The sequence below is a fragment of the Salipaludibacillus aurantiacus genome (assembly GCF_900111295.1).
Classification (GTDB): domain Bacteria; phylum Bacillota; class Bacilli; order Bacillales; family Salisediminibacteriaceae; genus Salipaludibacillus; species Salipaludibacillus aurantiacus.
Genome location: NZ_FOGT01000002.1, coordinates 115344 through 173014 on the forward strand (window position 1 = coordinate 115344; position 57671 = coordinate 173014).

Here is a 57671-nt window from a genome sequence, read left to right on the forward strand (position 1 = left end):
CTTCCCAAGCTCACACCTCTTCACTAATGCACTAGCTGTAACCCGCCTTCCCCTTCTAGCCTCTCGCCGCCGATGTCTTTCACCCTCAGCTCATTACAATACAGGATAGTACTGGTCATACCTGGGATTAGCATAATAAGGCGGGCGGGGTCCAATTAAAGGCATTTCCCAAGTAAAAGGATTGTCATTATAAAGCATATCAACCGTTTCTTCTGATTCATTTACTAACAAAAGCCTGACTTCAGGACTGTAAGTTTCTTCTGGCAAATTAATCCTCTCCTCTTTTCAAATCATTCATTATACGTTATTCACTCTCAATCTATTTGCGCCCGTCTCCCCCTAGCCTTTTTACATCAGGCAGGCACAGACGTGAGCGTCAGCCCATAGGCTATGTAAGAGTTTGATAAGGAGGGACGACACGTGAAACAAGATGATAAACAGAGCCAGCCGGATTCAGGCAGGCCTTATCCTATGTACCCTAACTATGGAAAAATTACGAAGTATAAAGATATTCCCCTCAGTGTTCCGGAACAGCGGCAGCTTCGGCAGCCGGGCTTAGAGCGGCTGATGGAGCCGCGTCCAATTATCGAAAACCCCCACTATAAAGGGAGCGGAAAACTGGCTGGCAAAACAGCGTTAATTACCGGTGGTGACAGCGGTATAGGGGCGGCAGCAGCCATTGCCTTCGCCAAGGAAGGCGCTGATGTCGCCATTGCCTACCTTGATGAGCATGAGGATGCGGAAAGAACGAAGAAGCGGATCGAAGAACTTGGCCAGAAAGCTCTCCTGATGCCAGGTGATCTGCGGGAAAAAGAACAAGCTGTTGGAATTGTAAAAGAAACGGTAGACAAATTCGGCCGGCTGGATACTTTATGTAATCACGTCGGTATTCAGTTCCAGCAATTAAGTCTGCTTGATATCACCGATGAGCAATTTGATGATACGTTTAAAGTAAATATTTACTCGCACTTTTACACGACCCGGGCTGCTCTTCCATATATGGAGGCCGGCAGTTCAATTATCAATACGGCATCAATCGTCCCTTATGCAGGCGAAAAACAAATGATCGATTACACGGCCACTAAAGCAGCAAACGTCGGTTTTACGCGCGCGCTTGCCAACAATGTTATCGATCAGGGGATTCGGGTAAACGCCATCGCACCGGGACGTACTTGGACCCCTCTTATTCCGGCAAGCTTTTCAGAAGACCAGGTAGCTGTTTTCGGAGCCTTTAACCCGATGGAACGGATGGCCCAGCCGTTTGAAATGGCGCCTACTTTCGTTTATCTTGCTTCAGACGACTCCCGCTTTGTTACCGGTCAGACACTCCACGTAAATGGCGGCGAATGGGTTTCATCTTAATATGACCTTTAGAGGGGCCACTTAGCAAGAGACACAGTCTGGCGCCCTCTTTTTCCTGCAATAGTATTAATTTACATAATATTATTATTGTTAATAAAATCCGTATCCGTCATGGACTGTCTGGCGGTTCAATTATTATTGTATTCAGGTTTAAGAGGGCAGAATTATTTACAAGATACGCCTCAAACCGGTTTCAGCCTTTATCCACTGGTTATTCAAATAATTAATTCGAGTTATTCCGGCACTGACCGGGCTCATATTCGGTTTCGTACTTCTGGACAGCCTTGCTTCCTTTAAATATATAAAAGAACAGCAATAATTTGAGAGCAGCAACTCGCCGAATTCATATTCATAGGCTTTTTGGAGTTAATTCATATCTTCAGGTACATTTTTTGCATGGGTACCTTCATTTACTTCCTGAAAGATATTCCCCGGATTATCCGGTTGTACTACTTGCTTATTCACGTGTGGGTAAGGAAGCTTCAGTTCAATCAGATCAATAATAGCCTGGATGTCCTGCTCAGTTGCATAACGCAACCCCGGTTTCAAGGTGTAACCTATCTCACCATTTGTTTCCATTGTCGCCCACTGGACATCTTCAATGCGCTGGACGTTATTTTGGCGAAGACGCATTTCCAGTTTATCTACAGGAAGCCTTAATTTTTTGAGGTTCTCCTTTTTCACTTGTCCGTTTTCAATTACAACAATCGCATGACCACTGAAAAAACGCTCCATAAAATCTGCTTTCATTTGTATGTATTCTATAGCCAGGAGAGTTGAAACAAGTAGTGCGGCAATAAGAAAAGTGACCCAAATGTTCTGCTCACTTACAGGCTGAATAAGTATCGTCCCAATTGAAATCATTAGCACAGTCTGAGCAACGGTCATTTGCGAGATTGATTTTCGTCCGGCAAGCCGGAGAATGACTGATCCTGCCAGAACGATTAGTACTGCTTTCCACACCCATTCGAGATCCATTTTCGGACACCCCTTCCTAAATTTTCTTATACGTGTAGGGTGCAACCAGCCTGGACAGAGTATACATGTCAATCAGCCACGCTCACCTTCACACGATCTGACATACGCAAATCTAAAAACCCATTCAAAGTGAATGGGCCTCTCTGATTACTCTTCTTTTTTCTTCGGGCGAATCCATGGAGGCGTATTGAAAATATAGTCAGGTGCAGGGGACAATTTCGGCTTATCCCCGTAAGCCACCCCCTGAGGGTAATATTTGAATTCCCCAAGTCCATCCATGCTCCTGCCTGATGCCCATCTTCCTCTTCTGCTTTCCTCTCCTTCAGATAAATTATAAAAGTCATACGCGACTTCCTGTTTTTCAAGCTCTCTTGGGAATATGCTCGGTACGACGATATTTTCCTGAGCCTCCAGTTCGGCTATTGCTGCTTTCCACATGTTCTGATGCATCGTGTCCCGTGCAATTAAAAATGACAGCATATCCTTTACAGCAGGATCATTTGTTGCCTTATATAACCTTGTCACCTGAAGACGGCCTTGTGATTCGGCATTCAGGTTCGCCCTGAAATCAGCAAGCAGATTGCCGCTCGCAATAATATAATCAGCTGTCCAGCTGTTGCCGTTAATATCTGCAGGCATCGCACCCAGCCCTGCCACTATCGCGTGCTGCGGGTTCATTCCCCCAAGAACGGCACCTACTATAGGGTCCTTAGCCGCTGTTTCCTGGTCGCCTACTGGCGCATTATCAAGGAGCCTCGCAATCATAGTTGCCAGCATTTCGACGTGTGCCAGTTCCTCTGTCCCCACATCCATTAATAAATCCCGATACTTTGCGTCTGCCCGGCTGTTCCACCCTTGAAATAAATATTGAAGAGAAACTGAAATTTCCCCGAACTGGCCACCTAATGCTTCCTGGAGCTGCCTGGCAAAAATCGGATCAGGCCTGCTTGGCTTCGCGTGATACTGAAGTTCTTTCATATGGAAAAACACCGGCTTATCCCTCCCCTGTTGAATCGCACTCCCTTAATCATTTTATAAATAGAGGAGGTTGGCCTATTCCGAAATCCGCATTTATTTTTTAACAGCCCATTCGTTTGCTTTTTCTGCTAACCTTGAAACATACTCCTGCTTTCCTGCCTGATACTTCTGATGGTCGAGAGGAAACTGCTTAGCTAATGTCACTTTTAAGTCTCCGTATTTTTTTGCTTCATCAGGATGGGCGGATAAATAGTCCCTGAAAGCGAGGTGGGAGTCTATTTGGCCATTTCCTTTCTTAAAAATGTGGACATGATGGCTTCTGTTATCATCTCCTTTTTGGAAAAACCTGCGTCCAGAAATACCATACTCTCCTTTCGGCTCATACCCCGCTTCACGCATTCGGTCATTATAAACGTCCACCTTTGTTAGATCCTTAACGCCAATTAAAATATCGATGACCGGTTTAGCAAAACCGATGGCAGGAACGGAGGTACTTCCAATGTGATAAATCTCTTCCATTTCCTCTTTAAAAATCATTTCCAGTACTTTTTTCTCTTTTAAAAATAGCGTGTTCCATTCTTCTGACCACGCTTGGATATTGGTTTTTCTCATCTTGTGTCTCTCCTTTCAAGTAAAGCAAACGGTTTCTAAAGGAAATTGGATTCCTTTGCAGATCACTATTACGAAGGGAACTAAATTAATTTTTGACCGGAAAAAGGTACAAACTTTTCATACTGCTTTTTAGCTGTCCTCTGGCTTTCAGTCTTATCAACTGTCATGGTCAATTTTAGAAATTTAAAGTCGTACCAGCATGGTTTTTTTCAAAAAGCGGCGAAAAGTCCGCAGCTTCGGGAAAGGCGTTTTAATGCCCTGTCATCTGCAAACCCATTTAAGGAGGGAAAATAATTGCCTATCAGATTAGCCGAACCTAAAGATATCAAACAATTAGTGAAAATGAGGTGGGACTTTACACTTGAAACGTCTCACAACCGTTCCGTCATTAAAGAAGCATCCTACTGTCAATTTGAAAATGAATGTGAAGACTTTCTAATAAAAGCGCTGGAAAGCCGCCAATGGGCCATCTGGGTAGCGGAGTCGGAGGGCCAAATCATTTCTCATATTTACATAGAATTAGTAGAAAAAGTGCCACGACCTGGAAGAATCACCCGTCCTTTTGCTTTTATGACAAACGTGTATACGCTGCCTGATTATAGAGGAGAAGGTGTCGGAAGCCAGCTGCTTTCCTGTGTTAATGACTGGGCAAAGCAAAACCGTTACGAGTTTATTATCGTTTGGCCGAGTGAAGAGAGTATTCCTTATTATAAGAAAAATGGCTACAGTCATGCCGCAGAACCAATGGAATATTTCCCGCTTTGAAAGTTGGAAAAGTAAGTTTAAATAGTGAACATAAGGAGAAGAAATATGTAAATGTTTATTTAACTTTTTTAACGAGGTGTTAAAATGACTGTCGTTTTATTCATTTTATTTAATGCGCTCCATCTGATAGCAGCCTTTGCCATAAAACGTTATTTCGCACACTTATCCACACCAGTTGTTGCAGTGGCATATATTGTTTTGGCTGCGAGTCTTCTCAATTTCGGCTCCATGTTTTTAAGGGTGTATGTTTAACTGTGACCACCTGTTAAAAATCTTTACATCCCGTTTTGTTCACATAAAATCCTGATATAATAGGAAAGGAGGCTTCCACGGCACCAATGAGGGGAAAATTTGTTTCTCATTAATTGAAAATTGAAGAAAGACTCCCCTAATGTCGTTGAATCCCCACATAATGAGCGTTTGGAACCTAGTTGCAGGATTTTATGATGCTAGTTAAAAACTCACTCTATCAAAATATCGTATAATTTACATCCACGTCCTCTATGGAACCATCCTTTTGGACAATCCCAATTAACCTGCTTTCTGTAATTTCTCCCCCTGAATATTCAGCAGTGAGAATATTTGTATCTTGTCTGTAATGGAAGTAAGCGGAGGACGAGACCTCACCGTTTTCTGCGTTTGACTTCGGAAACAAATGTCCTACTGTTATAATTAATCATGAAATCACTTTCTTGAAAGTTTAGAATGGATTGCTTAATTATCTATTTTTAGTTTCTTTTGAATTTGTTTAAGATGGTGCGTGTCATGTTTAACAAAGATCTTTATAAAACTTTCCCCTGAAAACTGCCGCTTTCCTTTTCCGATCGTAAATTTTACGTCTTTTCCAAGTCGGGAAAGATTGTCAGCCAATTCTTTTCTCGTGTTAGTAAATAAATCAATAATAAAGTGCGGGGAGTAGTCTGTTACAGATAATATTGCTTGCTGGTTATGCTGATCGTGGTCAGGAAAGGGAGGCAACACAGCACCTTTCGACATTTCAGGGACCATTTCTTCCAGATTATATTTATCCCAGTAATAGAGATGTGCCACAATGTCCCTGATTGACCACTTCTCTTCTTCAACAGGTTCCATAAACAGTGAACTATGTATTTCTTTTAATTGTGATACCTTATCTATAGTTTTTTCGAATTCCAGCAGCGTTTTACTCATAGTTACCTCCTCAAAATAAGTTAAAGATTCTCATAAATCTCTATAAGAGCGCCATCAGGGTCTCTGAAATGGGCGACTTTGATTCCCCATGCAGCCTGTGCTACAGGTTTAGTGACGAACATGACTTTTTCTTTAAGTTCGTTATATTTATCCTCCACACTTTTCACTTTAAAAATGAGAGCCGTCCTGTCTATGTGCGGGTCGTCAGGAGAAAAGCGGGTCCCCGCTGCTTCAGCCATTTGCTTCCGTTCAAATAACCCTAATGAGACAGTCCCTACTCTGAATTGACCATATAACGAATTTTCATCTCCCCATGAGACTTCAAATCCTAAAACATCCCTGTAGAACAGGAAACTTTCCTTATAATTATCTGTCAGAAGTCGCGTATGAGTCAGTTCCAAAACGATCATCTCTCCCTTCAACTAAGATACACTTATTATAACAGAACAGGCGTTCTGCACGAATGAAAATTCTAATAATTTCTTTTATAAAAAAACAGCCCCCGCTAAGGAGCTTGTTTTTTATTTGTATTCTTATGAGCATCCTGTTTTACCTTTTTAATTACCCAGGTGCTTTTAGTGTGTTTGATTTATTCACTTGTCTCTACCAGTGAACCCTGCATAATATATCTGTCAGGGGCGGGGCCAATAAAGTCGAAGGGGTAACAAGTAGTAAGAGTAAGGGTTGGTTCCTCTTTTTCGACAATAACGGTGCGGTCTTCCGCATCGGTAATCCAGATATCTTCAATTTCGTAAGTGTACTCCACTCCTGAATAAGTCACTGTCATTGTGTCACCAATTTCAAGGTCTCCCATTTCCGTAAACACTGTATCACGGTGGCCGCTAAGTACTGTATGTCCGCCTTGATCGGGAGCCGTCGTCCACTGGCTGACATGCATCCCGACACCCTGGTCCAGACTTTCATCCTCTGTTCCCCAGTACGTCAGATACTTTTTTCCAGTTCCAGGTATCACCAGATCGGCGACATAGTCTCCTGCAGAAAGGTCCCCTTCTTTTACTTGGGAAGGAGGATCAGTCTCTGCATCAATCGCAACAACACCCTCCGTCCCGCTCCACCATTGATAGAAAAACCAGCCGGAAAAAGCAAGGGCAAGAACCATTGTCGTTTTTAACAGTAGATTAATCATTTTCCAAACACTCCTAAATAAGGACTAATCGTTTTATTTCGGCACTTAAGCGTTTCCAGATTAATAGCTTAATTCTATCATATGGAAAACGTGTTTGCCTATTTGTCTATCGGCAGTCTCCTCTTTTCCCAATAGATTATAAAAGGGTGCCCGCGCGGCACCCTTTTTTCAGGAAGTTTTAAAAGATTAGAGCACTACACTCTCTTAAGGGCTTTCGATCTGAGCTCCTGAATGGACGATCGGCCTGAGAGTCCCATCGTCAAATCAAAATCGGCAAGAAGATTTCTCAGCACCTGTTTAACTCCGTCCTCACCTGCAAGAGCTAGTCCATACATGTAAGGCCGCCCCACTAGAACTGCTGAAGCACCAAGAGCCAAAGCTTTAACCATATCGGATCCTCTTCGGATGCCGCTGTCCATTAACACGGGGACTTTCCCATCAACCGCTTCAGCTATTTCAGGGAGGACATCAATTGCCGGCACAACACTTCCTACTTGTCTTCCTCCGTGGTTACTGACAATAATTCCGTCCATTCCATGCTGTAAAGCCTGTTTAGCGTCGTCAGGATGGAGAATTCCCTTTAACACGATCGGCAGTGTTGTCTGGGATTTCAGAAATTCCAGGTCCTCCCATGTCAAAGAAGGATCGCCGAAAATACCTGCCCAAAGCTTTATGGCTTCTTTCATATCCTCTTCCGGCGGTTTTTCAAGACGGGAACGGAACACCGGATCGTGCAAATAGTTTCCAATTCCTTCTCCTTGCAGAAAAGGCAGGTAAGTATTTTCTATATCTTTTTCACGCCAGCCCAGCATCGTGGTGTCGAGGGTCACCACAATCGCCTTATACCCGGCAGCCTCCGCTCGTTTAACCATGCTTGCTGCAATTTCCCTGTCCTTGCTCCAATAAAGCTGGAACCAGTGATTATCCGTTTCTGCAGCTTCCATCGTTTTTTCCAGTGGAGAAGTTGCCGCTGTGCTGGAGATAAACGGAATACCCATTTCAGAAGCGGCTCTGATACTTGCAAGCTCTCCTTCAGGATGAATAATTGACTGGACGCCAATTGGGGCACACAGTAACGGGAAAGGAATCCTGCTTCCAAACAGCTCAACACTTAAATCTCTTTCAGAAGTGTCCCGCAGCATGCGCGGAACAATCTCATACTTTTCAAAAGCGAAGGTGTTTCTCCGCGCATCAGTTGGAGAGCCGGCAGAGGCAGCTACATAATAATACGCTTTTTCCTCCAGATTCTTTTTTGCTTCCAATTCCAGTTCTTCAAAAGACACAGGGATAATGTTCTCTTCCATATGCTGGTACACTTTTAACTGTACATCGTTTCCAAAACCCATTCGTTCACTTCCCCTCTTCCAATTAATAGAACTTTCTGTCAACTCTAACACCATATATTGGAAGATTCAAGACTATTTTAAAAAGATGGATTTTTTGAAAGGGCGGGGAATTATAAGAACCTGAACTTACGCACCAATAATAAATAAAAGAAAGTCAGCATAATTCCGGCCAAATAGGTCAGGGAAGTATAAAACAAATTCCAGTTATTAAGATAAATGACTTTGCCAAACGTCACAGCAGTAAACTCAAGGGCTACTCCCCCGCTAATTGAAAAAATTAACAAGACCCAGTCTTTTATGATGTTCCTTATCTTAATGTAAGCAAATAAACATGCAAGCATGGGGAAATATCCGATGTTAATTGGAAGTGTCGCCCACGAAGCATTTTCTAGAAAAGGAGTCACCATCCAAAAGACTTCCTGCCCCAAGTCATTAATTAAAAAGGCCAGCGCAATTCCAAAAGGGACAAACAATAAGACTATTTTCGGGACTCGTTTATATAGATAAATGAGTATGACCCAGGGAATGACTGTTCCTAAAATAATATTCACTAACATGGTCCGTTTCACTCCTTTACGTTTAGCATAAACATAAAGAAGCGGAATTATATATTATAGGAGCAGGATGTGGGGTTTAAATGATTGATGACTTGCTGGCGTTGGTGCTTCTGCGTGTCGTTTGCTTGCTCTTCGCAGGTAAAGAGTGCTATCCCCGTAGCACCAACTTGCATGCCGACACTCACTTCCTCATTCATACTCTCACTTACTCGCTTTTTCTTCCTGATACGTTTGTTGGTGCTACACTCGTTGCACCTACCCGTCTGTCGACACTCCCTTCCTCACTCATACTCTCGTTTACTCGCTTTTTCTTCCTAATACATCTGTTGGTGCTACCGCCGTTGCACCTACCGCTCTCCACCTCCTTACTTACTCACTCTGGCTCTCACTTACTCGCTTTTTCTTCCTGATACGTTTGTTGGTGCTACACGCGTTGCACCTACCGGACTTTCAACACTCTCTTCCTCACCCATACTCTTGCTTACTCGCTTTTTCTTCCTGATACATTTGTTGGTGCTTCTGCGCCGCGTTCGCTTGCTCGTCGCAGATAAAGATTGCTACCCCCGCTGCACCAACCCGCCTGCACCCTTTCCTGCCAACCAAAAAAAGGCCCGTTTAACGGACCTTTATTTTAGAAAATCGAGAATGTGGCGGTTTACGATGTCTGGCTGTTCGTGATTTACCCAGTGGGTGGCTTCTCCCACAAAGACGAGATCGCCGTCAGTCAGGAAATCGAGACTGGTCTTAGCGGTTTCCGTACTGAGGAACTGGTCGCCGATCCCCCATATGATCTTAGTTTTTACGCTTATTTTATCCTTCGGAATGTCGGCATACCAGATAGCCCGGTACCAGTTGAGCATAGCTTGGAGACTGCCTTTTTGCGACCATGCTTCCGTGTATCTTTCAAGATCGGTCGCTGAAAACGTCCCTGGCTGGCTTGAAGCCTTAAGAGCTTCGCGCATCTGTTTATAGCCGTCTGTGGCAAAGAGTGATTCCGGTACTTTTGGAATCTGGAAAAATAACATATATGAACTTTTAAGCCACTGTGGCGGGTAGCGGCGCATTGTTTTTTCCATTGCCCCGGGATGGGGAATATTGATGGCAATCAGTTTGTCGACGTATTCCGGTTTGGTGGCGGTCAAATACCAGGCGACCGCCCCGCCCCAGTCGTGCCCGGCAATGACTGCTTTGTTTTTTCCGAATGCTTCTATAAGGCCGGTAATGTCATCGCGCAGTTTGTCAATTGTATAATTCTTTACCCCTTCAGGTTTCTCGCTTAAATTATAGCCTCGTTGATCGGGCACGACTACTCTGTAGCCAGCATTTACAAGCGGTTCAATTTGGTTTTTCCACCCGTACCAGAATTCCGGAAATCCGTGCAGCAAGACTGCAAGCGGTCCGTCCTCGGGCCCTGCTACAGCGGTATGCAGGGTGATACCATTTGTGTCCACAAACTGAAAATCGATATCTACAGTCATTTGCAACCTCTCCTTATCCCTATTATGCCTTTTTCTTCTTTAAAAATTAGAAAATGTCCTGTCAGAAAAGCCCCTTCCCCTTTATTTTGGTTGTAAACCCCAGTTTCATTAGCGCTTTACCCCTTTAACATCCCGTACCATCTCATCTGTTTATTTTACGGCTTTTCACAGGTCTCCTAATCGACATAAGAATTGGTAAAAACCATAATTTTTCCAAAAATATGTTTATTAAGCAACCGAGCAAGGAATATACTAATAGATTTCCAAAAGGAGGGCTGTAAGTCTTTTTTTTCCAAAATTAATTCTTAAGACAGGAGTGATCATTTTGACGAAGAACAAGAAATTAACTGGAATGTCTGCATTATATTTATCAGTATTATTAATCGGTGCTAACAGTGTTGTGGCTAACGATGAGATGACAGCCGGGGATGTTCTGGACCGTTCGAATGAAGCGATGGACAGTCTCGAGAGCTTTTCAAGCACTACTGAACTTTATCAGCTTATTTCTGATGACGTATCAGGAGAGATGGAATTTAACTCGGAAATAGAACAGGATGTCATTGTCGATCCTTTCAAAATGCGCCAGGTCACAACAACAATTATGCCGGATGGCGAAACTGAGACTTTAACTTCCTACATGTCTGAAGAAGGTTATTTTATGGAAGATCACGATGGCGGCTGGATAAAAATTGCGGATGGAACCGACGTTATGGATGCTATGACCTATCATCCAAATGATCAGGTAGAAGAATTAGAAGGTTATTATGATGATCTGACCCTTTCAGAAGAAGATAACTATTATGTCATTACATATGACGGAGACGGCGAGGAACTGACGGCGATCATGGAACAGGCAATGAGTGATTTAAGCGACGAAGATATGGATATGATGGAAGGAATGATGGGCGATATCCAAGTCAATGATTTCTCTTATGAGCTCTTCATAGATATGGACACCTATTATTTATCCAATATGAACCTTCATCTTGATATGGATATTCAGGCAGAAGGTGAGTCTGCCAGTATTGAACAGATGATGGAAATGTCCTTCCATAATTTTGACAGGGTAGAAGATTTCAATATCCCGAAAGAAGCGCTTGAAGACGCACAAGATGTAGAAGAAATTATTGAAAAAGAATTAGAAGAGGCAGAAGAAGGCGGGGAACTTCCTGAGACGGCAACAAATAATCCGATGATGGCTGCCGGTGCCCTGGCACTTGCTCTTGCAGCTGGCGGAATGTTAGTCGTACGCCGCCGCACGCACAACGTCTAAAGTAATGAACGGGAGACAGCTGATGCTGTCTCCCTTGATTTTTTAATCTTGCTACCCTGTTACAAGTATATAGTTAACTATTCTTCTCTTACAAAGTAAGCAGAGGCCAGCAGGTGACTGGCAAACCCTCTTTTGAGAGTGATCCTTTTTACGAGTTTTAATTTTTAACTTTTTCTTCAACAAACGGGTTTGGAAGAGAGCTCCAGTCTGAATCAAACTCCTCAGGTGTCAGCAGACAATTATCAAGTTGAGCTTCAATTTCTTTAGGATCCATCCTTACTCCGCTCACTGCAAATTCCGTTTTCCTGTCTCCGAATTCCAGATCCCACTCTTCCTTTAACTTGCTGTTCGTTTTTAAGTACTGCATTTGTTCCTGTTCAGGGAGTTCAGCTACCCAATAAGCTACTGGGTTCATTGATATTGAAGGACCGGCTTGAGAGAAAATTAATGCATAATGGTTATGAGTGGCGCACCAGATAATCCCTTTCGCTCTCACTATTTCTTTCGGCATATCATTTACCCATTGAGCCAGCCTTTCTGAACTGAATGGCAGCCTCCGCCTGTAGACAAAGCTCGATATTCCGTACTCTTCAGTCTCAGGTGTATGTGCTCCGGCTGCCAGTTCTTTAATCCATCCTGCGGAACTGCTTGCTTTTTCAAAATCAAACCTGCTGCGGTTTAACAGATCGGCCGTATCTATTTGGCCGTATGTGGTTTGAATAAACTCGGCATCCGGCTGGAGTTTCCTGAGAACTTTTTCCAGTTGTATTAATTTCTGCTTTGAAATCATATTTTTTTTGTTAATCACAAGCACATTGCAAAACTCAATCTGATCAATAAGCAAATCGACGACTTCCCGGTTATCATCTTCTCCAGCCGCCTGGGAACGGTCGATCAGAGTCTCTCCAGAAGAGAAATCTTCCCAGAATCTGTAAGCATCGACCACCGTCACCATATTATTCAGGTAGCAAAATTGGGTTAAATCGATACCTGTCTCCTCATCAGTGTAAGAAAATGTCTGAGCAACAGGAACAGGTTCACTGATTCCTGTGGATTCTATGACGATATGATCAATATTCCCTTTTTTCACAAGTGTTTCTACTTCTTGAAGCAAGTCTTCTCTTAGCGTGCAGCAAATGCATCCATTTGACATCTCTACCAGCTTTTCATCAGTACGTTTAAAACCACCCTGTTCAACAAGATCCGCATCTACATTGATTTCACTCATGTCATTAACAATGACCGCGACACGATAGTCTTCTCTGTTCGCTAGTATATGATTTAAAATGGTTGTTTTACCCGCTCCTAAATAGCCGCTTAATACTGTAACAGGTATCTTTGTCATCTATCATTCTCCTCACTATCAGTATCGTTTAGAAAAAGCTTTGTCCAAAGCTTGCCAAGGCATGAGCGCACAGTTATGGCGGGCCCTCAATTTGTGGACTCCTTCTAAGGAAAGGGCATCTCCTAAATCAATGGAATCGTCAGGACGCTCTCCGCTTCGAATAAGCTTTTCCATTGCTTCCCGCTTTTCGTGAACTTCTTTTTTCGTTTTCCCGCGCACCAGTTCCGTCATAATAGAACAGGAAGCCATGCTGATGCTGCATCCTTCCCCTATAAAACTTATATCTTCAATTTTTCCGTACTCGTCCATTTTCCAGTACAGGGTCATCACATCTCCACAGGTGGGATTTTTATAATGGGTATGTTCACCTTCAAGTTTACGGTTGTTCCGTCTATTCTTTGCGTGCTCCATAATGAGCTGGCGGTAAAGGTCCTGAAGCATCATTTAACCTCCTCCTTCTCATTTCTATTTGTCAAAGCAGTAATGAATAAATAGAGCTGAGTGCATGGAGGACACTCAGCTTCTATTTTCAACTTTAAGGGGACCAAACAAGGGGGATGGTATGCCCTTAATTCAGTTGGCAGACGGCTTTCATGTCAAATTCTTCAGGAGGTTCGAGGTATGAATCATTGACACCAAGCACTGGGTGATGAGCAAGCCGTCAGTAAAACAAATCGTAATAATTACGATTTATACTGTGATAATATCGTAATTATTACGATTTGTCAAAAAAAATTAAAAGTTAAATGAACTTCACCTGCTCGCTAAGCGGCAAGCGCCCATCTGCGCCTTGAAATCACTAATTTCATCATCAAAAAGGCCGAACAACATTCTTAAAACGTTGTTCGGCTTCCTTTAAGGTTACTATTCTTTTGTTTCAGCCTCGGAACATATGCCGTTCAAGCAAAAGCAGGAAGCGGGTCATGGATGGCCTGCCAGTCTCCAGTCATTTCTTCCTCCGTTAACAGACATTTATCCAGTGCCTCTTCAATTTCTCTCTGATCCAGTTTTATCCCTATAAATACAAGCTCGGTCATTCGGTCTCCAAATGAAGGGTCCCAGCGTTCTTTAAGATCCGGGTCTTCATTCATAAGACGCAGCCTCTCCTCCTCCGGATATACGGCTACCCACTCGCCAGCAGCTTCAATCATCAGAGACGATCCGGCCTGTGACAGAAGCCCTGCCGTGTTATTTCTCGAAGCGAGCCAGAAGAATCCTTTCGCACGCACAATTTCCGACGGCCAATTCTCCAGCCAGGCCATCCACCGTTCCGGATGGAAAGGCCTTTTTCTTTTATAAACAAAGGAGCTGATGCCGTATTCCTCTGTTTCTGGGATATGTTCTTCATTTAGTTCCTTAATCCAGCCTGCACCCTGGCTTACTTTCTCAAAATTAAAGGCCTCTGTATTGATGACTTTATTTAATGGGACATGGGAGTATACTGTTTCTATAATCTGAGCATCGCCATTAAGTTTTCTTAAGAGGCCTCTTAACTTTTCCAATTCACCTGTTTTCACTAGGTCAGTTTTATTAAGAAGAATTACATTGGCAAACTCTATTTGATCAATTAATAAATCAACTACTTCTCTCAAGTCTTCTTCATCGTCTGTCTGTTTACGGTCCAAAAGGCTTTCGCCTGAGCCGTAATCATCCCAGAAACGATTCGCGTCTACTACGGTTACCATCGTATCCAGTTTACAAAGTTCAGGTAAGTTAATACCGAGTTCTTCATCCATGTATGTGAATGACTGGGCGACAGGGATAGGCTCAGAAATTCCTGTTGATTCAATCACTATATAATCAATGTCTCCAGCCTGCACGAGTTTTTCCACTTCAATTATAAGGTCTTCCCTCAATGTGCAGCAGATACACCCGTTTTGCATTTGAACCAGCTTTTCATCCGTCCGTGAAAAGCCTCCCTGTTTGATCATCGACGCGTCGATATTCACTTCACTCATGTCGTTCACGATGACAGCAACTTTCATGTTCTCCCTGTTTTGGAGAATATGGTTTAATAACGTCGTTTTCCCTGAACCTAAGTAGCCGCTTAACACTGTAACGGGTATTTTTCTGTTCATTTGGACACTCCTTAGTCTTTTTCTTTTCACTCATAAAGACAGCTGAGTGCAATTACACTCAGCTGTCTTTTATATTAAGGGGGGAACACACTTTAGCAGGTGATTCGTCTATCCGCTATTACCAGCTTGATTTTTTAACGCCCGGCAGCTGGCCATTATGTGCCAGTTCGCGGAATTTGATACGGGAAAGTTCAAATTTACGCATATAACCCCGCGGACGTCCACTGACTTTACAGCGGTTATTTAATCGTGTAGGAGAAGAGTTGCGGGGAAGTTTTGCCAGTGCAGCATAGTCCCCTTTCTCTTTAAGTTCGCGTCTTTTTTCAGCGTATTGTTCTACCATTCGTTCACGTTTAAGCTGGCGTGCCACCATTGATTTTTTTGCCATTAATTTATACCTCCTAATATTTTCATTCTGTTAAACAAGCTTCAAATTCTCTTTGAAACAGATCTTGATCAAGCCCTTTACCTATAATTACAAATTGGCTTTTACGCTCCTCGTCTGCCGTCCAAGGTGCTCCTGCTTTCCCGGCAAACAGCATATGAATGCCTTGAAAAATAATACGTTTATTAAATCCATCAACATTCAGAATGCCTTTATACCTGTACATTTGCTCACCTTTATTATCTACAAGATCCCCGAACCACTTTTCAAACTCTTTTATATCCACTGCCTTTTGGCTTTGCAGCACAATGGACGATATCTCATGGTCGTGGTGGTGATGGTGAGAATGATCCATAAATCCAGGTTCAATCCTCAGTTTTTCTTCAATATCAAATGTAAATTGATTGAGCAGTTCAGCTGCACTGACTTCCCCATCACTCGTAACGTGTACTGGGGCTGCAGGATTAAAACTCGCAAGCATGCCTTTTACTTTAGCGCGTCTCTCACTGTTTACTAAGCCAGCCTTATTTAAAACAAATTTATCAGCAAAAGCAACCTGTTTACGGACTTCTTCATGCTCTTGTACCTGCTTTAAAAAATGGTAACTGTCAATGACTGTGACGACCGTATCGAGATGGTAAATCTCTGAAAGCTCAGGATCGACCAAAAAAGACTGTACAACAGGAGCAGGTTCCGCAAGCCCTGACGTTTCGATCAGGACCCGGTCAAAAGGCTCATGTCCCTGTTCTTCCACCGCCTGTATAAGTGCATACAGCGTATTTATTAAATCCGTTCTTATTTTACAGCACAAACAGCCGTTATTTAATTCAAAAATCTCTTCTTGTGCGCCAATGACCAGCTGCTGGTCGATGCCTGCATCCCCAAATTCATTGACAATCACTGCTATGCGTTCCTCTTGCTTATCAGCTAAAATGGCATTCAGCAGCGTAGTCTTACCGGAACCGAGAAACCCAGTTAATATAGAGACGGGTATGCGAGGTGCTTGAAAGCTCATATATACCACCTGCCAATTACATAAACCGTAATTTTTACGATTTGTATTGTGATCATATCGTAATAATTACGGTTTGTCAAAGGGTAAATTCAGACAAGGAAGCAGCTGTTTCCCTTAAGGTGAGAAAACTGGAAAGAATTTTCCCTGATCTGCCTGGCTTCTTTTGTTTTTTTAAAAAAATAGTTATCTCACTCTTTACTTTTTTGTATCTAATATGATTAAATGATTAATAAATCGAAACGATTACGATTATTGCCTTTTTTTTGAGAGGAGACATTAGTATGAGCCATCAACGGTATGAATTTGCCCGTCGTAAATGCATTGCCAGTTTGCCGGAAAACGTGAAACGCCTGTTTCAATTTGTAGAATCTAAAGAGTTAACTCTGGCTGATGAGGCATTGTCTGAGAATCATTATATCCAGCTGCTTCAACAGCATTCACCGGTGCTGGAAGCTGCCGACAAATTTAAAATGGAGCCGGCTGAGGTTTATACAGCGGTTCAACGAATTGAACGGTATTTAGAAGACCGTGCCGCTTCTTATGAAAATAAGCTGAAATTCTTCGATATGACCGAAGAACTCCAGCTTCATGGTTTATGCCAGTGCAATGATAATGTTAAATATTATTATTTTTACGATAACAATTAAAGGCTCAGAGGCTTCTTCCCTCTGAGCCTTTACCAGTTAAAGAAGCATAAGCCCCAAGCCTATGACCACTCCGCTTAAGACGAGGACCCACACACAGAAGCCCATAATATCCCGGGCATTTAAACCGGCGATGGCTAGAGCCGGAAGCGCCCAGAACGGTTGAATCATATTTGTCCACGCGTCTCCCCATGCCACTGCCATGGCGGTTCTGGCTGCACTGACACCGAGCTCCTGTCCTGCAGAAAGCATAATTGGCGCCTGAACTGCCCACTGTCCGCCCCCTGAAGGCACAAAGAAATTGACGATCCCTGCGCTTATAAAAGCAAAGAGAGGGAAGGTAAACTCATTAGAGACCGAAACAAACCACTCTGAAAACTGGACGACTAAGCCGGATGCGACCATCATTCCCATAATTCCCGCGTAAAAAGGAAATTGAATAATAATTCCCCCGGCATTCTTCACCGCCGCTGAAACACTTGCTAAGTAGTTTCTCGGTGTCATATGGAACAGAATTCCCAGGAAAAGGAAAATAAAGTTCACAATGTTCAGGTTTAAGTCAAAACCGTTGGTTATCAGATAATATAAAATAAATGCTAACCCGAGGAATCCGGTAATCATGGACAAAATGACACTGTTTTCCATTCTTTCCGCAGGCGTTTGTCCGCTCTTCGGTTTTGTTCCTCCCATTTCAGCAGAATCATCAAGTAATTTCGGATCCACGTGCACTGCGTCTTTCGAATTTATCATCAGCCAGTTCAGTATAGGGACAGAAACAAACAAGGCAGCTACGATAATTAAATTAAAAGGAGCAAAAATCGTATCGCCTGTTGAAACGAGCCCAATAATATCTTCAGAGAAATGGCCATCTGTCGCTATTGTCAACGGAATAGAGCCTGCCAATCCGCCGTGCCAGACGATAAATCCACTGTAAGCGCTTGCAATTAGCAGCCGGTAATCCACATTAGTAACACGCTTAGCCAGTTCTTTGGCGAACAGGGCGCCAATGACGAGCCCGAAGCCCCAGTTTATCCAGCTCGCAGTGAGCCCAACGAGAGTGACCAGGACAATCGCCTGGCCTGGGGTTCCGGCAAGCGCCGCTATCTTTTGCAGCCCCTTTTTAAAGACAGCACTGCTTGCAAGCACATAGCCGGTGACCAGTACGAGGACCATTTGCATAGCAAACGCCAGCAAGTCCCAGAACCCTTCGCCCCAATAGGCCACCATTTCCACCGGGCTGCTCGGAGTGAGAGCCAGACCCAATAGAAAAACAACAAGTGTCAGTATGATGACAAATAAAAACGGATCAGGCAAAAAACGTTGCATTAACTTCGTTGATAAATTTGTAAGCGTTTTCAAATAAATGTCTCCCCTTTCTTGTTTTTGAAAATCCAAAGGCCCGTATATGATTTTTACTTTCTTTGAAGCTCAAAAAGACCATGGAATTTTCATATTTCTGAATTTTCACTACAGAGATAATTATAATTTAAACCTCTGGATGGTCAAGGACGCTGTGGAGGGATGTTTGGGCAGCAGGGATGTATTTGCTTTGATTTATAGCTAATACCTTCGAAAAATGTCGATTTGATTATATCTGAACTCGCCGCTTAAAAAACAAAAAGCCTCCGGTAAGATTCCTCACCGGAGTGTGTTATTGCTTCTGCTATTCTTCTTGCTCCCTGGAAAACTCAGCAAGTCTTTCGGCAATTTCATCTTCGAGGTGTTTTGGATGGCTGCCGGTATAGTTGTTTATAATGATAGAGAAGATCAGTTCTTCTTCATCTGCCGTAGTCACATATCCTGATAAAGACGTTTTAGAGGTGACAGTTCCTGTCTTCGCCTGGACGTTCCCTTCTGCAGCTGTACCAATCATGCGGTTTCTTAATGTTCCTCCTGTCATGCGGTCAGAGGCTCCCGCGACCGGAAGAGAGCTGTAATAAATGTCGTACCAGTCTTCCTGCTGCACGTGCCGGAGAAGTTTAGTCATCTCTTCTGTTGGTATTTTATTTAAATGAGACATTCCTGAACCGTCCCGCAGCTGAATTGCAGATGTATTAAGCCCGGCTCCCTCCAGGTAATCTTCTACTACAGCAAGTCCAGCATTCCAGCTTCCTTCACCGTTGATTTTTTTTCCCATTGTTTTTGTTAAAATTTCAGCAATGCTATTGTTACTGAGCTTCATGAATGGATCGAACAGCTCGGACAGCGGCATTGACTCCCTTTCGGCAAGCGCCACCGCCCCTTCAGGTGTTTCACCTAGAGTGAGTTCCCCCTGGACTTTGACTCCGTGCTCCTCAAGAGACTGATGGAAAAGGCTTTGGGCGAGCTCAGTCGGTTCCCAGATGGCAATCCAGTTCCGCCATCTATTTCCGTCTGTCGGAATCGTTCCTTCAACAAAAATATTGTTGTTGCCGTGTTCACGACCCCAGTTTACCGTACGCGGCCCGCCGGCTTCTACTGTATCTACATCGTTAAGAATAGTCACATAGTCAGTGTGAGGGTAAACGGTGGCTGTCGTCTCATCCCCTGCTTCATCACCGGGATAAACTTCCACTATCACTGAACCGGCGTCATAATCTTCATCAGGTGACACTGTCAGGGCAGAAACCTGGGCAGCTGTGTGGCGGCGCTGGTTAAACCATGACATATCGAGAGACAGTCTCATATCATCAAAGAAGGTATCATCTGCTACGAGATCGCCCTGAATCACTTTAATCCCCTGTCCGGCGATCTCCTGAGCCAGTTCATCATAATCTTCAGAAAGCATTGTCGGGTCTCCGGTCCCTTTCAAATAAAGATCACTATGTAACACTTTCCCCGAAAGTCTTCCGTCACTGTAAACCCCTGTTGTAAACGTGTGATCCGGTCCCAATACATCGAGAGCCGCCGCACCGGTTAAAAGTTTTTGCCCGGAGGCGGGAACAACACTCGTGTCACTGTTATAAGAGAACATGTCCTCATCTGACTCCGCCGATCTGACGTGCACAGACGGCAGAGCGTGGTCAAGGTCATCGTTTTGAATAATTTCCAGCAGATCTGAGCGTAATTCCTGCTCAGCCGTTAACTCGGAATCTGCACCGGCACCGAACTGGATCATGGCGGCCAGGCCCATCACACTTAAAAGACTGATCCCGCTTATGAACCTCTTTTTCTTTAAAATTTTAACCAACCCCTTACATATTTTTTAATAATTTACACTATTCAATCATATTTGACTTCAGGCCTCTTTTCATGGGTCGAACGCTTTCTGTTCTAATTGGTTTGCAGGACTTATAGAGGGGGGTGAAATCCTACTTTTCTATAACCCGCACGTTTCTTTTCACCCCTGTTTACAAAAATAAGCTAAGTCTTTTCAGAACAGTGGAAATGTCGTAAAATAATAATCGGACAGAAAGAGGTGGTAAGGTTATGGGCAATGATATTTTTATGTGGTTTATATTTCTGTGGTCCGTGTTTATTTTTGTACTCATCGCCATTGGCGGTTATTTTATGTTCCGCAAGTTTTTGAAAAAGATGCCGAAAGAGGATGGAAAATCAATATTGGACTGGCAGGATTATTATATTAATGAAACGCTCCATTTATGGACAGACGACCAGAAAAAGTTTTTAAATGAGCTGGTGGAGCCGGTTCCTGAAATATTCCGCGATGTGGCAAAAGGGAAAATAGCCGGAAAGATCGGCGAACTTGCACTCGAGGAAAAAGCCGGGGAAATGCATGTAGAATTGATTATTAAAGGATATATTCTCGCTACCCCGAAACGTGATCACAAATTTCTGAGAAAAAAGCTTGCTGAAAAAAACATTGATGCAGACCCTTATGAAGCCTATTTTAATCAATAAGCTCAGTTAAGCTTTGCTATTAATTTACGCTTCAGGATGCTCGCTTTCCGCGGGCGGTTCGGTAGCCTCCTCGGCGCAAAGCGCCTGTGGGGTCTCCCTTGAATCCGCTTTTCCCGCAGGAGTCTCGCTCCTTCCGCTTCAATTGGTCTTTAAATCAACCTTTAACCAAGCCAATCAATAAAAAAGCCCGGCACCTTCCGTAACGGATTAAGGTGCCGGGTTTTGCATCTGTAATGGCCATTTGGAGTCTGCTGACGCCTGGCGGGCTTTCAGCTGACGCTCCACTTCTTTAAATTTAATATACATGGCAATACGCCATGGCAAAATCATGCCGAATGCGAGGATAAAGAACATACCGGCAAGTACTTCGTATTCGAAGTAAATCCCGAAAGTCAGTTTAAAAGCGATTCTCAGTCCCAGCAGTCCAAGCAGAATAAAAGGAAATGCTTTGGAGCGCTTCATATATATGTCTCTGCCGCGTATTTCAAACGATGACGTTTTAATAAGAATAATAGAAAAAAGCAGGCCAACCGTAAAGGCTTCAATCACTTCAAGACCAGTGATTTCCCTGACCGGCGGATACAGGAACATAAGAAAGCCGGTAGACATGGCGAGAGGCGGAATCAGTATTTTCCTTACTGAAGCCGGCCGTTTCATCGCTTTCATACGGACAAATATAGCAAACAAAGCCATACAGACAGCTAAAATTGTAAATAAGATGGCGTACATTGAAATTACCCCCTGACAATTAAATGCCGTCTTAAATGATGTGCGGCCCTTAAAAAACCCCTTTAGAAAGATTCAGCATCACGCTTTCCTTCCGCAGACGCCCTGCAGACCAAGGTGATCACATTACCCCTCTATCAAACATATGACTAATAGAGCCTTTGAAAAATTAGTACAAGTTTATTATACATGAAATGGCATCATAAGTAAGTACACAGCCACAATAGAAATAATAAAATACACACTTTTTCCGGTAACCGCTTCTTTTTTAAAGAAGACAAGAGCGCCAAGAAAGGACAGGAAATAAAGCCATACATAATAAAAATTTACCGGGTGGACCGTCGCGCCTTCAAGGCTGAAACCTGTATTAAACGGTGAAACTGCGCCGTACTGACGGACAAAAATATTAAAAAATATGAGTGAAATGAGCACCCCGCCCAGAAGCGCTTCCCATACATCTGCAGGCCACTGCTTACGGAAAAAGTAAATAATGATAATCAGGAAAGCTGCGGCCATTGCGGCAGGAACTGCCCACGGGCCTCCTGAAAAGTAGATTAAATTTCTTAAGTCCGACAGGAGTGACGGCTGAAGCACAAACGGCCAGAATTTAAATACAGCCACTCCTGCTATAACAGCGATCGTCACTTTATCCATTATTTCCTCCTGCTGCTCTGTCCCTTTCCACTTTAAATAACGGGAGACAGCGAAGAAACCTGTCATAAGTGCAAGCAGCAGGAATAAAAGTTCCACTGATAAAGTTAGCGGTCCAATCGACCATGTCGTTAGCGGATGAAACATATTATGAACCCTCCCCCTGTCTCAGTGCCTGAATTTCCCTCTCTAATTCAGCATAAGTCAACGCCCCTGTTTTCCGGTACGTAATGGCGCCTTCTTTATTAATGAAGACAGTGGCAGGCACCGGCGGTACGTAATACCTTTCTGAGACGCTTCCGTTTTCATCAATGATATTTGTAAAGGTCAGGCTGTTTCTTGAAATAAATTGTTCGGCTTCAGAAAGCTGATCCTGGTGGGACGCATTGATGCCAATAAGGGCCACTTCATTGCCGTAGTCCTGATGGGCCTTTTCGATTGCTTCACTTGAAGCCTGGCAATAAGGGCACCATGAAGTCCAAAAATAGAGAACGATACCTTTCTCCCCCTTGGCTTCAGCAAGAGAAAAGGACTGGTCATCAAATGTCTGCGCTTCAAAGTCCGGGGCGTCATGGCCTGGCTGAGCATAAGATAAAGGCCCTTCTCCGCCTTCCTCAAATTGCTGCTGTTCCTGTCCCATCCATAAAAATAAGACGGCGGACACAGCCATTAAGCCAAAAACCACTCTTTTTAAAACAAGCATATCATCACCTAATTTCAATATTTACAGTATACACGTACAGGTATATTCCTTCCGTATCATACCACACATAAGTGTAAAGAATAAATTATTTTATCCTGTCCTCGCACTCGAACGAACCGTGCTCAAGGCGTGCGTTTACTGGCGCCGGTGATATAAAAAAGCTGCTCCTTAACGGGAGCAGCCTGCTTAACTGTAAAGGTTTCCTCAGACAATACGAATACCTTGCTTGTCCAAGCCGTTTGATCCTCTTCTCTCAAGCTTTTAAAAAGCCTAAGCTTCGGTCAACTGCCGCCTTGGTATAAAAATTTATTTTATACGACGTCGTACCCTTGATCTTCAATTTCTTCTTTAAGAGTGGAAAGGTTCACCTGGCTGTCCTCGTATTCAACGGTTACATTATTGGCATCAAGGTTTACTTCTGCTTTTGCCACCCCGTCCACTTTATTTAAAGCGCCTTCTACAGCCTGTTTGCAATGGTTGCATGTCATTCCTTCTACTTGGATGGTTTCTTTTTTCATAGTGACTCTCTCCTTTAAATTTAGTAATTAAGGTGATGCCTGGTGTCAGGCAGATAAACGGCAGGATACAGCTTTTTGACCCCAGTGCAGCGCCGCTGCAGCGGCGCTGGAGGTTTTTCCGGCAGTCAGGATTTTGAAAACTGCTGGATCACTTTCATCAGTTCATTGATGGTTTCTTCTCCCTCACCCTGTTTGACAGCATTCGTTACACAGCCCCGGGTATGGTCTTCAAGAAGCGTATACCCTACTTTTTTAAGAGCTGCGTTGACAGCCGATACCTGGACGAGGATATCGACGCAGTACCGGTCTTCCTCGATCATTTTCTGAATGCCTCTTACTTGGCCTTCCACACGCTTTAACCGCTGAATCAGCAGTTTTTTGTCTTCTTCAGACCGCATTTTAGCCGGAGTTTTTTCAGGTGTCAGAGGAATCGTTAATTTTTCATCCATACTTTTCACCTCTACCGTTTGTTACTTATACCGTACCCCTGGAGCGTATAGAAGTCAATAATGTTCACTCAATGTTCACCTTCTATAAATTTTTTGAGGTAGATTAAATGGTCTTTCTCTTCCCTGATCAGCATTCGCGTCACAATCGGTTTAGTCAGTTTCAGAATAAACTTCTCCGGAATGACTGTCCCCTCAAAAGTGATTTCCGTCCAGCCGTCCTGGACGTCCTTAAAACTGTACCGGTAGTTTACTTTCATGCCGTTTGCCTGGCTTGTTAAACCGTATATTTCAAAAGGCTGATACTCAGTGATTTCTACGTCCGTACCGACTTTACGGTTTGACAGCTGGCGGTATTCCCTGTACTTGGCCCCCGGCTCCTTTACTTTGTCATTCAGACTCTCTACTTTTGTAACACTTACAAACATATCTTTTGCCTTTTCAGGATCGGCAACTTGCTCAAAAACTTCTTTTGCCGGTGCTTCTATTAATACTTTTTCAAAAATATCCGCCATGGCCAAAAACCCCCTTTATCTAAATCGCTGGTCCCTGCTCTGAAACGGCCAGTTTTTCCGCCCCTTGCTGCAGCAGATACATTTTTTCATACAGGCCTTTTTGAGCTAATAGTTCTTCGTGTTTTCCTTGTTCAACAATTCTTCCCTGGTAAAGGACAAGGATATGGTCGGCATTTTTAATAGTTGACAGACGATGGGCAATCGCAATTGTCGTTCTGCCGCGCCTCATTTTTTCCAGTGCTTTCTGGATTTCTGTTTCTGTTTCTGTGTCCACGCTTGCGGTCGCTTCATCAAGGACAAGTATTTTCGGCTCTTTAGCCATCGTCCTGGCGAAAGACAGCAGCTGTCTCTGCCCGCTTGAAAATGTGGCTCCCCTCTCTCCTACCGGATGGCCGTAACCTTTCGGGAGCTCTCTGATAAACGGGTCAGCATGAACAAATTCAGCTGCTTCTTTGACCTTGCTGTCACTGATGTCCGAATCAAAAAGACGGATGTTATGCGTGACGTCTCCTACGAAAAGAAAAGGATCCTGAAGCACGAGCCCCATTTTAGAACGCAGTTCCTCATTGCTGAATTCTTCTACCGGTATGCCATCGATAAGTATTTCACCGTGTTCCACCGTATAAAAGCGCATCAGTAAATTAATAATTGAACTTTTACCGCTGCCCGTATGGCCGACAAGAGCCAGTGTGTCACCTTCATTTACTTTAAAGCTGATATTCTTTAATACATCCTGTCTGCCGTCGTAAGAAAACGTCACATTTCTAAACTCAATCTCGCCTTTTGTAATCTGCGGGTCCGCTGTCCCAGTTTTAGCCGGTGCAAATTCGTCGTGATCCATAAGACGGAACACTCTTCCCGCTGAAATCATCGCCTGCTGGAAAATTGAGAGCCGCTGCATAATCTGGTTTACCGGCTCAAAAAAACGGTCGAGGTAATTTACGAAGGCATAGAGCACACCGATTTCAACCGGACTGTTTAAGGACGTGATTCCGAAAAAAGTTAAGACGAGTACGAGCGCCATAATGGAAATAAAATCGACCGCAGGACGCAGTAGCAGGCCGTCAAGCTTCATGCTCTTATACCATGCATTATGGTGGGCTTCATTAATTTTTTTAAATTCCCTGTTCATGCGCCGTTCCTGTCGAAACAGCTGTATTATTGCCATTCCCTGAATTGACTCATTTAAACGAGCGTTTAATTCACTCAGTTTTTCACTCATTTCGGCGTAATATGCCGAACTGAATTTCCTGTACAAATGCATAATAATATAAATCATCGGCAGTAACACGAGACAAAACAGGGCGAGCTGGACGTTCAAATAAAACATAGCTGCAAAGACACCGATCAGGAAAACAATATTCTGCAGGAAAGTTGCCAGTACACTCACATACAGCTCTTTCACCTGTTCAGTATCATTTGTAATTCTTGACACGAGTCCCCCTGTCGGGAACTGGTCAAAAAATGACAGGCCGAGCTGCTCTACCTTTTCAAATATATCAATCCTCAGTTTTTGTATGATCTTAAGTGCTGTCTTTTGAAACAACAGAGACTGGGTGTAATTCATTACCGCGGCAGACAAATGAAGAAGCACGTAGCCCGCTCCGAGAAAAATAAGCGGCTGCAGATCAAACACTCCAGGTGTTAAAAAGTCATCGATAAATATTTTGATAAGGATCGGCCCTAATATTTCTGCCCCTGTTCCGCCTACGAGGAGAACCATGGCCACACTCAGTATTTTCCAATGGCTTTTCGCGTAAGCAAGCAGCCTTTTAAACACCGGCCTCTGCGGCAATGGGGTGAGTAAATGTTTGTGGCGCTCAATCATGACGGTTCACCCCCTTTTTTAACTAAGGACTCAAGCTGCTGATGATCGTACATTTTCCGGTACCAGCGGTTGTTAGCCATTAACTCCTCATGGGTGCCGTGTTCACTGATTGTCCCGTTGTCCATTACTGCAATCTGGTCAGCATGTTTAATGGCACTCAGCCTGTGAGCGGTAATAAAAGTTGTTTTTCCGGCACGCAGTTCTCTTAGATGATGCAATATCTGTTCTTCCGTTTTCGCATCCACTGCTGACAACGAATCATCCAGCACAAGGACTTCCGGGTCAGCAAGCAGAGCACGGGCAATAGAAATCCGCTGCTTTTGCCCTCCCGAAAGGGTGACACCCCGTTCTCCTACGACAGTTTCATATCCATCATCGAACTGAAGAATATCATCGTGAATGGCAGCAAGCCGGGCCGCTTCCATAATTTCCGCATAAGACGCGTCGGGCTTTGCGAAACTGATATTATCAGCAATGGTAGCGGAAAAGAGAAAGTGGTCCTGCGGGACATACCCAACCGTCGTTCTCAGCGCATCCAGCGTATAACGGTGAATCGGCTTCTGTTTAAACAGAATCGTCCCTTCATCAATATCAAAGTCCCTCATTAAAGAACGGACAAGCGTTGTTTTACCGCTCCCCGTCCTGCCGGCAATCCCCAGTGTCTCTCCACGTGAAATATGTAAATTGATATTTTGTAAAGCCGGGGCTTCTTCCTGCTCATATGAAAAACGGCCGATCCGGAAAGTGATCTCTCCTTCCGGGGGATTCTGGTCTGCATCCGGTTCATCGACGATCTCCTGTTTGACCGCCAGCAGACTGGAGATGCGGTCATAGGAAGCCCGCCCCCGTTCAACGATGTTAAACAACCAGCCAAATGCCAGCATCGGCCAAATCAGCAGACCTAAATACACCGTAAAACTCGTCAGCTGGCCGATTGTAATGTCGCCTGCAACAACAAACATTGAGCCGAAAACAATGGATAAAAAGAAAGAAAATCCGACAATAAGTGAAATGGTCGGGTCAAACAGCGCATCCACTTTAGCCACTTCAATGTTTTTATTGACCACATTGTCCGACTCTTTTCTGAATGAGTCCGCATCTTCTTTTTCATACCCGAACGTTTTAATTACTTTAACTCCAGACATGCTTTCCTGCACCTTATCGTTTAGTGAGGAAAATGCCGCCTGGGCTTTTGAAAACCGTTTATGGAGCATTGCCCCGTATTTGCTCGTGGCCAGAGCCATAAACGGCATGGGGATCAGCGCAATAAGTGTTAATTCCCAGCTGATCGTAACAGCCATCGTTAAAATAACAAATCCGCCCATAGTCAATGAGTCGACAAGCGTCAGGACGCCGGCTCCTGCTGTCTGCTCCACTGCGCGAATATCATTTGTCGCATGAGCCATTAAATCACCTGTCCGCCGTTTTTGAAAAAACGAGGACGTCATTTTTGAAAAATGTCCGTAAAGCTGGTTCCGCAGAAGCCGGGCCAGCCGAATCGCCGAGCCGAAGATTAAAATGCGCCAAATATAACGGAACACATACACGGTAATGGCGAGGCCGAATAAAATGAGCATCCACTGCCACAAAATCTCCTCTGTCAATGTTTCCATAGAAATATGGTCCACGATGACCCCGACGATGTAAGGCGGGAGCAGGGAGAGGACCGATACGATTGCCAGGATAGCAATCCCTCCCCCGTAGCGCCATTTTTCCTGCTTGAAATACCACATTAAATCAATAAATACTTTCATAGAGTGGCACACCCCGTTTTTCCATTTATATGTATTTTGAGTTCATTTTACCATAGAGGCCATGGCCACAGTGATAAGTTATTTTAATTCGGAGCTAGTCACAGCATGCGGTCAATTTCATGCTGAATCGCCGGGAGGATCCTTTCGTCATCCAATGGAGCAAGGTCGACAGTTCTTACTTCCTGCCTGTTTACATAGCCGTTTTGTTTGTGGGTGTAACGGCGGTCATAATAGTGCTGCAGCAAAAGCTCGAACAGACACTCGTAATTTCCGGTTTCCATAGCCTCTTCCGCAGATGGTTTTATTTGGTCGGGAAGCCTGCGCCATATTTTATTAAGGGCTAAACGAATGTCATTTTGATAAGTGAAGGGCTGGTAATCGGCCATCAGATGCCTGATTCGCCGGTCCATCCGGTCTTTAATTTCTATAAAATTCCCCTGTTCTTTTGCGCTAATAATAAAAGGCGGCACGGTAATTCGGCCGATCCGTTTGCTCTCCGCCTCAATGATAAAGGTATGGTTTTTTGCAGCACACTGTTGGAGCTCCTGAACGAGTTCGAACTCAAATTGTTTCTGGGTTTTTGGTGTCAGGCCTATATGGCCGAAGACTGACCCGCGGTGGTCAGCCAGTCCTTCGAGATCCAGGACAGGATAGCCTTGTTCTTTCAGCTGCCTGAGCCATGCTGTTTTTCCTGTGCCGGTCAACCCGCCCAGCACAATTGTCTTCCAGTTTAAAGCTGAAAAGCTGTCAAGGCGGCTGAGGACATGCTGGCGCACCGCTCTCATACCGCCTTTCAACTGCCGGACAGGCATTTTCATCGACAGCATCGTTCCGACGAAGGCTCCGCTTCTCATGCCTCCTCTTGCGCAAGTGACCACAGGTGTTTTCCCCTTATGCTCTTTGAGCAGGCTAATCCACTCATCATAAAATGCCGGAAGCTTTCGGGCATAAATCTCCATGCCCGTTTTTTTAGCTTTGGCCCGGCTTTCCTGCTTGTAAATAGTCCCTATCAGCTTTCTCTCTTCATTTGAGAATAACGGCAGACTGATACTGCCGGGGAGATGAAACTCTTTGTATTCTTCAGGGGATCTGACATCAATGATGAATTGTCTGCTCTCATTTATCTCTTCATATGTAATGGCTGGAAAGGAGTAGCTTTCCATAAGTATCACCTTTTTTCGTAATGTTCTGCCGCACCTTAACAGCAGGCAGGTGTGCCGGTGCCGGTGCTGCCCTTGACGTGCCTGCAGAAGTGTGCGCCTTCCAAGCACCGCTATTCCCATTATACCTTTTTTAGCTGTATGATTTCAGGAAAATCAATTGGACGGCTGGATATAAGAAAAATGAGAATGAGCGGGAGAATTATTTGGGAAATTGTGAAATATTCGACTTGCCTCCGCCTTGGTTATAGCTTTAAGTTTCTTTCACTTTAAATTTTAAAAAAGTCCTTTTAAGGATAAAAAAACACTCCTGAAAAGGAGTGTTCCGGTCTTATTTTTGGTTTTGCATTGCTTTCATCATTTGATTAATCTTCTTTTGCGATGGATTCATGCCCATTTGCATCATCATCACTCGCAGCATTTTTTCATTGATTGGCGGATTTTTCTTCATGTAATTCATCATGTACTGTCTAGCGATAAAGAACCCGATTGCGATTCCTGCTAACAGAGCGATGACACCGATTAAAATATTAACCCACATCGGCGTTGACCCTCCTTCTTTTATCTCTGGATTTCAGTTAGTAAAAACTTGTATTATGAACCCTATCTATTATACCTTAACGGTTTGTACAATAAAAGGGCTGAAGGAGAATTAGTCATAATTCGCTACTTGTCCTGCATGAAATTGACTACCCTGATCGGTTTAAGCCAGCCGTACTTATTTTCTTCGTAATTAATCGCCAAAAAATATGAATGGAAGCTTCTAAGCACCTCAAAGAAGCGTGTTTCCGCATCTATGGCGCCTTCAGCCGTCAAAATCATTTTGTCCGGATGCATCTCTAATTTGGCATAGCTGTTTTCTCTGCGGTCATACAGCGTATGTTCATATTTACTATAACTGTAAGCTTTATTATGGAAAAAGAACTGGTGGATATAATGATCCAGGTTTTCCCTGGAGTAAGGTTTCGTAATGTATTCTATCTGATTCGTTGTAATGGCTTTTAGCACACCTTGTGAACAGTTGTTTTCTTTAAACAGATGAAAAAGCTTTTTTTCCATGCCATGATACATATGGGCGACTTCTTCTTCAATCAGTACAATTTCATAGTTTCTCATCCTGCTCACCTCTCCTCTGCTCCTTATTCCCTTTATTATAAAAGACTAGCAAGAGGAGAATTGTCAAAACCTGTCCCATAAAAGTGACTTATTTTGTCTAAAAAACTTCCAGCATATGGGGGGTCTGACCCCTTTGTGAATTTTCACAAATAAAAAGGCGCCGCAAAAGGAGCGATCCTTTTGCGGCGCGGCGGCTTGTTACAGCCGGTTTTATTTTTTTTCCAACAGCTGTTTAAAGCGTGTTACGACGTTTTCAACAGTAAAGCCGTACTCTTTAATGATACGGTCTCCCGGTGCTGAGGCACCGAATGTATCAATACCTAATACAGAGCCCTCGCTTCCTGTATAACGGTCCCATCCAAGAGTGGCAGCCATTTCGATTCCTAAGCGGTGCTTCAGGTGGCTTGGCAGGACAGACTCTTTATATTCTGCGGACTGCTGTTCGAAGCGGTCCCAGCTAGGCATACTGACAACTGATACGTAGATGCCTTCTTTCTCAAGCGCCTGCTGTGCGTCAACTGCAAGAGCCACTTCAGACCCTGTTGCAAGAAGAAGGCCGTTAGCTTCGCCATTTGCTTCTGACACAACGTAAGCTCCTTTTCTTACCCCTTCGTCTGCTTTTTCTTTTGTTGACGGCAGCGTCGGAAGGCCTTGACGTGTGAGCACAAGAACAGTCGGCTGGTCAGTGCTTTCTACGGCTGTTTTCCAGGCAGCAGTTACTTCGTTGCCATCAGCAGGACGGACAACAGACAATCCAGGGATCGCTCTTAATCCCGCAAGCTGTTCCACAGGCTCGTGCGTCGGCCCGTCTTCACCTACAGCGATGCTGTCGTGGGTAAACACATAAGTGACCGGCTGTTTCATCAGTGATGACAACCTTAACGCCGGGCGTAAATAGTCTGAGAACACAAAGAATGTTGCCGCGTAAGGTTTTATACCGCCGTGAAGCGCCATTCCGTTAACTGCTGCAGCCATAGCAAACTCACGTACGCCAAACCACACGTTTCGCCCTGCATAATTATCGCGGGAGAAATCTTCCTCGTCTTTAAGCATCGTTTTGTTGGAAGAAGCGAGGTCCGCGGAGCCCCCGAATAAACTTGGCACCTTCTGAGCAATCGCGTTTAGTACTTCACCGCCTGTAGCTCTTGTTGCCGCTTTGTCTCCTTCTTCATAAACAGGAAGCTCTTTATCCCAGCCTTCAGGAAGTTCGCCTTTAATAGCTGTTTCAAGCTGATTGCCAAGCTCCGGATAAGCTTTTTTATATTCTTCAAATTTCTTATTCCATTCGTCTTCTTTCTTTTGCCCTTCTTCAGCAAGCTTCTTGTAGTTTTCTTTCACTTCATCAGGGACATAGAAATCCTCTTCGAAAGTCCACTTATAAGCTTCCTTCGTCAATTTTACTTCGTCTTCTCCAAGAGGCGCACCGTGGGAAGCTGATTTTCCGCTTTTGTTTGGAGCACCATAGCCGATAACCGTTTTGACTTCCACAAGGGTCGGGCGGTCATCTGCTTTTGCTGATTCAATTGCATTTGTGATTTCCTCAAGGTCGTTTCCGTCCTCTACTCTGATCACCTGCCAGCCGTAAGCTTTAAAACGGTCTTCTACACTTTCAGAGAAAGACTGGTGAAGATCGCCATCGAGTGAAATGTCGTTGGAATCATAAAAAACAACTAATTTGCCCAGCTTTAAATGTCCGGCAAGCGAAGCGGCTTCTGCGGAAACCCCTTCCATCAAGTCGCCGTCACCGCAAATGCTGTATGTATAATGATCTACTACATTAAAGTCATCGCGGTTAAAAGTCGCTCCTAAGCGGGCTTCTGCCATCGCAAAACCGACTGCCATAGCTACACCTTGTCCTAATGGCCCTGTTGTTGCTTCCACTCCAGGTGTATGCCCGAATTCAGGGTGTCCAGGTGTGCGGCTTCCCCACTGTCTGAAACTTTTCAGATCTTCCATAGTCACGTCATAGCCGTGCAGGTGGAGCAAGCTGTATAACAGCATAGATCCGTGGCCGGCAGAAAGGATGAACCGGTCTCTGTTAAACCAGTCAGGATTAGAAGGGTTATGATCCATATACTGTGAAAACAGTTTATACGCCAAAGGCGCTGTGCCCATAACCATTCCCGGGTGGCCGGATTGTGCTTTTTCAATACTGTCAATCGCTAATGTTCTTATCGTATTAATCGATAAATTGTCAATATTTGTTGACATAAAAAAATCAGCCTCTTTTCTCTTGGTTTGTGTATACCCTTACTCTACTACATATAATATACCTTTTGAAGAGGTTAGACAACCTCCTCAAACAGAGAAAGTGATCTGCTGAACAAGTTAATTAAGAAGTGGTAATTGCTGGGGGGTCAGACCCCCCAGTAATTACCAAACTAAAAAGGCAGCAAAACGGGGTCCGTTTTGCTGCCTTTTTAATCGCCTTCCACCCTGGGGTCCCTTAATGCAGAGGCCCTTGGGTGCCTCGGGTCTTTTTCTCATGCTTTAATTTATCCGGCGTGACGTCATTTCCCTCTTCATCGACAACTTTCACAGAGGTTAACTGGTTCTTAAATGACTGCCGCACATTTTTCAAGTATTCCTGCCGCAAGTCTTTCTGTTCTTTTTGTTCCTTTAAACTGAGTCCTTCGCTTTTGGATTTTCTGGCAAGCTCATTGATCCTTTGAATCTTATCTTTACTAAGCAATTGAATTCCTCCAGTTGGTGCTTATTGCTCCATACATCTTAATAAACTTTGGAGGAGGTTTCAAGTCATCTGCTTCTTATAAAGGTATTTCCTGACTACACAGACATTTACCAGGCCGTTCAGCCGCTTGCCCCAGACTGCCGGCCCCAATGAGACCTTCCCGTTTTTACAGCTGCATCTGCTGCTTTCCCGCTAAAGAAAGCCTCACTCTGATCCGGCACTTTTCCGCTGGTGCTCCTGGTACCTCCGGTGAGCCGTTGCTTTTGAAATGGAATATCCGAACCCACGCAGCATGGCTGCAACTTCATGAAAAGTCAGGCCGCTTTCCTTCAGTTTAATAATCTCCTCAATCGGTACTTCTTTCCGTTTCCTGCCGCCGGCATTTTCGGCGTCCTTCAAGTTCTTATATGGCGAATACCCCTCTTCCACCGCCCGTTTCATGCCCCGTTTAATTTTGGCATTATGCAGTTTGCGCTGGTACTCTTCTACAATTGCCACGATATCAAGTACCATGGAATCTGTTTCGGAGAGGGAGAGTTCGCCATCATCTTTTAATGAATAGATAGTTACATTCATCTTCTGCAGCTGGTGGATTAAAGCCATTTTAGCGTTGCCTCTTCCCAGTCTTGTCTCATCCTGGATCAGAAGGGCATCTATTTGGCCGCTTTTACATATATCCAATACAGTAAGTATGCCATCACGATCAGCCTCATATCCGCTTGCCTGCTCTTCAATGACAGCTTCGACAGTAATATTCCATTCTTTTGCTGCAGCAGTCAGTTCTGCTTTTTGCCGTTCAATTGACGTTTGCTGTGTTTCTTTCTCCGTGCTGACTCTTGTGTAAATTAACCCTCTCACTCTGTGGCAACACCTTTCAGTTCTCCCGGAACAGCCAGTTTCTGTCCAGGGAAAATCTCTTCATCTTCTAAATTATTGGCTGATTTAATCCAGACAATCGCTTCCTCAATAGTTAAATCCATTTCTTCAGTGGCGGATCTCGCAATCGCCCACAAAGATTCCCCTTCTGACACTGTCCACTGGGAATCAATATAAAAATCTTCTGCCTGCTTCTCGTCTTCTGAAAATAACGTCCAGGAAAATAATATAACAGATAATAACAAAATCAGCATCGATCCATCAACATAGTTTTTAAGAAATTTGGTCATTTTGAGCACCTCACATAAGAATGTTTGTTCTCCTTTTCACTGTAATCGGAACAGGCGTTCGTGTCAAGAGAAAAAAGAGAACGTTCGTTTGCGCAACTTGTGTTCTCATGGTATAATGTTCCTGTCACTACTTATATTGATTTAAACTATGTTGGACAAGCATGAAATAGAACAGTATTAACTTTAAAGAGGTGTTTCACATGTCAAAACTGTCTTCACGGCAGCAAGCGATCCTGGAATTTATAAGATCAGAAGTAAAAGATAAAGGTTATCCGCCGTCAGTCAGAGAAATTGGTGAAGCTGTAGGTCTTGCTTCCAGTTCCACGGTACACGGTCATTTATCACGGCTTGAGAAAAAAGGGTACATCCGCCGTGACCCGACTAAACCCCGTGCTATTGAAGTCATCGGCCTTGAAGAGTCTTCCCCGGTCTCTGAAACACCTTCTCTTCATATTCCTCTTATCGGGAAGGTTACAGCCGGACAGCCTATAACTGCCATTGAGAATGTGGAAGAATACCTGCCGATGCCTGCCAGCTTTGTGCAGGATGAGCATTCATTTATCCTCGAAATTTCGGGTGATTCGATGATTGAAGCGGGGATTTTTGACGGGGACTATGTTGTCGTCAGACAGCAGAATTATGCTAATAACGGCGATATTGTCGTAGCGATGACAGAAGATGATGAAGCGACGGTTAAACGGTTTTTCAAAGAAGAAAACCACATTCGTCTTCAACCGGAAAATGCCACGCTTGAACCGATCCTTTTAAATAATGTCCATATTCTGGGCAAAGTGATCGGGGTCTTCAGAACTATTCATTAATTAAACGGGTCCTGGACCCGTTTTTTTCTTTTTTTTGGAAAACGAACAAACGTTCTTGTTTTTCCTCCCCTCTTTATGTATTCTTATTATTAAGGAGGGAGAACACATCATGAAGAAAGTCATTTTTTTAGTTGATATGCAATCCTTTTTTGCTTCAGTTGAAAAAGCAAAACACATGCGGAATTTAAACCGCCCCCTCGTTGTGTCAGGCGACCCGGAACGGCGCTCAGGTGTTATTTTAGCAGCCTGCCCTTTAGCCAAACAAGCCGGTATTAAAAACGGCGAAAGGTTATGGGAAGCTGAACAGAAATGCCCGGGCCTGGTCACTGTTCCTCCGCACATGCAAGAGTACATCGACAATTCCATGGCTATTACTGAAATTCTGGAAAGTGTCACCGATTTAGTAGAACCGTACAGCATTGATGAACAGTTTATGGACGTCACCCATTCACAATCGCTTTTCGGTTCTCCGGAGGATATTGCAAAACATATTCAGCATGAAATTAACTCAAAGCTCCAGGTCCGTGCCAGAGTGGGCATTGGAGAAAACAAAGTCCTGGCAAAAATGGCGTGTGACAACTTCGCCAAAAAAAAGAAAGACGGTATTTTTCATTTAAAAAAAGATGAAATTGAAACAGTTTTATGGCCGCGGCCGATTGAAGACCTCTTCCGGGCAGGCGGAAGGATGTCCAATCATTTGCGGCGGCGGGCGATACGCACCATCGGGGATCTCGCCCGCACAGATGTGAACAAAATTAAGAAGGAGTGGGGCATCCACGGCCAGGTGCTCTGGATGAATGCCCACGGGGTGGATTACTCACCCGTTTCCCTGTCTTCCACAAACGGGCAAAAAGGGATCGGAAACGGCATGACCCTGCCGCGGGATTATCATAAGGAATCAGAAATAAAAGTAGTCCTGCTGGAACTTTGTGAAGAAGTCTGCCGCCGCACAAGGCACGCCCGGGTCATGGGCCAGACGGTGACGCTGGGGATTTCCGGGGCAAGTTATGAAATAAGAACGGGTTTTCACCGTCAATTGACCATGCCTGAACCGACCAATATTACAATGGAGGTATACCGGTACGCCTGCCAGCTTCTAGATACCTTTTGGGACAGAGAACCGATTCGCCGACTGCACGTGTCGCTTACCGGCCTTGTCAGCGATGAAGCGGTTCAGCTGAACTTATTTGAGCCTGCCCGCGACTACACCATCCAGTTAGGCTACGAAACAGACAAGATTATCAGCAAATACGGTAAAACGTCTCTCATCCGTGCGGCTTCCCTTCTGCCTGCGAGCCAGGTAAAAGAACGGGCTGCTAAAATAGGAGGGCATTACAAATGAGCGATTATCTAAAACGCGGCAACCTCATGTGGGAAGGCAGCAGGATGATGCTGCCCGAACATCTCCAGGCGCTGCGCGAACGGAAAAACAAAGTGAGAGAAGACCCGCCCCCTTCCCTCACTGAGGAGGAACTCACGGAATTTGGCCTGATCGCCCACGATTCGCTCCACCACACACTCGAGGTCAAAATTATTTACTGGCGGGACGGGTTTAACCACGAAATAGCTGGGATTATCGACCGGATAGACGGCTACGCGAGCCGTTTTAAAATCGAAAACAAGTGGATAGAGGTAAAAGAATTAAAACGTATTGAACGCCTTTAACCCTCCCGTATGAAATCACATAAAACCCCCTCAACTTGAGGGGGTTTTTATATTTGCGGATGTTTTGCCCAGCCAGGTCCTTTCTTAAGCCCTGCTGCACGGCCGAATCTCTCTAAGAAGGGTTATGGGTGTAAAAATAATCGCTTGCCGCTTTAAAGAAAAAGTAAACCGTCGCCATGCCCGCCTTCATAATCTCCTCATCTGACAGGATTTGGACCACCCCGTCCCCGAAATCAACAGGACGGTACATTTCTGAAATGATAGATAAGGTTTCCGGGGTATAAGGATTTTCAGTGGCGCTCATATATCTTCTTGACAGCCCTTTACGTGCCTCATTAGTGGAGCTGTCCCATGTCCCAACAGACTGACTCGTATAGGAAGAAAGAGAGTCTGCAATAAAGTCTCTGACATGAAGGTTCGAATCGTGCATATTTCCGACCACAAGGTCAGGCTGACTCTGGCCTTCGTCTTCTCTGGCGGCCATTAAATGACAGTCAAGGTAAGCAAATGGTTTTAGTTTTTCAACCGCTTTTTGAATATTCTGCGATTCCACCTGCGAAAAATCATGAAAGTCCCTGTTTACATCCACTCCGTTGGCATTTTTTCTTCCCTTTAATTCACTGTAAGGCTCCGCCTCGTCATATCCCCACGGATTTCCTACGGGAAGGTAAGCAATATGGAAATCAGTGAGAAGCTTGTCCCTGAATTCCTTATCCGGAAACGTATCGTCCCGCAGCTGTTCCATAAATCGAAGCGTATACTGGGCCGCCTGCCATTCTGTCCCGTGCAGGGACGCGGACAGAAAAATAACCGGTTTTGTTTTATTTCCCATTTCCACCAGGTACATATTATATTTTCCGCTTGAATCTTCACCTATCACAGAGACGTCTTTAAAACGTGAGAGTCTCGCCTCTACTTCACTGTAAGGCTCGTATGCCAAGCTTCCTTCAAGCTCGTAGCGTAAAGCCATTAAAAAAACCACCTCTCTGAATACAGCTAAGCGCACTCGCAAACTAGAAGTCTCAAATTAATGAGCTTACGGGGGTAGTGACTGGCACCTGCCATCCCTGCACTCCTGCAAAGTTTTTAATATCAGCTGTAGAATTAAAAATACCCTGAAACACCGTGTGAAAAACACTTCGTTTCCATAATTATCACTATTACCCAGAAGGTGCAGCACAGCCGCCAAATAAAAAAGTGCGCCCCTGTCAGAGACAAGTGCGCACTTTAACTTTATATATTTTTTAACCCGCCACGAGCTGAATGAATAGCGGTATGCCAACAATCAGGTTAAACGGGAAGGTGACGGCCAGAGCCATCGTTAAGTAAAAGGACGGCTTTACATCAGGTACTGAAGCCTGGAGCATCGCCGGTGCCGCAATGTAAGAACCGCTTGCCGCAAGAGCCATAAACAGCACGGTGCCTCCTTCAGAAAAGCCGGCCGCTTGAGCCATCATATACCCGATGGCGGCCCCGATGACAGGGAAGACAATCCCCGCAGCAATAAGGCCCCAGCCGTATTCTTTAATCACGCCGAGCTGCTGTCCAACCTTTAATCCTAATCCTAGTAAAAACAACAGCAGTACGCCCGGAAACAGATCAACAAAAAACGGCTTAAGCATGGCAGCATCAGGTGTAAAATATCCTGCTACTAACCCCGCAATCAGCAGCAAAATACTTTTTGACATCAAACTGTCGAGCATCACCTGGGTCGCCCCGGCTTTAGGCACAATGCCAAACACAGGGGATTTAAAGTGCTGATAAATCATTAAAGCTACTACAAGACCGGGAATTTCCAGAAGAACGACAAGCGTCGTCATATACGGCTCATAGCCAATCCCCATCTGATCAAGCTGTGCGGTAGCCGCAGCAAAAGTGACTAATGAGACTGACCCGAATGTCGCAGCCATAGCAATCCGTTCCTCAAACGTAAATTTAAACAGCACGCCGATAAAATACCCCACAATCGGCAAAATAAGCCCTAAAATAAGTGCTGCGGCGAGCGGTGCCACCACTTCATCAATACGGACCTCTGCCAGGCCCATTCCCCCTTTTATGCCGATCGCCAATAATAAATACATATTCAGACCAATAGACAAACCATCAGGCATTTTCAGATTCGACTTTCCAACTGCCGCAAGAATCCCGACAATAAACAGAATGACCGGGGGACTCGTCACCACATACAATAAGCTTTCCATACAGATAACCTCCTAAATGACAGTTTAATTGTAAAGGTTTTCACTCATCAAAAAAAGCGCACACTCAAAAGAGTGTACGCTGTGTGTGCATGGCTTACTTTTGTAAAAAGTCTTCCATATCACCAACAATCGCATTGGATTATGATGAGAGGCTCCATTCACTCATCCGGCGGCTCAATCTCCAAAGATGGCTCTTGAACTGCCCTGAGCGAACGTTTCCTCTTTTATTATTATGCATTAAAGTGAGTAAGTCAACAAAAATTTAATCGTTGTCTGTCTGATCCCATTGTTTATTAAATTTGAGCACAATAAGCCGCTCCCCTGTTTTTGTGCTGATATCGGTATGCAGCGAGATCAGCTTCAAACCAAACACCTCGTGAACCATCTCTTCAAGCTGCTTCCGCCCGGATTCCACAAGGTCGTTTCTGAATTTCTTAATCTGATCCCTTCCTGAAATTGATTCAGCCATCTGATACTCAGCCGGTGTTAAAACCCCTGCGAGAGTTATAAGCGCCATATCCCGAATCAATTCACACTTACATGACAGGGATCCCCTGCCCAAATACTCCTTCTCCCATTGAGTAATCTTTACACTTAACGCCATTTCCAGCTGTCCCTTCGTCTTCTTCACATCTCTCAGCTCGCTCTCTCTCTATACGTATGTAATAAAACTACTTGATATTACGAACTCCGTCAACCGGAATTTGTAGCAGTTTCATCTTACCTTCTATCCTTAAAAAATACTTCTAGCCTTTCTCTAAAGTTCCCGCTTTGTCTGGAACTGGCAGCGCTCACAAATAGAGGGACTGCCCCTAATTGTTTAAATTATATGAGACAGAGCTGAAATAATCAGTTAAACCACGCTTCACTTAAAGCTTTAATGCCCGAATTAATCTCCTGTTCACGTATGCCGCCAAATCCGATTATAAATGTCGGCTGTTCAAAGAGATTGTTTGCCGGATCATACCACATATGAGAGGTCCCGGACACGTTAATGCTGTGGTTTGCGGCAATTCTCACCAACTCATTTTCATCACGTGCGTCATTAAGTTGAACAACGACATGCAGTCCTGTTTTTTCTCCCAACACCCTCGCCTTTGAACCCATGTAAGCCTGAATAGCGTCAACCATCCTGTCCCGTTTCTTACGGTATACTTTCCGCATACGAAGCAGGTGTCTGTCCCAATGCCCTTCCTTCATAAACAGTTCGATCGTTTTTTGATGAATTAATGAGGCCGTTTGCTGATAAAGATAAAAAGACTCGCTGTATCTTTGAATAAGCACCTTCGGAAGTACCATATATCCGACTCGTAAGGATGGCAATAACGATTTGAAAAATGTCCCCATATAAATCACTTGCCCTGCTGGATCTAATCCTTGTAAAGAAGGGATAGTCGTCCCGCTGTACCGAAGCTCACTTAAAATATCATCTTCAATAATATACGCGCCTGATTGTCGGGCCCATTCCAGCAGACTGATCCTTTTTTGAATAGGTAATGTCATCCCGAGGGGATATTGATGAGACGGGGAGACAAACACCAGATCAGGATCCATGTCCTTCACCACGCTCACATTCAAACCGTCTGCTTCCAAAGGAACAGGCTCCAGGGTGTAACCAGCGTCTTCGAAAACTTTGGCCATCAGATGATAGCCAGGCTCCTCCATTCCAACAGTGCCCTTTTTCATGCCGATAATGTGTAATAACAGCATCATTAAATATTGTGAATTGGCCCCAATTATAATCTGATCTTCAGAACAGTTAACTCCCCTGGAATGATGTAAATACGTTTTCAATTCATGCCGCAGTCCAGCATCCCCCTGAGTTGAACCGTGCTGAAACACATAATCCGGACAGTCGTTTAACACCTTGGCCGTTATTTTTCTCCAGACACTTAATGGAAAGTGGTCTTCATCAATTTTATTATCATTAAAATCTATGTCATAATGCTGTGTTTCTAATCGTACGGAATCGTCTAGGTCTGAATAAGCCTCTGTCAACCTTTTAAAAAAATGCGTATCAATGGCTTGAACAAAGTACCCGCTTTTAGGCCGGCTTTCCAGATATCCTTCTGATATTAGCTGGTCATAAGCTGATTCAATGGTAATTTTGTTGACACCGAGCTGTTCTGAAAGTGATCTGATGGAAGGCAGACGAGTATGTGAAGGGATATGGCCTGATTGAATCTCTTTCTTAATATAGTTATACAGCTGAATATATTTCGGAGTGTTTACCGTATCGTCGAATTGGTATGTGAGCTCCAGCATTATCCAGCACCTCTCTTTCTTTATACAGCTTTTTCACGAATTACAGCTTCTCTTGTGAGTATAAAGCCTGCCAGGCCAATCAGTACTAATGAGAGCCACAGCACCACAAATGCCGCATGCAGCCCTGCCATCCCTATAATCATACCAGCGAGCAGGCTTGACCCTGATTCCCCTACAAACGCTACCGTTGACCAGACACTAAAGACTTTCCCTAACCTGTTTTCAGGTGTGAAACGCTGAATCATCAAAACCATAGGCAAATCATTCATGGCCTCCGCGATTCCTGCGATTAGGGCAAAAATGAGGGCTAAAGCCAGCCACGGGGATAAACCGACCAAAGCAATAGCACTTCCCCACAAGGCCCAGCCTGTATATATATAATGAGTATACGACTTCATTTTAATTTTCCCAAGCCATACAGCTCCAATGATGTTCCCCACTCCAAAAGTCGCCAATATAATTCCGAACCCTTCAGGCCCCATCTCCCACTCAGTATCTGAAACAATGGGTAACCCTAACCGTTCGATCCCCGTTTGAAATAACAGAACAGCACCAAACAGCATGATTGTCCAAAACAGCGGTTTAATTGTACTCATAAATATAAAGGTTTCTTTAATATCTTTATACACGCTGACTCGTTTATCCAGCTGAACAGCCGCCCTGATTCTTAAAGGGAAAATTAACAGTGCTGAGAAAAGGAGCAGCAGGAGAAAAACGACATACACGCTCATCGCAGAATACTGGGCTATTAAAACCCCGCCAAGAGCGGGTGAAATTGTTTTACTAAGCTGGGACAAAATCTGGAATACTGAGTTCCCCGCCGGCCAGTATTCAGACGGCAGAACCTGTGGCACTAAAGACCGGATAGCAGGACTGTAAAAACACCTTAAACTTACTACTCCAAAAGCAGAGAGAGCGACATGCCAAACCGTCAGCAAATCACTCATATATAAAATAGGAACCCCTGTTAATATGAGTGCCGATACGAGATTACTGATAACGATTATTTTCTTTTTATTAAGACGATCGGCGTAAACACCGCCAATCAGACCGAATATGAGATACGGTGACGAGGCTCCTAATATCATGCCCCCTGCTATGAACGCCGACTGTTCCAATCCTTTTGTCATATCGTAAACAAGCCAGAAAAACCCTACCTGGAACATCATAAACCCGAAATTCGCAAATGTATTTACCAGTAAGACGAGAAGATACCGTTTTTGGCTAAGTAAATCTTTGTATGCTATGCGCGGCTCTTGCATATTTCTCACACCCCTTAAAATAGTCATCTTCATTGTAAAAAGATGCTGACATGTTTATAAGGGTTAAACCACACATTTTTAACAGGGTCAGATAAGGAAGGGGGGCAATTAGGACCCAACTTATAAATATTTTAATTTTTGACACGGGAACAAAAAAGGGTCGGGGACAAAACTAAAGACAAGTTTATAAAAGACGAAGAATAATTTTATCAGACAGGCGGGGGACTTTTAGTTTTACCAGTTATTCAATTGCCTCAGCTTTTTTGATTAAAGGACAGAAAGCGGCGACGCCACAGGGAGTATGCGCAATCTGAAGATCCAATTTAACGAAGCTCCAGGCTGAGTTGAATTTAGCTGAAGACAAGCCCCTGGGCAAGCTCCGCCTGTCGGACAGAAATCACTCCTTTTCTCAAAAAAACAGCAAGAACAGAGCTGTTCCAATAAAGATACCCTATAACAAAAACCCCCGCCAGCAATGACGGGGGTTAATCTTATTAATAAGTCTGCATGTACTGCTCGCGCTCCCATGGGTGCACTTGCGTACGGAACATATCCCACTCGATTTCTTTTGCTTCAATGAAGTGTTCGAGGGCGTGCTCGCCAAGGGATTGTGTAATGATTTCATTTTTAGCCAGTGCATCAATGGCTTCTTTAAGAGTTGCCGGTAAAGCTTCAATTCCTTCAGCTTTACGCTCCTGAAGATCCATCGCATAAATGTTGCGGTCTGTTTCAGGCGGCGGTGTCATCTTGTTGCGGATACCGTCAAGGCCTGCGGCAAGCATTGCTGCCATCGCAAGGTACGGGTTCGCTGCAGGGTCCGGGCTTCGGACTTCGATACGCGTACTGATCCCGCGGGAAGACGGAATACGTACAAGCGGCGAACGGTTACGCATGGACCATGCAATATAACAAGGCGCTTCATAACCAGGTACAAGACGCTTATAAGAATTGACAGTCGGGTTTGTAATAGCTGTGTAAGCATCTGCATGCTTTAATGTTCCGGCCAGGAACTGCATCGCTGTTTCACTCAGCTGGCTTTCAGTGTTTTCGTCATAGAACGCGTTATCTTTAGGGCTGCGGAACAATGACATGTTCGCATGCATCCCGCTTCCGTTAACGCCGAATAACGGTTTAGGCATGAAAGTGGCGTGCAAGCCGTGTTTACGGGCGATTGTTTTAACAACCAGCTTAAACGTCTGGATGTTGTCACACGTTGTTACTGCGTCAGCATATTTAAAGTCAATTTCGTGCTGGCCTGGTGCTACCTCATGGTGGGAAGCTTCAATTTCGAATCCCATATCCTCAAGCTCAAGCACGATATCGCGGCGGCAGTTTTCACCAAGGTCCGTTGGCGCAAGGTCAAAGTATCCGCCTTTATCATTTAATTCTAGTGTCGGCTCTCCCCGCTCGTCATTTTTAAACAGGAAGAATTCCGGCTCAGGGCCGATATTGAAGTCGGAGAACCCGAGGTCCTTTGCTTCTTGAAGAACTTTTTTCAACACGCCGCGCGGGTCACCTTGGAAAGGTGTGCCGTCCGGATTGTATACATCACAGATCAATCTGGCAACCTTGCCTTTTTCAGGGGTCCAAGGGAAAATAACCCAAGTATCAAGGTCCGGATATAAGTACATGTCTGACTCTTCAATACGGACAAAACCTTCAATTGAAGATCCGTCAAACATCATTAAATTATCCAATGCTTTAGTTAACTGGTCGACAGGAATTTCCACGTTTTTAATGATTCCCATTAAGTCCGTAAACTGTAACCTGATAAACCTTACATTCTCTTCATCTGCCATGCGTAAAATGTCTTCTTTAGAATACTTACTCATTCGTATAGTCTCCTCCTTCAAATTATGTGCTGCTTCTACTGGAGCAACAAATCTGTTACCCGCCTCAGATCGTTATCCGAAGAATTAATCTTCTATGAAAATATTGAAGATTCGAATTCTTCGTTATTTAACGATAAACATATGATAACTAAGATTTAAATACTTATGTTCTATCTTGTCAGATTTTCTGACAGGGAAATTTTCTGACAAAGAAAAGAGAGCAGGCTATATAGCAACTACCCTCTTTGTTATAAGTATAACCTGGAAATTAATCTTTTAGTAAATTTTCCTGGTAAATTTGAATCACTGCATCCGTTACAGCAATTTTAATATGCTCAAATGTCAGGCCGCCCTGCACGTAGGCGGTATACGGAGGCCTGATAGGCCCGTCCGCTGAGAGTTCAATGCTCGCCCCCTGAATGAACGTTCCGGCTGCCATAATGACATCATCTTCATAGCCGGGCATATAGCTTGGATGGGGTTTGACGTGTGCATCTACCGGCGAGGCCCCCTGAATTGCCTGGCAAAAAGAAATCATAGCCTCTTTGTTAGGGAACGAAACGGCTTGAATTAAGTCGGTTCTCTTCTCGTCCCAACGAGGCTCAGTGACCATTCCTGCTTCACTCAAAAACCTTGAAGTAAACATCGCTCCTTTTAAAGCTTCATTAACAACATGAGGGGCAAGGAAGAATCCCTGATACATATCGAGCAGGGTATTTAAACTTGCTCCCCCTTCCAGCCCTATTCCGGGGGCGGTAAGCCGGCTGCCGCATTGGTCAATTAACTTCTTTCTGCCTGCAATGTAGCCTCCTGTCTTGGCAATTCCTCCTCCGGGATTTTTTATAAGCGACCCTGCAGCCAGGTCGGCGCCGGCGTCAGTCGGTTCTTTCACCTCGACAAATTCCCCGTAACAGTTATCGACAAAAACAATAACCTCAGGGGAAATGCTTTTAACAAACTTAATCATTTCCTCAATTTGCTTCACTGTAAAAGAAGGCCGGTTTTCGTAGCCTTTTGATCTCTGGATGCCGATCACCTTCGTTTTTGGCGACAGTTGCTGACGGATGGCCTCCTTATCAATCTCGTTATCTTTTAAAGGAATTTCTTTATAATTAACTCCGAAGTCGATCAAGGAACCAGAGCCTTTTTCGCCCCGCACGCCGATCACTTCTTCGAGCGTATCATACGGTTTGCCGGTGATATACATCAGTTCGTCTCCCGGTCTCAGCACCCCGAAGAGAGCTGTACTGATCGCATGAGTCCCCGATACGATCTGGGGCCGTACAATTGCTGCTTCCGTCCCGAAAACCTGGGCGTACACCTTTTCAAGCGTCTCTCTCCCTGTGTCGTCATAGCCGTACCCGGTAGAAGACTGAAAATGAAATTCAGAGACACCATGTTCTTTAAACGCCTTTAATACTTTACGCTGGTTTTCCTCACAGACTTGTCCTCTTTCAAAGAAGGCGTCCTGAAGATTTTTTAACGTCTGATCTGCTAAAACTTTTAACTCTTTTTCTGTCATTGTATGTGTGTGAGTCATAACTGGATTTACGTGTCCTTTCTTTTCTGTAATTCATGATAGATAGCTGAATCGGCAGGTGCATAGCCTCGTACTGCATACTGTTCGCTGCTTTCATTAAATGTCTGTTCCGTCACTATCGTCTCGCCTTTCAGCCTGTGCAGCCATTTACCTTCATACGCATCCAGGTAAATGATATACGGGGAAAACTGCTCTTCCATCACTGTCTCAATTTTGTCTCTCAGTTTTTCAAGATCGCTGTCATTATACGCGCTGATCAGTGTGGAAGGCCCATGGCCGCTTGCAAAAAAGTCTCCTTTAATCTGATCGCGTTTATTATAAACAGTCAAAGACGGAATCTGGTGGGCGTCTAAATCTTCCAGTAATTTAATAACCGTTTTTTCATGGTTTATAAAATCCGGGTTCGCCGCGTCAACCACGTGGAGGATCAAATCTGCTTCTTTGACCTCTTCCAGGGTCGAACGGAAAGCAGCGATGAGAGTGGTAGGCAGCTGCTGGATAAAACCGACCGTATCTGTCATCAGCACTTCAATCCCTGAAGGAAGTTTTAACTTTTTAGTTGTCGGGTCCAGGGTGGCAAACAGCTGGTCTTCCACGTAGACATCCGAATCGGATAATTTATGAAGCAGAGTGGATTTTCCCGCATTTGTATATCCTACGAGGGAAATCTGGAAAGCCTGGTTCTTCTTTCTCCTGTCCCTGTAACGTTCACGGTGTGAAACGATCTGGGCAAGCTGATTCCTCAATTCATCCATTCGGGAGCGGATATGACGCTGGTCAATTTCCAGCTGGGTTTCCCCGGGTCCCCTGGTGCCTATACCGCCTCCGAGCCGGGACAGTACATGCCCCTGCCCGCGAAGTCTGGGCAGGAGGTAACTTAACTGCGCCAGTTCCACCTGTAATTTCCCTTCTCTTGAGCGCGCCCGCTTAGCGAATATATCCAGTATAAGCTGAGTACGGTCAATAACAGGCATATCAAGCTGGTTCGTTAAATTACGCAGCTGCGACGGTGACAATTCATCGTTAAATATGACCAGGTCTATTTCTTTTTCTTCAATTAGACTTTTTAACTCGTCTACTTTTCCCCGGCCAATATAGGTAGCAGAGTGAGGGTGGTCAAGGCTTTGAAACATCTGGGCTTTCACGCTGCCGCCCGCCGTCTTCGTCAAAGCTTCCAATTCTTCCATTCTGTATAAAAAATCTTCTTCTTTGGCCTTTTTAAGCCTCACCCCTACAAGTAAGACTGATTCCTGATTAATTTTCACCTGATTATCGATTAGTCTTCACCTTCCTTTACTCCCGATTATTCCAGCAGAATTTTTTTAAACGCTTTTGAAAAATCCGATTTAACAAGTGTTGTAAGCGCTTCTTTATGGTAGTCGCCCTGGTGAAGGAGACGGACCGCCTGCATCCGGACAGCCTTCTCCAGCAAGTTCCTGATAAACCGCCCATTGCTGAAACGGCCCTGTTCATAGTCTTTTGCCACAACTAATAGTTCATTCACATAGGACACCGAATCCTTATCAATCACGTAATCGCGCTGGGCAGCCATCGATTTTAACATCTCTATCAATTCAGTTGTCGAGTAATTTGGGAAGGTCACAATCATTGGAAATCTCGACGGCAAACCAGGGTTCAGTTGAAGAAACCGGTCCATTTCATCCGGATATCCTGCAAGAATTAAAACAAAGTTATGCTGTTTGTCTTCCATTATTTTAACAAGTGTATCGATCGCTTCTTTTCCAAAATCCTTTTCGCCCCCTCGGGCAAGGGAATACGCTTCATCTACAAACAGAATGCCTCCCATCGCCTTGTTTACGAGTTCACGGGTTTTCTGGGCCGTGTGGCCGATATATTCCCCCACAAGATCAGCTCTGTCTACTTCAAGAAGATGACCTTTTTCAAGGACATTCATGTCTTTAAGCATTTTAGCAATCAGGCGTGCGACCGTCGTTTTCCCGGTTCCCGGATTCCCTTTAAAAACCATATGAAGTGCCTGTTTACCTGTTTTCAGACCTCTCTGCTCCCTGATTTTATTTAAATAAAGCCATGCATACATTTCATGAACAAAGGATTTCATCATATCCAGGCCGACATACTGGTCAAATTCTTTCATGATGTCACTGTATTCTTTATGCTGGACAAAAGGAGAGGTCTCCATTTGCTGATAGCCATAATCACCCTCGTCCTTATTATCCGATCTGATTACTACATTGATCTGGCCGCGTTTTTTCATTCTGGCTGACTGTGCCAACGAAGTCACCACCTTCAGTAATATAGTGGATCCATCTCTGCTACCACTACTATACGCAAAAACTGTGAATACGTGACAAAGGCCCAGCGCAGATGTCAGATACGGGATAAAAGAAGACCAAATGAAAGTGACGGGTTCCCCCTGTACTATAAAGATTTTTTAACTTTCTGAAAGTATAAAAGAGCCCGGCGGTTATGCCGGACCCGTTTATTACTTATTTTCCTGATTAAGCTGGACATTCCTCTGAGGGGAAAAGGTTGAGATCGCATGTTTATAAACAAGCTGTTGTTTGCCATCTGTATCAAGAATAACGGTGAAATTATCAAAGCTTTTTACATACCCCCGAAGCTGAAAGCCATTAAGTAAAAAGACAGTTACAGGGATGCTTTCTTTTCTTAATTGGTTTAAAAACTGATCTTGCATGTTCACTGATTGTTGTTTCATTGTCAGCAGGCCTCCTCTTTCTCTTCTCGCATTATTACCTATATTCTATATTTATAACAACTTTCCCTCTAAAAAATGATCAATTTCTTTTAACTTTTCTTCCCTGTCTTCTGTCATATCAAACCAGTCAATGGCCATTTTATTACGGAACCACGTCAATTGCCTCTTTGCAAAACGCCTGGAATTTTTCTTTAAAAGTTCGATGGCATCCGCTTTAGAAAGGGCCCCTTCGATATATTGCACTATTTCTTTGTAGCCGATTGCCTGCATGGACTGGCATCGAGAATATCCTTTTTCTGCCAGTTCTCGCACTTCGTCAATCAGCCCGGCTTCAATCATCAGATCCACTCTCTGGTTGATCCGTTCATAAAGAAGCTCTCTATCCATTGTCAGCCCGATGACCACAGTGTCGTAAGGACTGGCAGCCTGTTCAGTCCCTCTTTCTCTTAACGGTTTACCGGTCAGCCTGTAAACTTCCAAAGCTCTGATGACCCGGCGGCGGTTATTTGGGTGCAGTTCCCTGTAACTGACTGGATCAACCTCTTTCAGCCGGTTATGAAGCGCTTCGTTGCCGTTTTCTTCTGCAAAAGCTTCCAATTCACTTCGGAAAGCAGGATCCTCGCTTGCATCCGTAAACTGGTAATCATAAATGACCGCATTAACGTAAAGGCCGGTGCCGCCGACGAGAAACGGGACTTTTCTTTTTTTATGTATGGATGCTATGCAATTTTTGGCTTCGTTTTGAAAATCAGCCACAGAAAAAGTTTCATCAGGTTTTTTTATATTCACCAAATGATGAGGGATGCCTCTCATTTCTTTTTCGGTTATTTTAGCTGTACCGATATCCATCCCGCGGTACACTTGCATGGAATCACCGCTTATAATTTCACCGTTGAATGTTTCGGCCAGACGGATGCTTAGGTCTGTTTTTCCGACGGCAGTCGGGCCGACAATTACTACTAAAGGTTTCTTTTTAGTCATTTCATTTCACTCTTTTCTGTTTCTATCACACCAAAATGATAGGAGGCTGACGGGCGGATATGAACCTTAAAACCGAACTCTTCAAACCTTCGGCTCCGGAAATGGTCTTTTAAAACAATCCGTTTTCGAGCCACCCGCATTGCTTCCTCTATGACAGAACCCGTCAGAGTTTCTTTGCTTGCAAATGAACGTACCGGCTGAAATCCGTTTGACTGTTTAACTGTTTCTTCAAACATCGGATCAAAATAAATGACGTCAGCACTGTTGTCCGGCTGGTTTCTCAGCCACTCCCCATGGCGGGCATTAACTGCTTTAATCCGTTTCATAGCCTCATTGAGAGGCTGAAAAGAAGACTGATAGGACAGCAGCCCTTCTTTAACTATAGCTGCGATGACAGGAGAAGATTCAAGGCCGGTGACTTTCCCTTTTTCCCCGACAGCCAGACTTGCAAGCTGGGCATCTGAAGCAAGGCCAAGGGTGGCATCCACAACTGTGTCTCCGGGCTGGAGCCTGCAGGCGTCTACTAAAGGATCTTTGCCGTACCTGTAGAATTGCTTCGCCCGGAACATTGCTCCGTTCGGATGAAAAAAGAAAGGAGGACAGCCGGCGCCCTTATGCACTTCAATACGCTCCCTGGATACAATAAAGACAGGTGCGCCATAGTCTTCAATCATTCTTTTTAATGACCGTTTATTTCTTCTTGCAAAAGGGAGCCCCCACTTCCCTGCCAGCTGTTGAGCTTTCAATACTGCATGGGACGAAGGACGGCCGGGAGTCGTCACGATTCCGTATTCAATCATGTGTCGTCCTCACCTTCTTATCATTTTTTCTAACTCATAACTCTTTTAAACATCCGTTCGATATCATATGTGGAGTAGTGAACGAGAATGGGACGCCCGTGAGGACACGTAAATGGATCCTCGCACGTTCTGAGGGTCTCAAGAAGCTGAAACATTTCGTCTGTCGTTAAATGGCGGTTTGCTTTAATAGCCGCCTTGCATGACATGAGAATCGCTGCTTCTTCCCTGATTTTCCCTATGTTAATCGTCCGCTCGTTTTTTAATTGCTCAAGTATTTCAGAAATTGTTTCCTCTTCGTGGCCTTCAGGGAACCAGACAGGGCAGGAACGGACCATATATGTGTTGGAACCAAAGGCTTCCAGAAACAAGCCTGCTTGTTCCAACGTCTTTTTATGCTCCGTTACAAGAGACGCCTCCTGTGCGGTAAAGTCAAATGTGATAGGAACAATAAGATCCTGAAGACGCCGGTCCTCCGATGCCAGCTTATCCCGGAAATATTCATATTTAATGCGCTCCTGTGCGGCGTGCTGGTCAATCATATATAATCCTTGTTCATTTTGTGCCAGAATATACGTCCCGTGCAGCTGGCCAATCGGATACAGAACAGGGACCCGTCCGCTTTGACCGTCGGACAGGTTTTCTTCCGGTTCTTGCTGCCCGCCGGTTAAAGGCTGGTCCGCTTCCTCCTCTATCTTCTTCTCATCCGTTAACGGCGCCAACCCGGCTTTCAGACTGTTGTCCGCTTCATCACGAGCTTGCTCTTCAACCTCAGGAACAGACTCACGGACGGAGGAAGTTTCATTTGAATCAACCGGCCGCTCTTTATAAACTTTGCCTGATGGTTCTTCCGTTCTGGCAGATTGCTTTTCCTCGGACGGAGCTGCTTCATGTTGAAAGTTAAAAACCATCTGTTCCGGTTTCTCACGCTTAACAGTTATTTTTTCTGAGACTTCCGGAATGAGCCGGACCTGCTTAAACGCGTCTTTGATCATTGCCGTGACAAGTTCCTGAAGTTTGCCTTCCTTACTGATCCTCACTTCCAGCTTGGAGGGGTGGACATTGACATCCACTAAGAGCGGATTCATCTCAATATGAAGGACGACAAGCGGGAACTTGCCGATCGGCAGGAGCGTATGGTACCCTTCCTGGATCGCTCTGACAAGGGCATAATTTTTAACAAAACGACCATTGATAATCGTAGACATATACGACCGGTTTGAACGGGTAACTTCCGGCTTGGCAATATAGCCGGTAATTTTAAAATCAAGTGACTCAGATTCTGTTTTAATTATTTTACGGGCTACTGACGTTCCGTAAATAGATGCTATCACACGGGTCAGATCACCATTCCCGGCAGTCTGTAAAACTGTTTTGCGGTTATGGGTCAGGATAAACGATTTTTCAGGGTGGGATAAAGCCATCCGGTTCATCACATCGGAAATATGCCCTAATTCCGTGTGAATCGTCTTTAAATACTTCAGCCTGGCCGGCGTATTGTAAAACAAATCAGTAATTCTGATTTCCGTTCCTTTTCTCGGGGAAGCCGATTTCCTCTCTTTAATATGCCCGCCTTCCACGTACAGTTCATGCCCCTCATGGTTTCCTGAACTTGTCTTTAAAGTTAGCTTGGAGACAGAAGCAATACTCGGTAAAGCTTCTCCGCGGAAACCAAGCGTTTTAATGCGAAATAAATCCTGGTCATATTTAATTTTACTTGTGGCATGCCGGTCAAAAGCCGTTTCAAGATCATCTTCTTCAATACCGTCACCGTCATCAAGCACCCGGATTGAAGCAAGTCCGCCCTCTTCCACATCCACCCGGATCGTTGTACTGTTTGCATCGATTGCGTTTTCTACTAATTCTTTTACAACGGAAGCGGGACGCTCGACCACTTCTCCGGCAGCAATTTTGTTCGAAAGATGCTCATTCAGCTGAAAAATCTTTGCCATTCTGCCACCTCCTTGCTGTTAATTATTCAGGTTCCTTTGCAGTTTATCCAGCAATTGTATCGCTTCAATCGGCGTAATGTGAAGCAGGTTTGCTGAGGAAAGCTGGGAAAGAACCTTCTCCTGGCTTTTATTTAACTGGCGGGACGCTTCCTGTGCCTCCGCTTCTTCAGGAAACAGGCTCAGCTGCTGCGGCCCCGCTTCTTCATTCCCGAAAAAAGAAGTCCGTTCCTGTCCGGATTGAATGCTTTCTTCCGCCACTCTGTTTTTATGTTCTTTCAAATCGGATTGTTCCTGTTCAAACTCTTTTAAAATGGCCTTAGCCCTGCTGATCAGCTTATCAGGAAGTTCAGCCAGCTCAGCCACATAAATGCCGTAACTTCGGTCAGCTGCTCCGTCAATCACTTTATGGAGAAAAACAACCGATCCATCTTCTTCCTTTGCTGAGACATGGACATTTTTTAACCTGTCCAGTTTGTTCTCAAGGCTTGTCAGTTCATGGTAGTGTGTCGAAAACAGCGTTTTGGCGCCGATTTCATCATGAATATATTCAATAATGGCCTGAGCAAGCGACATCCCGTCGTAAGTGGACGTCCCCCTGCCAATCTCGTCAAGAAGAATGAGACTGTTCCTCGTAGACTTTGAAACAGCGTGTTTAGTTTCAAGCATTTCTACCATGAACGTACTTTGGCCGTGGGCGAGATCGTCAGCTGCCCCTATTCTAGTAAAAATCTGGTCAAAAACAGGCAGAACGGCTTCACTGGCAGGAACATAGCTTCCTGTTTGAGCCATAATGGAAATCAGCGCAAGCTGTCTCATATAAGTACTCTTACCTGCCATGTTCGGCCCTGTGATCAGCAGAAGCTCTCGGTCGTCTTTTAATAGAATATCGTTTGACACGTAGTCTCCTTCATCGATCATTTTCTCAACTACAGGATGCCGTCCGTCACGGATGTCGACTTCTCCTTCCGCCTTCAGTTCCGGTTTAACGTAGCGGTTCCGTTCCGCTACTTCGGCGAAACTCTGCAACACATCAAAGGCACTGATCACATTAGCAAGCTGCTGAAGCGGACGGATAAACGCTTTAACCTGCTCCCTTATTTTCATGAATAGCTCATACTCCAGCTTTTCGCTTTTCTCTTCTGCTTCCAGGATCAGCGCTTCTTTTTCCTTCAGTTCTTCAGTAATAAACCGTTCGGCATTTGTCAGGGTCTGCTTCCGTTCATATCTTCCTTCAGGAAGCTGCGGAAGATTAGGTTTGGTCACTTCAATATAATACCCGAATACTTTGTTGAAACCTACTTTCAGCGAGCGGATACCCGTTATTTCTTTTTCCTGCTTCTCAAGGGCAGCAATCCAAGCTTTACCGTTTCTCATCGCATTCCGGTAGTCATCGAGCTGTTCAGAATAACCGTCTTTTATAAGACCGCCTTCCGTAATACTTACAGGACAATCTTCCTCAATGCTTTCTTCAAGCAGTCTTCTCAGTTCCTGGCAGTCCCCTACGCCCTCCATAAGGGAATTTCCAAACGAGCTCTCAAGACTTTTTACCGTCTCAAAAATATCAGGCACTTTTTCAAGCGATTTTTTCAGCTGGATTAAATCACGTCCGTTAACATTTCCAAACGCCACCCGGCCTGATAAACGCTCAAGATCATAAACGCCCTGCAGCTGTTCCTGCAGTGCCTCCCGTTCGAAAAAACGGTCGATAAGAGCACCGACAAGTTCGTGCCTTTTTTCTACAGTCTGTCTGTTTAAAAGAGGCCGTTCAATCCACTGCTTAAGCATTCTTCCTCCCATGGCCGTTTCTGTCCGGTCCAGCACCCAGAGGAGAGAGCCCTGTTTTTTCTTTTCTCTTAACGTTTCAACTAATTCCAGATTACGCTTTGAATGGACATCCATCGACATATATTCCTGAGGAAGGTAAAAAACAGCTGGCCTCAGATGATCCAACGATCGTTTCGTTGTTTGCTTAAGATACCGGATTAATTGGTAACAGGTTTCTTTTATTTTTCCATCTGATAATCCGTCCACTAAAGCGGCTGCTTCTTCCACAGGCTCTGTATGGTCTTCAAAAGACAACGTCACGTGGAGCCGCCTTTCAAGCAGCTGTTGTTTTTCTTCGGAAAAAGTTGACGGGACAATGACTTCCCGCGGCCTGTACCCGGCCATTTCGTTAATTAATTCTTCAAAATCAGCCAGCGTAGTGACCATCAATTCTCCTGTAGTCATATCAGCGCCTGCAAGGCCGAATTCATTTCCTTCAAAAGGAGTAACAGACAGGAGGTAGTTATTTTCTTTTTCCTGCAGGGCATACCCTTCCATGACTGTCCCCGGCGTGATAATTTGCACGACTTCCCTCTTTACGACTCCTTTTGCTTGCGCAGGGTCTTCTGTCTGTTCACAAATGGCGACTTTGTAGCCTTTTTCAATAAGCTGGGAGATATATTGGTCTGAGGAATGATAAGGCACACCGCACATCGGAATACGGTCGTCGCCCTTTCCTCTGGCGGTTAACGTAATTTCCAGTTCTTTAGCGGCTTTTTTCGCGTCTTCATAAAACAGTTCATAAAAATCGCCGAGCCGAAAAAATAAAAAGGCATCTTCATACTGTGCCTTAATTCTTAAGTATTGTTCCATCATTGGTGTGACTGCTGCCATATGTATCATCCTTAATTGATTAAGTTCTTTATAAATACGGATTAATTATAACATAACCGTTTAAAGGATTTAACGGAAGCATTCTGGAAAGGTACGGTTAAAGTCATCCGGTGTGGAGCCAGCCCCCGCAAGGTTTCGAAACCTTAACATTCAGCTTGAAAAACACAGGAAAAGAGCCCCAATACACCCGGGACTCTTTATCATCTTTGTTTTTTTAACTACTCTTCTAATTCTCCCGCCAAGAAGTTGGTATCCAGATCTTCAAATTCCTCATCATCGATCGTGTCATCCCAGGCTTCCTCATCCCACTCCTCTACCGAAGCGTTTGGATTTACCTGAACAGTCATTTTTGTCTCACCAATTACTTCTACTGCAAATTCTTTTTCTACCTGCACCTCAACATCCCGGTCATTAGACGCAATCAGTGCCTCTAATGTATTTGGCTGCTGGGTCGCCCTGGAAATAACTTCAAGGTCTTCTGAAAGAATATCACTGTCCTGCATTACCAGAGGGACTACTTCCGTATAGGAAACGGTCTCTGTAGCTACATTGGTTTTCGTATTTCCTGAATACGAATACCAGATATTGCAGTCATAAGTGCCGTTTATTTCAACGGCATCCCCCTTTTTGGCAGAGGTGTATTTGTGGTTAATAAGCCAACAGCCTAAAATACTCGTCGGCTTTTCCGCAGGGGTAATTTTATGCTTTGTTTCTGAAAACTTCCGCCCTTTTCCACATACAGCCTTTGTTATAATCTGTCTGTAATGCACATCTTTCTCTGATGACATCTTTTTCCCTCCTCACACAATAATGAGCCACTAACTTTTCGTACTATGAATTAGATACAGTCCAATTTCCACAGCATGCAGATAAATGGCTCATGTGCCATCGTGTATTTGCACACCTACTCGTATCATGAGTTCAATTATTTATATGTGGCTTATTCCAAAAACATGCTCAAATTTAAATGGATAAAATTAAAAGAGGGTGGGACAAAAGAATAGTGACCATAAAGAAATCCTAAGAAACCTCTTATGATATTTCTTAGGATTGCCGCTTTTGTACTTATAGAGGATTAACTCTGCCAAAATAAAAGCAGTGATTTCAGTCAGTAGGATGGTCTAAAAAGCTTTCCTTAATCTGCCGGTTCACTCCCGGCGAAGCCTTACCCTAGGGCTTGTCTTCAGCTAAATTCAACTCAGCCTGGAGCTTCGTTGAATTGGATCTTCAGACTGCGCCTGATCCTCTGGGTGTCCTCGCCTACGTTCACCGGAGGCGTATACTTTCATAGGTTGTGGCGCAGAACTTTTAATACGGGTGGTAATAATAAAAAATCAATCTGAATGATCTTCAGATTCCTCCGCGTGTCCTGACCTTTCTAAAATTTAGGAGCTGGTCATTTGGACAGTTCTATATTTTCGCTGGAGAGGATGGCTTCTATGCCTGTCCGCCCTTTATCTATGACCTGCTTCCGCCATTCTTTCTTATCAGGATAGAATAGTCTCCTGAAATCTCTTATAATTTCCTTTTCATCTTCCCTTTCTAAAACACCATTAAAATAAAGCTGATTTTCATTAATCATTGTCTGTGTACAAAAAACGAGGTCATTAAGAGTCTCCGCGATGGTGCCGAATTCAAATAGACATGTCACTGTTCTTTTTTGGGGAAAGTTTTCTCTGACAGACTCCTGCAAATATAAGTTTGACTCACCATAAACATTGTCATCATCACTTTTTACTACTTGTTTATAAGAAAGCTCTTTTTGCAGCTCCTCTTCACTCCTTTTATCTGACTTTGTAAATATTAATGTCAGGTCATCTTTCGGACCGCCTCCGGAATGAATATCAATATGAACAGGATGGCTGTACTCCTTTACCCAATCAAAATACCTGCTTTTTAATTTTTGTGCCGGTTCGTCAAAACTGTTCCCTCCGTAATAAATCCCTCTTTTATACTTATACTGGCCAGGGGGGCCATCCTTCAGCACTGCCAGCTCTTCATGAGTAAATGCTTCAGTTAAAGCTTTATTTAATTCCCTCTTATGGGTGCTTAAGTTTTCAATACGTGAACCTGGAAGAAAGATTTCCTTTTTACGGGCAAATGTTTCATCTACAGCCCCTGCTGTATTCTCCCAGTCTCTAATATAGTTCCTGTTTAAATCTATGTTATTTTCAGTCACTCTTCTAAAATGCCTCATTCCCCACGGGTTCACTGCATGCACGAGCCGCAGCCCCGTTGTTTCAGGGTTGATTAACGGCATATATTCTTCAATAAAAAGCTGTAAAAACGCGCTTCCTGTATATCCTTCAATGCCGTGCTCACCTGTCGTAATAATAATCAGTTCCTGCTTTTCCGACAAAGCATCAGCCGCGAGAATATCAGTTGTATTATCGTCTTCTTCACTTCCTGTGTAATATGTCTCAAGCCTGGCATTAGGCCAGTATGTCCCAATTTCTTTCAGCGACTTACGGAACTGTGACCGTGACTCTTCAAATGTGCCGCTAAAAAATTGCTCACTTTCCATTCAATAACGCCCCTTTTCATATCTGTTTAAGGAAGGTATTTCACGTCAGCTTCCATTTAAAACATTTGCGGCAGCTAGGGTTCCGGAAAATGATAAAAAAAAACCGCACCGGCGATCGCGGTACGATTAATAATGATTATGAGCAGCCGTTATTGAACGGGCTTTTTGTTGTGGTGCCCTGCAGCAAATCGCCGCCCGTTGATTCAATAATTTTATTTGTGACTGTA

At 44.3% G+C, this 57671-nt stretch carries 59 protein-coding genes (2 of these 59 cut by a window edge); 8 read left to right on the top strand and 51 right to left on the bottom strand.

Annotated features, from left to right (window positions below):
• Both BMW59_RS21505 and BMW59_RS21510 read right to left on the bottom strand, forming a co-directional pair.
• Positions 1–24, bottom strand: the start of a protein-coding gene (locus BMW59_RS21505; RefSeq protein ID WP_093047465.1) for a hypothetical protein. Its footprint begins 318 nt before the window's first position; 24 of the gene's 342 nt are visible here — the first part of the coding sequence; its start codon is at positions 22–24; the stop codon falls past the left edge of the window.
• Positions 25–93: 69 nt separating this feature from the next.
• Positions 94–267, bottom strand: a complete 174-nt coding sequence (locus BMW59_RS21510; protein ID WP_177174163.1) for a hypothetical protein — start codon at positions 265–267, stop codon at positions 94–96.
• A gap of 204 nt (positions 268–471) precedes the next feature.
• Here BMW59_RS21510 and BMW59_RS02590 point away from each other — a divergent pair, with 204 nt between their 5' ends.
• Complete coding sequence (locus tag BMW59_RS02590; protein ID WP_093047707.1) at positions 472–1362, top strand: SDR family oxidoreductase; 891 nt, start codon at positions 472–474, stop codon at positions 1360–1362.
• Between the two features lie 366 nt (positions 1363–1728).
• Here the strand turns inward: BMW59_RS02590 and BMW59_RS02595 are convergent, their stop codons facing one another.
• The 3 genes from BMW59_RS02595 to BMW59_RS02605 form a co-directional block, all read right to left on the bottom strand.
• A complete protein-coding gene (locus BMW59_RS02595) occupies positions 1729–2340 on the bottom strand; it encodes a DUF421 domain-containing protein (protein ID WP_093047466.1) in 612 nt (203 codons plus the stop codon).
• Positions 2341–2487: 147 nt separating this feature from the next.
• Complete coding sequence (locus BMW59_RS02600) at positions 2488–3330, bottom strand: manganese catalase (RefSeq protein ID WP_093047467.1); 843 nt, start codon at positions 3328–3330, stop codon at positions 2488–2490.
• An 81-nt stretch (positions 3331–3411) separates the two neighbouring features.
• Entirely contained in the window at positions 3412–3930 is a 519-nt protein-coding gene (locus tag BMW59_RS02605; RefSeq protein ID WP_093047468.1) for a GrpB family protein, read from the bottom strand.
• 294 nt (positions 3931–4224) lie between these two features.
• Here BMW59_RS02605 and BMW59_RS02610 point away from each other — a divergent pair, with 294 nt between their 5' ends.
• Positions 4225–4695 (top strand): GNAT family N-acetyltransferase, encoded by a 471-nt coding sequence (locus BMW59_RS02610; protein ID WP_093047469.1) that lies wholly within the window; start codon positions 4225–4227, stop codon positions 4693–4695.
• A 469-nt stretch (positions 4696–5164) separates the two neighbouring features.
• On the opposite strand, the gene BMW59_RS22475 is transcribed toward BMW59_RS02610, so the two are convergent.
• The 7 genes from BMW59_RS22475 to BMW59_RS02645 all read right to left on the bottom strand — a co-directional run bounded on the left by BMW59_RS22475 (position 5165) and on the right by BMW59_RS02645 (position 10393).
• A complete protein-coding gene (locus BMW59_RS22475; protein ID WP_093047470.1) occupies positions 5165–5350 on the bottom strand; it encodes an avidin-fold protein in 186 nt (61 codons plus the stop codon).
• Positions 5351–5409: 59 nt separating this feature from the next.
• Positions 5410–5865, bottom strand: coding sequence for a DinB family protein (locus BMW59_RS02620; RefSeq protein WP_093047471.1), 456 nt, complete (start codon positions 5863–5865; stop codon positions 5410–5412).
• A 20-nt stretch (positions 5866–5885) separates the two neighbouring features.
• The gene (locus tag BMW59_RS02625; protein ID WP_245732921.1) at positions 5886–6275 is read right to left on the bottom strand and encodes a VOC family protein; all 390 of its coding nucleotides are present in this window, start codon (positions 6273–6275) and stop codon (positions 5886–5888) included.
• A 179-nt stretch (positions 6276–6454) separates the two neighbouring features.
• Positions 6455–7012, bottom strand: coding sequence for a class D sortase (locus tag BMW59_RS02630; RefSeq protein WP_093047473.1), 558 nt, complete (start codon positions 7010–7012; stop codon positions 6455–6457).
• A 194-nt stretch (positions 7013–7206) separates the two neighbouring features.
• Entirely contained in the window at positions 7207–8358 is a 1152-nt protein-coding gene (locus BMW59_RS02635) for a lactate 2-monooxygenase (RefSeq protein ID WP_093047474.1), read from the bottom strand.
• Between the two features lie 110 nt (positions 8359–8468).
• Positions 8469–8915: a hypothetical protein gene (locus tag BMW59_RS02640; protein WP_093047475.1), complete on the bottom strand. Its 447-nt coding sequence runs from the start codon at positions 8913–8915 to the stop codon at positions 8469–8471.
• Positions 8916–9541: 626 nt separating this feature from the next.
• On the bottom strand, positions 9542–10393 hold the full coding sequence (locus BMW59_RS02645) for an alpha/beta fold hydrolase (RefSeq protein WP_093047476.1): 852 nt from the start codon (positions 10391–10393) through the stop codon (positions 9542–9544).
• 325 nt (positions 10394–10718) lie between these two features.
• Here BMW59_RS02645 and BMW59_RS02650 point away from each other — a divergent pair, with 325 nt between their 5' ends.
• Entirely contained in the window at positions 10719–11666 is a 948-nt protein-coding gene (locus BMW59_RS02650) for a DUF6612 family protein (protein ID WP_093047477.1), read from the top strand.
• A 157-nt stretch (positions 11667–11823) separates the two neighbouring features.
• Here the strand turns inward: BMW59_RS02650 and BMW59_RS02655 are convergent, their stop codons facing one another.
• The 5 genes from BMW59_RS02655 to BMW59_RS02675 form a co-directional block, all read right to left on the bottom strand.
• Positions 11824–13011: a GTP-binding protein gene (locus BMW59_RS02655; RefSeq protein ID WP_093047478.1), complete on the bottom strand. Its 1188-nt coding sequence runs from the start codon at positions 13009–13011 to the stop codon at positions 11824–11826.
• Positions 13012–13029: 18 nt separating this feature from the next.
• Positions 13030–13452, bottom strand: a complete 423-nt coding sequence (gene sufU / locus BMW59_RS02660; protein WP_093047708.1) for a Fe-S cluster assembly sulfur transfer protein SufU — start codon at positions 13450–13452, stop codon at positions 13030–13032.
• Between the two features lie 458 nt (positions 13453–13910).
• Positions 13911–15089, bottom strand: a complete 1179-nt coding sequence (locus BMW59_RS02665; protein ID WP_093047479.1) for a GTP-binding protein — start codon at positions 15087–15089, stop codon at positions 13911–13913.
• Between the two features lie 118 nt (positions 15090–15207).
• Positions 15208–15477 (bottom strand): 30S ribosomal protein S14, encoded by a 270-nt coding sequence (rpsN, locus tag BMW59_RS02670; RefSeq protein WP_093047480.1) that lies wholly within the window; start codon positions 15475–15477, stop codon positions 15208–15210.
• A gap of 22 nt (positions 15478–15499) precedes the next feature.
• Complete coding sequence (locus tag BMW59_RS02675; protein ID WP_093047481.1) at positions 15500–16489, bottom strand: CobW family GTP-binding protein; 990 nt, start codon at positions 16487–16489, stop codon at positions 15500–15502.
• Positions 16490–16770: 281 nt separating this feature from the next.
• Between BMW59_RS02675 and BMW59_RS02680 the strand changes: the two genes are divergently transcribed.
• Complete coding sequence (locus BMW59_RS02680) at positions 16771–17136, top strand: hypothetical protein (RefSeq protein WP_093047482.1); 366 nt, start codon at positions 16771–16773, stop codon at positions 17134–17136.
• A 36-nt stretch (positions 17137–17172) separates the two neighbouring features.
• Here the strand turns inward: BMW59_RS02680 and BMW59_RS02685 are convergent, their stop codons facing one another.
• Complete coding sequence (locus tag BMW59_RS02685; protein WP_093047483.1) at positions 17173–18492, bottom strand: short-chain fatty acid transporter; 1320 nt, start codon at positions 18490–18492, stop codon at positions 17173–17175.
• Between the two features lie 304 nt (positions 18493–18796).
• Positions 18797–20302, bottom strand: coding sequence for a D-alanyl-D-alanine carboxypeptidase/D-alanyl-D-alanine endopeptidase (gene dacB / locus BMW59_RS02690; protein ID WP_245732923.1), 1506 nt, complete (start codon positions 20300–20302; stop codon positions 18797–18799).
• 239 nt (positions 20303–20541) lie between these two features.
• Between dacB and BMW59_RS02695 the strand changes: the two genes are divergently transcribed.
• Positions 20542–20973 carry a DUF2621 domain-containing protein gene (locus tag BMW59_RS02695; RefSeq protein WP_093047485.1) on the top strand — a complete coding sequence of 144 codons (432 nt, stop codon included), beginning with the start codon at positions 20542–20544 and terminating at the stop codon, positions 20971–20973.
• A gap of 207 nt (positions 20974–21180) precedes the next feature.
• Here the strand turns inward: BMW59_RS02695 and BMW59_RS02700 are convergent, their stop codons facing one another.
• The 15 genes from BMW59_RS02700 to yneA form a co-directional block, all read right to left on the bottom strand.
• Positions 21181–21702: a CcdC family protein gene (locus BMW59_RS02700; RefSeq protein ID WP_093047486.1), complete on the bottom strand. Its 522-nt coding sequence runs from the start codon at positions 21700–21702 to the stop codon at positions 21181–21183.
• A gap of 180 nt (positions 21703–21882) precedes the next feature.
• The gene (locus BMW59_RS02705; protein ID WP_093047487.1) at positions 21883–22497 is read right to left on the bottom strand and encodes a hypothetical protein; all 615 of its coding nucleotides are present in this window, start codon (positions 22495–22497) and stop codon (positions 21883–21885) included.
• 1 nt (position 22498) lies between these two features.
• The gene (locus BMW59_RS02710) at positions 22499–23071 is read right to left on the bottom strand and encodes a peroxiredoxin family protein (protein ID WP_177174164.1); all 573 of its coding nucleotides are present in this window, start codon (positions 23069–23071) and stop codon (positions 22499–22501) included.
• Positions 23072–23364: 293 nt separating this feature from the next.
• Positions 23365–23571, bottom strand: coding sequence for a copper chaperone CopZ (gene copZ, locus BMW59_RS02715; protein ID WP_093047489.1), 207 nt, complete (start codon positions 23569–23571; stop codon positions 23365–23367).
• A 125-nt stretch (positions 23572–23696) separates the two neighbouring features.
• Positions 23697–24020 carry a metal-sensing transcriptional repressor gene (locus BMW59_RS02720; protein ID WP_093047490.1) on the bottom strand — a complete coding sequence of 108 codons (324 nt, stop codon included), beginning with the start codon at positions 24018–24020 and terminating at the stop codon, positions 23697–23699.
• Positions 24021–24088: 68 nt separating this feature from the next.
• On the bottom strand, positions 24089–24532 hold the full coding sequence (locus BMW59_RS02725) for a DUF3284 domain-containing protein (protein ID WP_093047491.1): 444 nt from the start codon (positions 24530–24532) through the stop codon (positions 24089–24091).
• A gap of 19 nt (positions 24533–24551) precedes the next feature.
• Positions 24552–26360 (bottom strand): ABC transporter ATP-binding protein, encoded by a 1809-nt coding sequence (locus tag BMW59_RS02730; RefSeq protein WP_093047492.1) that lies wholly within the window; start codon positions 26358–26360, stop codon positions 24552–24554.
• Positions 26357–28114 carry an ABC transporter transmembrane domain-containing protein gene (locus BMW59_RS02735; protein ID WP_093047493.1) on the bottom strand — a complete coding sequence of 586 codons (1758 nt, stop codon included), beginning with the start codon at positions 28112–28114 and terminating at the stop codon, positions 26357–26359. Before BMW59_RS02735 ends, BMW59_RS02730 begins: the two co-directional genes overlap by 4 nt.
• Before the next feature lie 98 nt (positions 28115–28212).
• Positions 28213–29277, bottom strand: a complete 1065-nt coding sequence (mnmH, locus tag BMW59_RS02740) for a tRNA 2-selenouridine(34) synthase MnmH (protein WP_177174165.1) — start codon at positions 29275–29277, stop codon at positions 28213–28215.
• 328 nt (positions 29278–29605) lie between these two features.
• Positions 29606–29815 carry a YneF family protein gene (locus tag BMW59_RS02745; RefSeq protein ID WP_093047495.1) on the bottom strand — a complete coding sequence of 70 codons (210 nt, stop codon included), beginning with the start codon at positions 29813–29815 and terminating at the stop codon, positions 29606–29608.
• Between the two features lie 125 nt (positions 29816–29940).
• A complete protein-coding gene (gene sirA / locus BMW59_RS02750) occupies positions 29941–30390 on the bottom strand; it encodes a sporulation inhibitor of replication protein SirA (RefSeq protein WP_093047496.1) in 450 nt (149 codons plus the stop codon).
• 210 nt (positions 30391–30600) lie between these two features.
• The gene (gene tkt, locus BMW59_RS02755) at positions 30601–32601 is read right to left on the bottom strand and encodes a transketolase (protein ID WP_093047497.1); all 2001 of its coding nucleotides are present in this window, start codon (positions 32599–32601) and stop codon (positions 30601–30603) included.
• 235 nt (positions 32602–32836) lie between these two features.
• Positions 32837–33082, bottom strand: a complete 246-nt coding sequence (locus BMW59_RS02760; RefSeq protein ID WP_093047498.1) for a DUF896 domain-containing protein — start codon at positions 33080–33082, stop codon at positions 32837–32839.
• A gap of 204 nt (positions 33083–33286) precedes the next feature.
• Positions 33287–33940, bottom strand: a complete 654-nt coding sequence (locus BMW59_RS02765; RefSeq protein ID WP_093047499.1) for a YneB family resolvase-like protein — start codon at positions 33938–33940, stop codon at positions 33287–33289.
• Positions 33937–34248 carry a cell division suppressor protein YneA gene (gene yneA / locus BMW59_RS02770; RefSeq protein WP_093047500.1) on the bottom strand — a complete coding sequence of 104 codons (312 nt, stop codon included), beginning with the start codon at positions 34246–34248 and terminating at the stop codon, positions 33937–33939. Before yneA ends, BMW59_RS02765 begins: the two co-directional genes overlap by 4 nt.
• Before the next feature lie 200 nt (positions 34249–34448).
• Between yneA and lexA the strand changes: the two genes are divergently transcribed.
• The 3 genes from lexA (at position 34449) to BMW59_RS02785 (ending at position 36734) form a co-directional block, all read left to right on the top strand.
• The gene (gene lexA, locus BMW59_RS02775) at positions 34449–35069 is read left to right on the top strand and encodes a transcriptional repressor LexA (RefSeq protein ID WP_093047501.1); all 621 of its coding nucleotides are present in this window, start codon (positions 34449–34451) and stop codon (positions 35067–35069) included.
• 106 nt (positions 35070–35175) lie between these two features.
• Complete coding sequence (locus BMW59_RS02780) at positions 35176–36411, top strand: DNA polymerase IV (protein ID WP_245732937.1); 1236 nt, start codon at positions 35176–35178, stop codon at positions 36409–36411.
• Complete coding sequence (locus BMW59_RS02785; protein ID WP_093047503.1) at positions 36408–36734, top strand: YolD-like family protein; 327 nt, start codon at positions 36408–36410, stop codon at positions 36732–36734. Before BMW59_RS02780 ends, BMW59_RS02785 begins: the two co-directional genes overlap by 4 nt.
• 112 nt (positions 36735–36846) lie before the next feature.
• On the opposite strand, the gene BMW59_RS02790 is transcribed toward BMW59_RS02785, so the two are convergent.
• The 17 genes from BMW59_RS02790 to BMW59_RS02870 form a co-directional block, all read right to left on the bottom strand.
• The gene (locus tag BMW59_RS02790; RefSeq protein ID WP_093047504.1) at positions 36847–37704 is read right to left on the bottom strand and encodes a M14 family zinc carboxypeptidase; all 858 of its coding nucleotides are present in this window, start codon (positions 37702–37704) and stop codon (positions 36847–36849) included.
• Between the two features lie 274 nt (positions 37705–37978).
• Positions 37979–38935, bottom strand: a complete 957-nt coding sequence (locus BMW59_RS02795) for a sodium-dependent bicarbonate transport family permease (RefSeq protein WP_093047505.1) — start codon at positions 38933–38935, stop codon at positions 37979–37981.
• Positions 38936–39197: 262 nt separating this feature from the next.
• Positions 39198–39566, bottom strand: coding sequence for a Na-translocating system protein MpsC family protein (locus BMW59_RS02800; RefSeq protein WP_093047506.1), 369 nt, complete (start codon positions 39564–39566; stop codon positions 39198–39200).
• Positions 39567–39784: 218 nt separating this feature from the next.
• On the bottom strand, positions 39785–41200 hold the full coding sequence (pdxR, locus tag BMW59_RS02805) for a MocR-like pyridoxine biosynthesis transcription factor PdxR (RefSeq protein WP_093047507.1): 1416 nt from the start codon (positions 41198–41200) through the stop codon (positions 39785–39787).
• A gap of 20 nt (positions 41201–41220) precedes the next feature.
• Positions 41221–42462, bottom strand: a complete 1242-nt coding sequence (locus tag BMW59_RS02810) for an MFS transporter (protein ID WP_177174166.1) — start codon at positions 42460–42462, stop codon at positions 41221–41223.
• A 494-nt stretch (positions 42463–42956) separates the two neighbouring features.
• Positions 42957–44294: a type I glutamate--ammonia ligase gene (glnA, locus tag BMW59_RS02815; protein WP_093047509.1), complete on the bottom strand. Its 1338-nt coding sequence runs from the start codon at positions 44292–44294 to the stop codon at positions 42957–42959.
• A 268-nt stretch (positions 44295–44562) separates the two neighbouring features.
• Complete coding sequence (locus tag BMW59_RS02820; RefSeq protein WP_425441250.1) at positions 44563–45834, bottom strand: methionine gamma-lyase family protein; 1272 nt, start codon at positions 45832–45834, stop codon at positions 44563–44565.
• Between the two features lie 8 nt (positions 45835–45842).
• Positions 45843–47093: a GTPase HflX gene (gene hflX, locus BMW59_RS02825; RefSeq protein ID WP_093047709.1), complete on the bottom strand. Its 1251-nt coding sequence runs from the start codon at positions 47091–47093 to the stop codon at positions 45843–45845.
• Between the two features lie 44 nt (positions 47094–47137).
• Positions 47138–48088, bottom strand: coding sequence for an AAA family ATPase (locus BMW59_RS02830; protein ID WP_245732925.1), 951 nt, complete (start codon positions 48086–48088; stop codon positions 47138–47140).
• Positions 48089–48298: 210 nt separating this feature from the next.
• A complete protein-coding gene (gene hfq, locus BMW59_RS02835) occupies positions 48299–48532 on the bottom strand; it encodes an RNA chaperone Hfq (protein WP_093047511.1) in 234 nt (77 codons plus the stop codon).
• Positions 48533–48583: 51 nt separating this feature from the next.
• Positions 48584–49513, bottom strand: coding sequence for a tRNA (adenosine(37)-N6)-dimethylallyltransferase MiaA (miaA, locus tag BMW59_RS02840; RefSeq protein WP_093047512.1), 930 nt, complete (start codon positions 49511–49513; stop codon positions 48584–48586).
• Positions 49510–50313, bottom strand: a complete 804-nt coding sequence (locus BMW59_RS02845; RefSeq protein ID WP_093047513.1) for a class I SAM-dependent methyltransferase — start codon at positions 50311–50313, stop codon at positions 49510–49512. The genes miaA and BMW59_RS02845 overlap by 4 nt, the downstream gene beginning before the upstream one ends.
• Positions 50314–50342: 29 nt before the next feature.
• Positions 50343–52262 carry a DNA mismatch repair endonuclease MutL gene (mutL, locus tag BMW59_RS02850; protein WP_093047514.1) on the bottom strand — a complete coding sequence of 640 codons (1920 nt, stop codon included), beginning with the start codon at positions 52260–52262 and terminating at the stop codon, positions 50343–50345.
• An 18-nt stretch (positions 52263–52280) separates the two neighbouring features.
• Positions 52281–54920 carry a DNA mismatch repair protein MutS gene (gene mutS / locus BMW59_RS02855; RefSeq protein WP_093047515.1) on the bottom strand — a complete coding sequence of 880 codons (2640 nt, stop codon included), beginning with the start codon at positions 54918–54920 and terminating at the stop codon, positions 52281–52283.
• A gap of 218 nt (positions 54921–55138) precedes the next feature.
• Entirely contained in the window at positions 55139–55708 is a 570-nt protein-coding gene (cotE, locus tag BMW59_RS02860; RefSeq protein WP_093047516.1) for an outer spore coat protein CotE, read from the bottom strand.
• A gap of 608 nt (positions 55709–56316) precedes the next feature.
• Positions 56317–57444, bottom strand: a complete 1128-nt coding sequence (locus BMW59_RS02865; RefSeq protein ID WP_093047517.1) for a M14 family metallopeptidase — start codon at positions 57442–57444, stop codon at positions 56317–56319.
• Positions 57445–57580: 136 nt separating this feature from the next.
• Positions 57581–57671 carry the final stretch of a YlbF/YmcA family competence regulator gene (locus BMW59_RS02870; RefSeq protein WP_093047518.1) on the bottom strand. It continues 335 nt past the right edge of the window, so only the last 91 of its 426 coding nucleotides appear in the window; its start codon lies beyond the right edge, outside the window — the gene reads right to left on this strand; it ends in the stop codon at positions 57581–57583.

Bases quoted from the DNA above. Each gene is read 5' to 3' on its own strand.
- pdxR (WP_093047507.1), bottom strand. From the start codon at position 41,200: ATGCTGGAGCTCACATACCAATTCGACGATACGGTAAACACTCCGAAA.
- BMW59_RS02845 (WP_093047513.1), bottom strand. From the start codon at position 50,313: ATGATTGAATACGGAATCGTGACGACTCCCGGCCGTCCTTCGTCCCAT.
- hfq (WP_093047511.1), bottom strand. From the start codon at position 48,532: ATGAAACAACAATCAGTGAACATGCAAGATCAGTTTTTAAACCAATTA.
- sufU (WP_093047708.1), bottom strand. From the start codon at position 13,452: ATGCTTCAGGACCTTTACCGCCAGCTCATTATGGAGCACGCAAAGAAT.
- BMW59_RS02590 (WP_093047707.1), top strand. From the start codon at position 472: ATGTACCCTAACTATGGAAAAATTACGAAGTATAAAGATATTCCCCTC.
- BMW59_RS02720 (WP_093047490.1), bottom strand. From the start codon at position 24,020: ATGGATGAAAAATTAACGATTCCTCTGACACCTGAAAAAACTCCGGCT.
- BMW59_RS02700 (WP_093047486.1), bottom strand. From the start codon at position 21,702: ATGTACGCCATCTTATTTACAATTTTAGCTGTCTGTATGGCTTTGTTT.
- BMW59_RS02785 (WP_093047503.1), top strand. From the start codon at position 36,408: ATGAGCGATTATCTAAAACGCGGCAACCTCATGTGGGAAGGCAGCAGG.
- BMW59_RS02620 (WP_093047471.1), bottom strand. From the start codon at position 5,865: ATGAGTAAAACGCTGCTGGAATTCGAAAAAACTATAGATAAGGTATCA.
- sirA (WP_093047496.1), bottom strand. From the start codon at position 30,390: ATGAGAAACTATGAAATTGTACTGATTGAAGAAGAAGTCGCCCATATG.
- BMW59_RS02630 (WP_093047473.1), bottom strand. From the start codon at position 7,012: ATGATTAATCTACTGTTAAAAACGACAATGGTTCTTGCCCTTGCTTTT.
- copZ (WP_093047489.1), bottom strand. From the start codon at position 23,571: ATGAAAAAAGAAACCATCCAAGTAGAAGGAATGACATGCAACCATTGC.
- BMW59_RS02795 (WP_093047505.1), bottom strand. From the start codon at position 38,935: ATGGAAAGCTTATTGTATGTGGTGACGAGTCCCCCGGTCATTCTGTTT.
- BMW59_RS02635 (WP_093047474.1), bottom strand. From the start codon at position 8,358: ATGGGTTTTGGAAACGATGTACAGTTAAAAGTGTACCAGCATATGGAA.
- mutS (WP_093047515.1), bottom strand. From the start codon at position 54,920: ATGGCAGCAGTCACACCAATGATGGAACAATACTTAAGAATTAAGGCA.
- glnA (WP_093047509.1), bottom strand. From the start codon at position 44,294: ATGAGTAAGTATTCTAAAGAAGACATTTTACGCATGGCAGATGAAGAG.
- BMW59_RS02695 (WP_093047485.1), top strand. From the start codon at position 20,542: ATGGGCAATGATATTTTTATGTGGTTTATATTTCTGTGGTCCGTGTTT.
- BMW59_RS02820 (WP_425441250.1), bottom strand. From the start codon at position 45,834: ATGACTCACACACATACAATGACAGAAAAAGAGTTAAAAGTTTTAGCA.
- BMW59_RS02865 (WP_093047517.1), bottom strand. From the start codon at position 57,444: ATGGAAAGTGAGCAATTTTTTAGCGGCACATTTGAAGAGTCACGGTCA.
- BMW59_RS02680 (WP_093047482.1), top strand. From the start codon at position 16,771: ATGAGCCATCAACGGTATGAATTTGCCCGTCGTAAATGCATTGCCAGT.
- rpsN (WP_093047480.1), bottom strand. From the start codon at position 15,477: ATGGCAAAAAAATCAATGGTGGCACGCCAGCTTAAACGTGAACGAATG.
- BMW59_RS02810 (WP_177174166.1), bottom strand. From the start codon at position 42,462: ATGCAAGAGCCGCGCATAGCATACAAAGATTTACTTAGCCAAAAACGG.
- BMW59_RS02595 (WP_093047466.1), bottom strand. From the start codon at position 2,340: ATGGATCTCGAATGGGTGTGGAAAGCAGTACTAATCGTTCTGGCAGGA.
- BMW59_RS02625 (WP_245732921.1), bottom strand. From the start codon at position 6,275: ATGATCGTTTTGGAACTGACTCATACGCGACTTCTGACAGATAATTAT.
- tkt (WP_093047497.1), bottom strand. From the start codon at position 32,601: ATGTCAACAAATATTGACAATTTATCGATTAATACGATAAGAACATTA.
- BMW59_RS02705 (WP_093047487.1), bottom strand. From the start codon at position 22,497: ATGTTTCATCCGCTAACGACATGGTCGATTGGACCGCTAACTTTATCA.
- yneA (WP_093047500.1), bottom strand. From the start codon at position 34,248: ATGACCAAATTTCTTAAAAACTATGTTGATGGATCGATGCTGATTTTG.
- mnmH (WP_177174165.1), bottom strand. From the start codon at position 29,277: ATGGAAAGCTACTCCTTTCCAGCCATTACATATGAAGAGATAAATGAG.
- mutL (WP_093047514.1), bottom strand. From the start codon at position 52,262: ATGGCAAAGATTTTTCAGCTGAATGAGCATCTTTCGAACAAAATTGCT.
- BMW59_RS02730 (WP_093047492.1), bottom strand. From the start codon at position 26,360: ATGATTGAGCGCCACAAACATTTACTCACCCCATTGCCGCAGAGGCCG.
- BMW59_RS02675 (WP_093047481.1), bottom strand. From the start codon at position 16,489: ATGAGCTTTCAAGCACCTCGCATACCCGTCTCTATATTAACTGGGTTT.
- BMW59_RS02790 (WP_093047504.1), bottom strand. From the start codon at position 37,704: ATGGCTTTACGCTACGAGCTTGAAGGAAGCTTGGCATACGAGCCTTAC.
- BMW59_RS02655 (WP_093047478.1), bottom strand. From the start codon at position 13,011: ATGACAAAGATACCTGTTACAGTATTAAGCGGCTATTTAGGAGCGGGT.
- BMW59_RS02735 (WP_093047493.1), bottom strand. From the start codon at position 28,114: ATGAAAGTATTTATTGATTTAATGTGGTATTTCAAGCAGGAAAAATGG.
- BMW59_RS02665 (WP_093047479.1), bottom strand. From the start codon at position 15,089: ATGAACAGAAAAATACCCGTTACAGTGTTAAGCGGCTACTTAGGTTCA.
- cotE (WP_093047516.1), bottom strand. From the start codon at position 55,708: ATGTCATCAGAGAAAGATGTGCATTACAGACAGATTATAACAAAGGCT.
- BMW59_RS02605 (WP_093047468.1), bottom strand. From the start codon at position 3,930: ATGAGAAAAACCAATATCCAAGCGTGGTCAGAAGAATGGAACACGCTA.
- miaA (WP_093047512.1), bottom strand. From the start codon at position 49,513: ATGACTAAAAAGAAACCTTTAGTAGTAATTGTCGGCCCGACTGCCGTC.
- BMW59_RS02640 (WP_093047475.1), bottom strand. From the start codon at position 8,915: ATGTTAGTGAATATTATTTTAGGAACAGTCATTCCCTGGGTCATACTC.
- BMW59_RS02645 (WP_093047476.1), bottom strand. From the start codon at position 10,393: ATGACTGTAGATATCGATTTTCAGTTTGTGGACACAAATGGTATCACC.
- BMW59_RS02745 (WP_093047495.1), bottom strand. From the start codon at position 29,815: ATGTGGGTTAATATTTTAATCGGTGTCATCGCTCTGTTAGCAGGAATC.
- lexA (WP_093047501.1), top strand. From the start codon at position 34,449: ATGTCAAAACTGTCTTCACGGCAGCAAGCGATCCTGGAATTTATAAGA.
- BMW59_RS02725 (WP_093047491.1), bottom strand. From the start codon at position 24,532: ATGGCGGATATTTTTGAAAAAGTATTAATAGAAGCACCGGCAAAAGAA.